Raw genomic sequence first — 55,589 nt, 5'->3', positions numbered from 1 at the left:
CGCCGGATACGTCTTCCTCACTCCCTGGTTGCTCGGGTTCGCGGCGATCACCGCGATCCCGATGCTGATGTCGCTGTACCTGAGCTTCACCAACTACGACATCCTCACGCCGTGGTCCGATGTGGAGTGGATCGGGCTGAAGAACTACGAGCGGATGTTCGGCGACGACCCGGCCTACTGGCACGCGGTCAAGGTGACGCTGATCTTCGCGTTCATCGCCACCCCGCTGAAGCTGGGCGCCGCGCTCGGCGTGGCGCTGCTGCTGAACCGCTCGTTCCGCGGCTCCGGCCTGTTCCGCGGCCTGTTCTACCTGCCGTCGCTGCTGGGCGGCAGCGTGGCGCTGGCGATGGTCTGGCACAGCCTGTTCGACCGGGGCGGCTCGGTGAACGCGGTGCTCGGCTGGTTCGGCGTCGAGGGCCGGGCCTGGGTGAACGACCCGGACACCGCGCTCGGCACGCTGATCCTGCTCGCCGTCTGGCAGTTCGGCGCCCCGATGGTGATCTTCCTGGCCGGCCTCAAGCAGGTGCCCACCGAGCTGTACGAGGCGGCCGAGGTGGACGGCGCCGGCAACCTCCGCAGGTTCCTCAGCGTGACGCTGCCGATGCTGTCCCCGGTGATCTTCTTCAACCTGGTGCTCGAGACGATCCACGGCTTCCAGGGCTTCACGTCGGCGTTCGTGCTGTCCGGCGGCACCGGCGGGCCGGTCGACTCGACCCTGATGTACACGCTCTACCTCTACATCCGCGGCTTCGCGAACTACGAGATGGGCTACGCCTCGGCGATGGCCTGGGTCTTCCTGATCACGATCGGCCTGGTCACGGTGGTGCTGTTCCGCACCGGCCGGTTCTGGGTCCACTACTCGGACGGAGACGACTGATGGTCAGCCGCACATCCGCCCGCCGGCCGTTCAAGCCTCGCTCGCTGGTCCGTCCGGTCGTCCTGCTGCTGCTCACCGCGCTGGTGCTGTACCCGCTGCTGTGGATGCTGGGCACCTCGTTCAAGGCGCCCGAGGAGATCCTGAACAACGTCTCGGTGTGGCCGCAGAGCTGGACGCCGGCGAACTATCCGGACGGCTGGACGCACTTCGACGTCGGCTTCGGGCGCTACTTCCTGAACAGCTTCCTGGTCGCCGTCCTGACCGTCGTCGCCAACTGCACGTCCTGCCTGCTGGCCGCGTACGCCTTCGCCCGCCTGCGCTTCCGCCTGCGTGGCCTGTGGTTCGCCGTCATGATCGGGACCCTGCTGCTGCCCAGCCACGTGCTGATCGTCCCGCAGTTCGTGATGTTCCGGTCCTTCGGCTGGGTCGGCGGCCCGTGGCCGTACCTCCCGCTGATCGTCCCGCACCTGCTGGCCACCGACGCGTTCTTCGTCTTCCTGATGGTCCAGTTCATGCGCGGCATCCCCCGCGAACTCGACGACGCCGCGAAGATCGACGGCTGCGGCGCCTACTCGATCTTCCGCTACGTGGTGCTGCCGCTCTCCCGCCCGGCCCTGGTCTCGACGGCGATCTTCAGCTTCATCTGGACCTGGAACGACTTCTTCCGCCAGCTGGTCTACCTCTCCGACCTGGAGAAGTACACCGCGCCGGTGGCGCTCACCCTGTTCATCGACTCGACCGGGCAGTCCGCGGTCGGCCCGATGTTCGCGATGTCGGTGCTGTCGCTGGCCCCGGTGTTCCTGTTCTTCGTCGCCTTCCAGCGGTTGCTGGTCGAGGGCATCAACACGACGGGCCTGAAGGGATGACGATGCCGCACCGCGAGCTCCCGATCCCCCTGTCCGCGCCTGCGGCCTGGCCCACGGAGGAACCGCCGGCGGCGCGGGTGGACTGGCGCGACCGGACGGCCCTGGCCACCGACCTGGCCCTGATCGGCACAGCGGTCACCGTCCTGGCCCTCCCGCTGGTCACTCTCCCGGCGGCCCTGGCCACGGGGTCGGCGGCGGTCCGGGGCCGTTACCTGGACGGCCACCTCCCACCCTGGCGCCGCCTGTTCCAGATCTACCGCCGCGCGGTCCTCCCCGGCCTGGCCACCCTGCTCGCCGCCGCCGCGCTGGCACTGGACCTGGCCGCCGTCCGCGGCGGCTGGGTCCCCGGCGGCCCACCGCTGCTCGCCGTCACCACCCTCGCCGTGATCGGGCTCTCCGGAGTCGCCGCCCTGGCCCTGGCCCACCTGGGCCGGACCCCGGACCTCCCGTGGCGCGAGGCGGCCCGCCGCCCCGGGAACCACCCGAAGTGCGTGGCGGCTCTCGCCCTGACCAACGTCGTCGCATTCTTCCTGGCCCTGGCCGTCCCGGTGACCGTCCCTCTGGTGCTCGGCTTCCACCTGTTCGCGATCCACATGCTCACCGACCGCCTCACCCGCTGACGGACAACCACCTCCCCCGGCCCACCCGGCCGGGCGACGTACCGCCGCATCGCGCGGAGCGCCCGGCGACCGCGACCCGCGAGGCCGCGCGGCACCGATCGGAGGCCGCGTCAGCTTCCGCGGCGATGCTCGAAGATCAGATACGTCTCGGTGCCCGCGATCAGCCGCGTGCCGCTGAGCCGCTCGGTGATCACCGAACGCAGGTCGTCCACGTCGGCGGCCGCCACGTGCAGCAGGAAATCGTAGTTCCCGGAGATGAAGTAGACATCCCGGACAGCCGGGATCCCGGCCAGCGACTCGGCGAACTTCCCGATCGCGTCCCGCGCGTCGGACCGGATCCGGACCGCGATCATCGCCTGGATCGGGCGCCCGATCCAGGCCGGATCCACATCGGCATGAAACCCGCGGATCGCGCCCAGCTCACGCAACCGCCGAATCCGGGTCAGACAGGTCGACGGCGCGATGCCCACCCGCTCGGCCAACGCGTTGTTCGGCATCCGGCCGTCGGCCTGGAGCAGGCTCAGCAGCTCCAGGTCGACGTGATCCAGGCCTCGAACATCCTTCGGCAGGTCCGTCATCAGCGAGCGCCGGAGCGAAGCAAATGCGGTGCCGACGGCAAGCACAAAATGTTGTTCGCCGGACTTGCCCGCCTGCTGCACATCGTTTCACTCTAACCGAATAAGGCGCCGTTCCCCGGGCGTCGGGCGAAAGGACATCCCTCATGCACATCGGTGTGCCGAAAGAGGTCAAGAACCACGAGTACCGGGTGGCGATCACACCCGCGGGCGTGGTGGAGGCGGTGCGTCACGGACACGAGGTCGTCGTGCAGACCGGCGCCGGGGTGGGCTCGGCGATCAGCGACGACGACTACCGGGCGGCCGGCGCGCGGATCCTGCCCGACGCCGACTCGGTGTGGGCGGCGGCCGACCTGATCCTCAAGGTCAAGGAGCCGATCGCGGAGGAGTACCACCGGCTGCGCGCCGACCAGGTCCTCTTCACCTATCTGCACCTGGCCGCCGACGCCGAGGGCACCAAGGCGCTGCTGCGCAGCGGGACGACCGCGATCGCGTACGAGACCGTCCAGCTCGCCGACGGCTCCCTCCCGCTGCTCGCCCCGATGTCCGAGGTGGCCGGCCGGCTCGCCCCGCAGGTCGGCGCGTACAGCCTGATGCGCAACAGCGGCGGCCGCGGCGTCCTCCCGGGCGGCGTGCCCGGCGTGGCGCCGGCCAAGATCACTGTGATCGGCGGCGGCGTCTCGGGCGCGAACGCGGCCACCATCGCTCTCGGCCTCGGCGCCGAGGTGACCGTTCTTGATCTGAGCATCCCGCGGTTGCGGCAGCTCGACGAGCGGTTCGGCGGCCGGGTGCGGACGCTGGTCTCCAGCACGTACGCGATCGAGCAGTCGGTCCTGGAGGCGGACATGGTGATCGGCGCGGTCCTGGTGCCCGGCGCGAAGGCTCCCACCCTGGTCGGCAACGAGCTGGTCAAGCGGATGAAGCCCGGCTCGGTGCTCGTCGACATCGCGATCGACCAGGGTGGCTGTTTCGAGGACTCGCGCCCGACCACCCACCAGGACCCGGTCTACCAGGTGCACGGCTCGGTCTTCTACTGCGTGGCGAACATGCCGGGCGCGGTGCCGAACACCTCCACCTACGCATTGACGAACGCCACCCTGCCGTACGCCCTGAAGCTGGCCGACCTGGGCTGGAAGGAGGCGCTGCGCGCCGACCCCGCGCTCGCCGCGGGCCTGAACGTGCACGCCGGCGTGCTCACCAACGACCTGGTCGGATCAGCGCTCGGCCTCCCCGCCGAGTCCGTCAGCTCGGTTCTCGCGGCCTGATCCGGCCCTCCCCGCGCGCCCTCCGTCACCGCGTTCCGACGGAGGGCGCGCTCCTTCGACGAGGGGTGCGCATCCTCGACGAAGGGCGCGCCTCTCTCACTGAATGGGCAGGCATTCCGCGGACCTGGTCGCCTGGCGGCCGGTACGGGTGAACTCGCCACCGCGGTAATCGTATCGATAGGTGAGCTCGAGGTCCGCGCACGCGCGCTCCGCCCGGGGGCTCGTCCCGTACGCCTTGATCGTCACCGTCTGCCCGGAAACGCTCATCGACCGGAACCACGGCAGGTCCTTGTCGCCGACGTCGGTGAGCAGGGTGCCGACCCTCCTCGGATTCGCCCCGCTGGCGCCGTCGAAGACCTCGACGGTGGTCGGCCAGTAGGAGGTGGCCGCCTCGCAGGTGCGGGCCACCAGGGCGTCCGGCACACCGTCGCCGGTGACGTCGCCGTACACGAGTTTCTGCACTTCGGTCTTCTGGCCGTCGTTCGGGCATCCCGCCAGGGCGCCGATCCAGTCCGCGTCGTGGCCCGCCGGCCTCGTCGTCGGTTTCACCGGCGCCTTCGTTGCCGGCGCCGCCGCCGGCTTCGTCACCGGCGCAGGGTTTGCCGAGGCCGCCGGCGAGGGCGCGGAGGCCGGCGGCGCCGGGGAGACCTTTTCCGAGCAGCCGCCGGCCAGCAGGGCGATCGCGGCTGCGCCGATGAAGACGATTGATGTGGTACGCATTGAGCACAGTCCCCGTAAAGTCCGAAGCAGTGGTTCCGTCCGCAAAGGACTGTAGGGACGTTCCGGGGACGTTACGTCACGCGTTCGTGCCACACCGTGGCGCGGGCTCCTCCCGCGCCACGGCGCCGATCGGACGTCAGAAGGCGGCGAGCACGCTGCCCTGGTACTTGTCGTCGATGAACTTCTTGAGCTCTGGCGAGTGGAGCAGCTTCTCCAGCTTGACGATCCGCGGGTCGTTCTCGTCACCGGCGCGTACCACGACCAGGTTCGCGTACGGATTGTTCTCGGCGGTCTCCAGCGCGAGCGCGTCGGTGGCCGGCTTCAGGCCGGTCTGGATCGCGTAGTTCCCGTTGATCACCGAGATCGCGGTGTCCTCCAGGCTGCGCGGCAGTTGGGCCGCCTCGAGCGCCTTGAACTGCAGGTTCTTCGGGTTCGAGACGATGTCCTTCTGAGTCGCCCCGACACCGACGCCGTCCTTGAGGGTGATCAGGCCGTTCTTGGCGAGCAGGTTCAGCGCCCGGCCCGAGTTGGACGGGTCGTTCGGGATCGCCACCACGCCGCCGGCCGGCACGTCCGCCAGCGCCTTGACCTTCTTGGAGTACACGCCGAGCGGCTCGATGTGCACCGGCTTGAGCGCGGTGAACTTGTAGCCCTTCGACTTGATCTCTTCCTGCAGGTACGGGATGTGCTGGAAGTAGTTGGCGTCGAGCTGCTTCTCCTGCAGGGCCACGTTCGGCTGGACGTAGTCGTTGAACGTGACGATGTCCAGCTTCAGGCCCTCCTTCGCGGCCAGGTTGTCCTTGACGTACTGCAGGATCTCGCCGTGCGGGACCGGGCTGACGCCGACCTTGAGGGTGTCCTTGTCGGTGGCCTCGTCACCGGATCCGCAGGCGCTGAGCCCCAGGACGAGGGCGGCGGCGGCCAGTGCGGCGGTGAGGGAACGGCGGCGCATTCTCGGTGGTGCCTTTCTATCGGTGGGAGAGCCGGCGGGCGAGGAAGTCGCCCACCATCTGGACGAGCTGGACGAAGACGACGAGCACCAGGACCGTCGCGGTCATGGCCTTGCCCTCGAAGCGGTTGTAGCCGTAGTCGATCGCGAAGGCGCCGAGCCCGCCGCCACCGACCGAACCGGCCATCGCCGAGTATCCGGTGATCGCGATGATCGTGATGGTGAACCCGGAGATCAGGCCGGGCAGCGCCTCGCGGAGCAGCACCTTGCCGACGATGGTGCCGCGGCCGGCGCCCATCGCGGTGGCGGCGGCGACCACGTCGCCCGGCACCTCGTGCAGCGCCGTCTCGACGATGCGGGCGAAGAACGGGACGGCCCCGACGATCAGCGGGACGATCGCCGCGTCGGTGCCGATGCTGGTGCCCACGACCAGACGGGTGAACGGGGTGATCGACACCATCAGGATCAGGAAGGGAATCGAGCGGCCGAGGTTGACGATCAGGCCGAGCAGCGCGTTCAGCGGCGGGGCCGGGAGCAGGCCACCGCGCTCGGTGAGCACGAACAGCACCCCGATCAGCAGGCCGCCGACCGCGGTGAACAGCGAGGCCACGCCGACCATCCAGGCGGTCTCCCGGGACGCCGGGCCGAGCAGCTCGAAGACTTCGGACCAGGTCACGACGCCACCTCGACCTCGGCGCCACGGCTGCGCAGGAACTCCAGCGCCCCGGTGTTGTCCTGCGGCGTGCCGGGCAGCGCGAGCCGCCAGCGGCCGGCGCGGGTGGTGGCCAGCGTCTCCACCGCGCCGCCCAGGATGCGCACGTCGGTGTCGAACCGCCGGGCCAGCTCCGCGATGATCGGGGCGTCCGCGTCGGCGCCGCTGACCGTGACGTCGACGACTGTCGCGCCGTCCAGCCCGGCCGGCCCGCCCAGCGGGAACAGGCCGCTCGCCAGCTCCGAGCCGGGGCGCCGGAGCAGCTCCGCGACGGTGCCCGACTCGGCGAACCGGCCGTCCCGCATCAGCGCCACCGACCTGCAGATCCGCTTCACCACTGTCATCTCGTGCGTGATCAGCAGGATGGTCAGGCCGAGCCGCCGGTTCAGATCGAGCAGCAGGCGCAGGATCGACTCGGTGGTCTCCGGGTCGAGCGCCGAGGTGGCCTCGTCGGAGAGCAGCACCTGGGGCCGGGCGGCGAGCGCGCGGGCGATGCCGACCCGCTGCTTCTGGCCGCCGGAGAGCTGAGCGGGGTACGCCCCGGCCCGCTCGGTGAGCCCGACCAGCTCCAGCAGCTCGGCGACACGGGCCTTGCGCTCGGCCCGCGGGGTGCCGGTGACCTCCAGGGCGAACGCCACGTTCCCGGCGACGGTGCGCGAGGAGAGCAGGGCGAAGTGCTGGTGGATCATCCCGATCCCGTGCCGGGCGGTGCGCAGCCGCTTGCCGGTGAGCCCGGTCAGCTCCACGTCGCCGACGCGGACCGTGCCGGCGTCGGGCCGCTCCAGCATGTTGACGCAGCGCAGCAGCGTGCTCTTGCCGGCCCCGCTGCGCCCGAGGACGCCGTAGACCTCGCCTTCGCCCACGCTCAGGTCCACGCCGTCGACAGCCACCACGGACCCGGTCCGGGAGCGGTACGTCTTGCGAAGACCGCTAATTTCAATCACGTAAACACCCTGGTCAACCTTTGTGATCCGGATCGCAAAACCTATCCAGCCCATCGGTTTTGCAGCACGTACCACGCTAGCCGCAGGGGTCCGGTCGATCCACTCGGTGTAACGACCCTCACGGGCTCAGTCACTTTCCGATAACAGGAAGGAGCCCCGCAGCGGCCGGGGCTCAAGGGGTGTCGTGGCCGAAAGGCGCACGCCCATGACGTGTCATCGCCAAAGGAAGCCGACAGACATGAATCGCCATTGAGGTTGCAAACCAGGCGAACCAGTAGGCGGCCCGTCGGTATACCTATGCCTCCGGCAGCGGCATCGCGAGCGCGATGGTCAGCGCCAGCACCCACTGTGGATCCTTGAGCCGCTCGCCGTAGAGCTCGCGCAGCCGGGCCATCCGGTACCGCACCGTCTGCGGGTGCACGAACAGCTCCGCCGCCACGTCCTCGCGCCGCCCGTGGTGCAACAGCCAGCTGCGCAGCGTCTCCACCAGCTTGGCCGCGGCCGTCCCGCGCTCCCCGGCCAGCGGTGCCAGCGCCCGGTCCCGCAGGTCGGCCAGCGCGCCCGGGTCGGCCTGCACGACCAGCTCGGCCAGGTGCTCCTCGGTGTCCACGACCACGCCCCGGCGCGGCGGGTGCAACTGGTGCACCCGGACCGCGCGCTCCACCGAGCACTGCGCCAGCAGCCATGGCCGGGCCGGCCCGATCACCGCGTCGTGCCCGGTCAGCAGGCGGGTCAGATGCGGCCGGGAGGCGCCCTGCGGATCCGGCACCAGCAGCACCGCCGTGCCCGGCAGGTCCGGCAGCGCCCCGGCCAGCGGCAGCGTGCGCGGGTCGAGCAGGTCGATCAGCGAACGGGACGACCGTTCCGGCAGCAGGACGGCGGTGAGCGTCTGCGGCGGGGCCCACTCGGCGCGCTCGGCGGCTGACTGCAGCACGTGCGCGGGCTCCCCGGCGACCAGCGCTTGGGCGAGCTGCTGCAGGTGGCGCAGCCGGATCCGGCCGGAGGCGGCCAGCTCGTCGGCGTGCCCCGCGATGCTGGCCGCGGACAGCTCGTCGATGTACGCGAAGACCAGCTCGGCGAAGTCCGCGATGGTGCCGGCCGGCTGCCCCGAGCGGACGCTGATCGCGGCCAGCTCCCGCCAGGCCACCCGGGCGCCCACCCGGTACGCCGAGAGCAGCGCGTCCAGGCTGCGGCCGTTGCGCGCCTCGCCGCGGCCCAGCGCGTACGCCGCCTCCAGGGCCGAGGCCAGCGGCGTGCCGGGGTCGGTGCCGGGCCGCGAGACCAGGTTGAGGAAGGTGCCCAGGGCGGCCTGCACGGCCCGCTCGATCTTGTGGCCCAGCTCGCCGGCGAACGGCTCCGCGTACGCCGGCACCTCCATCGTGATCGCCGCGATGGTCTGCACGGCCACCTCGGGCAGCCCGCGCCGGAGCGGGTCGACCACGTCGACCGGCAGCCGGTACGACCGGACGTCACGTAGCGGCTCGATCACACAAACTCCTTCGTTTCGACTCCGATTCTTGTCCCCGCCGAACAATTATGGTGCCTCGGATTCACTTCGGCTGGTCATGCTTTCGCCCGCCCGACCGACCAGGCTTGGTCAGGTGCCTGTTACACAGACATTGCGCAACGGCGCGTGGCGCGTCGTCGAGCTGATCACCACCCCGGTGGTGCCCACCGACTACCTCGACGTGATCGCCCCCCTGCGCAACCCCGACGTCCTGCGCGCCCGAGTCGAGGCGGTCCGGCGGGAGACCGCGAACGCGGTCACCCTGGAGCTGCGGCCGGGCCGCGGCTGGCGCCCGCACGAGCCCGGGCAGTACGTGCGGCTCGGCGTCGACGTGGACGGCATCCGCCTGTGGCGCGCCTATTCGGTGAGCAGCGCCGCGGGGCACCCGTCCGGCCGGATCTGCGTGACGGTCAACGCCGTACGCGACGGGGTGGTCAGTTCGTATCTGATGGACCACGCCCGCCGCGGCATGATCGTCAACCTCGACCTGCCGGCCGGCGATTTCGTCGTGCCGCGCGAGCGGCCGGCGAAGAGCCTGTTCGTCACCGCCGGCAGCGGGATCACGCCGGTCATGGGTATTTTGCGCAGCGCCGGGCACGAGCTGTCCGACGTGGTCGTGGTGCACTCGGCCCGCACGCCGCAGGACGTGGTGTTCGGCGCCGAGCTGCGGGAGCTCGCCGCGCGGGGCACGATCCGGCTGGTCGAGCGGCACACCGGCGCGGACGGCCGGATCAAGCCGGCCGACCTGGACACCCTCGTCCCGGACCTGTTCGAGCGGGAGACCTGGGCCTGCGGCCCGGGCGAGATGCTGGACGCGATGGCCGACCACTGGGCCGAGGCCGGTATCGCCGAACGGCTGCACGTCGAGCGGTTCCGGCCCACCGTGCTGGTCGCGGGCGAGGGCGGCACGGTCGCCTTCGAGCGTTCCGGCGTCACGGTGGAGGCGCCGGGCGGCGTCTCGATCCTGGACGCCGGTGAGGCCGCCGGCCAGCTGATGCCGTCCGGCTGCCGGATGGGCATCTGCTACTCCTGCGTGCTGCCGATGCGCGAGGGCATCGTCCGCGACCTGCGCGACGGCACCGTCACCACCGCCGTGGAAGGCGACAACGTCCTGGTCCAGACGTGCGTCTCGGCCGCCGCCGGGCCCTGCCGTCTGGACGCCTGACCCCCCGCCGTTGAGAGAGATCGAGGAACTCGTGACGACACTGCAACGCCAGGAAAACAACCCGATCGCCCACCTGACCGCCGAGGACATCGAGGCGATCGGCCGTGAGCTGGACGCGATCCGGGACGAGGTGCTCGCCGCCCGGGGGGAACGCGACGCCGCGTACATCCGCAAGGTCATCAAGGTGCAGCGCAGCCTGGAGATGGGCAGCCGCGCGGTGCTGCTGTTCTCGCTCTTCCCGCCGGCCTGGCTGATCGGCACGGCCGGTCTGTCGGTGGCGAAGATCCTGGAGAACATGGAGATCGGCCACAACATCCTGCACGGGCAGTACGACTTCATGCGCGACCCGAAGATCCACTCCACCACCTGGGAGTGGGACCACGTCACGCCGGCCGACCAGTGGAAGCACTCGCACAACGAGGTCCACCACAAGTACACGAACGTCGTCGGCAAGGACAACGACCTCGGGTACGGCATCATGCGGGTCGACGAGAACCAGCGCTGGCACCCGTTCTACCTCGCCCAGCCGCTGTGGAACTTCATCAACGCGCTCTTCTTCGAGTACGGCATCGCCGCCTACGACCTGGAGCTGGGCAAGAACCTGAAGACCAGGAAGCGGCGCAACAACCCGCAGTTCCGGGCGAACGTCAAGGCGGTCGGCCGCAAGATCCGCCGCCAGGTGCTCAAGGACTACATCATCCACCCGGCGCTGTCCGGCCCGTCCTTCCTGCACACCATCGCCGCGAACTTCACCGCGAACCTGGTCCGCAACCTGTGGAGCCACTCGGTGATCATGTGCGGTCACTTCCCGAACGGCGTCTCCACCTTCGAGCGCACCTCGATCAAGGGCGAGACCCGCGGCGAGTGGTACCTGCGGCAGATGCTCGGCTCGGCCAACATCTCCGGCAGCCGGCTGATGCACATCATGACCGGCAACCTGTCCCACCAGATCGAGCACCACCTCTTCCCGGACCTGCCGAGCAGCCGGTACCCCGAGGTCGCGGTCAAGGTGCGGGCGCTCTTCGAGAAGTACGACCTGCCGTACGTGACCGGCCCGCTGCCGCTGCAGGTCGCCTCGGCGTGGGCCAAGGTGATCCGGCTGTCCTTCCCGAACCGCAAGCCGATGCCGGACGCGGACCCGTCCATCCCGCCGCGCATGCCGGTGGCCGAGCCGGCCGCGGCCTGAGTCAGCTCCGGAGGCGCCGCCCGCTGGGCCGCGCCTCCGGATCCTTGAGGATCAGCAGCGCGAAGAGCCACATCGGCAGGTAACCGAGCGGCACCGCCAGCGGCATCGGGAAGTCCGAGCAGGCGAAGACCGCCACGAAGACCAGCGTGAGCAGGCAGCCGAGCAGGTACGCCCCGGTCGCGACCAGGGCCGGCCGCGTGCCGCCGCGCCGCACGTGCCGGGTGGCGGCGGCGTAGGTGAACGGGATCGCGCCGGCCTGCACCGCCAGCACGATCATGCCCAGGATCGTGACAACCGTCCCGGCGGAGACCTCCACGTGCGGCACCCGGCACACCTCCTGCACCCTCGACGACCACCAAGGTCCCCGCAGGTTACTCGCCGGTATCAGCCGCGCGCCAGGGCCGATCCGCGCAGCCGGCCGGAGCCGGCGCCACGGCCGCATCTGCCGTGCGGGGCTCAGGCCAGGTAGGACAGCTCCGGCAACTCGGCCCGGTAGGCGTCGACCAGCCGCGCCGCCACCGCCGGATCGCCGACCAGCGGATGCGTGGCCATCGCGCGCACCGCGGCGTCCCGCGACCCGGTCTCGACCGCCGACAGGATCAACCGGTCGGTCGCCTTCACCGCCCGCACCAGGTCCACCGCGTGCTCCGGCAACGGCCCGACCGGCAGCGGCGCCGCCCCGCGCGCGTCGACCCGGCACGGCACCTCCACCACCGCGTCGTCGTCCAGGATCGGCAGCGTCCCGCGGTTGCGCACGTTCAGGATCAGCGTCGCCGGCTCGTCCCGGGCCAGCGCCCGCATCACGGCGAGCGCGACCCCTTCGTATCCGGCCGGGCGGGCCTCGTCGTGCTCGCGCTCCCCCGCCCCGGTCAGCTCCCGGTTCTCCGTCATGTACGTCGCCTCCCGCTCCCGCCAGGCGTCCCGCCAGGCCGTCAGCGGATCCCGCACGGCGATCTCGTGGTAGCACCGCTCCTGCTGCTCGCGCAGGAACGCGCCCCGGGTCCGCGGCGCCGACCGCACCGCCGCCAGCGTGCCGGCCGGGTCGTAGTAGTAGTGCAGGTACTCGTTGGGGATGGCGCCCAGCTCGCGAAGGTTCCGGAAGAGCCGGCCCTCCTCGATCGTGCCCAGCCGCGCGTCGTCGGCCAGCAGCCCCGGCAACAGGTCCCGGCCGGACGCGTCGTGCACCCCGTAGAGCCAGCCGAGGTGGTTGAGGCCGGCGTAGTCCACCCGCACCTGTCCGGGCCGGACCGCGAGCGCCCGCAGGACCCGGTCCACCAGCCCGGACGGCGAATCGCAGATCCCGATCACCCGGTCGCCGAGGATCCGGGACATCGCCTCGGTGACCAGTCCCGCCGGGTTGGTGAAATTGATCAGCCAGGCGTCCGGCGCGAGCGCCGCGGCGCGGCCGGCGATGCGGAGCGATTCGGGCACCGACCGCAGCCCGTACGCGATCCCGCCGGCCCCCACCGTCTCCTGCCCCAGCACCCCGGCGGCCAGCGCCACGTGCTCGTCGACCACCCGTCCGCGCAGCCCGCCGACCCGGATCGCGCAGAACACGAACGCCGCCCCGGTCAGCGCCTCGTCCAGATCGGCGGTGGCCCGCACCGGGACCGCGCCCCGCCCCAGAGCGGCCAGCACCCGCCCGATCGCGTCGAGCCGCCCGGCGTCCACGTCGTGCAGGACGACCTCGGTGATGGTCCGTTCCGGATCAGCGAGCAGCGCCTGGTACACCAGCGGGACGCGGAAACCGCCGCCGCCCAGAATCGTCAACCGCATGTCAGCCCTTCATCGCCTCGTTGCCGGCGTCCTGCGCCTTGCGCAATCCTTCCGCGACGCCGAGCCGGCCGAGGAAGACCTGCTGCAGGATCGGCGTGTACGCGGTCTGGCCCGCGCCGACCCGCGGCCCGAGCGGCGCCGGGAACGTCGTGCCGCCCGCCGAGTCGAGGAACGGCTGCAGGTCGACGCCCTGTTTCTTCCAGTAGTCCACGAAGACCGGTTGCGCGGTGGTCACGCCGGGGAACGCGTACCCGCCCTCCGCGATCGGCCGTTGCCCGTCCGCCGATCCGATCCACTTGAGCACCTCGACCGTCGCGTCCCGGTGTCTGGTCTTCGCGGAGGCCACCGCGGCGACGCCGTGCACCACGCCGACCCGCCCGGCCGGGCCGTTCGGCAGCGGCGCGACGCCCCACTGGAAACCGGCGGCCTCCTGGATGCTCTTCAGGTGGTACGGTCCGGATTGGAACAGCGCCATCCGGCCCTGGGTGAACAGTTGCAGCGCCTTGTCGCCGTTGGTGTTGGTGTCCGCGGCCGGCGGCGCCACGTGCTCGGCGTTGATCAGGTCGACGACGTACTGCACGGCCTGCACGGTCTTCGGCCGGTCCGCGAAGTCGAACGTGTCGCCGGACTGCCAGGTGCCGCCGTTGGATCCGACGAAATCCCACAGGATCGCCTGCAGGTCGAAGGCGGCGTTGAACCCGTACACCCTGGTCTTCTGCGGGTCGAAGCCGGACTGCCCGGGGTGCCGGCCCGCGCTGTCGACCGTGAGTTTCCGCAGCGTCGCGCGAAGGGCATCGTCCGGGGCGGCGGGGTCCCAGGTCAGCGTGGGCGGGTCGGGAACCAGGTCCTTGTTGTAGTAGAGCGCGATGGAGTCCCACAGCTGCGGCACACCCCACAGCTTGCCGTTGCGGGTGTAGAGGTCGACGACCGATGTCGTCCAGTCGCCGGTGAACTCGACAGGCAGCAGCTGCCCGTTGTCGGCGTAGAGGCCGAAGTTGGAGGTGTTGGTCCAGAAGATGTCCGCGGCGGTGCCGGCGGCGACGTCGGCCGGCAGCTTGGTCCAGTAGTCGGCCCACGGCACCACCTGGACCTGCACGCCGATGTCCGGATGCGCCTTCTCGAACGCGGCGAAGGACTGCTGGTACGCCTTGGCCACCTGCTCGTCCCAGAGCCGGAAGGTGACAGTGGTGCGCCCCTTCGCGTCGCCGCCGGCGATCGAGCAGCCCGCGGCCAGCAGCAGGGCCGCGAGGATCAGGAACAGTCGTCGCATGTGCTCACTTCATCCCGGTGATGGTGATCGAACGGACGATGTGCTTCTGGAAGAGCACGAAAAGCACGAGCAGCGGCATGGTGGCGAGCGTGGTGGCCGCCATGACCAGCGTCCAGTTGCCCTGGTACTGGCTCTGCAGGCCGGCCACCGCCACGGTCAGCACCTGCCAGCGGGCGCCACTGGTGATCACCAGGGGCCAGAGGAAGTCGTTCCAGTGCGTGACCGCCGTGATGATCAGCAGGGTGGCCAGGATCGGACGGCTGAGCGGCAGGATCACGTGCCGCAGCACACCCGGATGGCCGGCGCCGTCGATCCGCGCGGCGTCCAGCAGCTCCTGCGGGACGGCACGGAAGAACTGGCGGAGCAGGAAGATCGCGTACGGCGAGCCGAACATCGACGGGAGCACGATCCCCCAGAACGTGTTGCTCAGTCCGGTCTCGCTGAGCAGCACGAACCTGGGCACCAGCACGGCGGCCACCGGCACCATCAGGGTGGCCAGGTAGACCCAGAAGATCGCGTCGCGGCCCGGGAAGTCGAGCCGGGCGAACGCGTACGCCGCGAGCACCGAGCAGGTCAGCTGTCCGATCACGACCACCACGACGACCTGGACGGTGACCACCAGCGGTGGGATCAGGGTGTGCCCGCCGACGACCAGCTCGGCGTAGTTCGCGCCGGTCGGGGGGCGGGGCGGGGCCAGCGGCGGCTGCTGCGCGAATTGCCGCGGCGTCTTCACCGACGTCTGCACGCTCATCAGGTAGGGCGCGAGGATCAGGATCGCGCCGATCCCCAGCGCGAGGTAGGTCAACACGGCACGGCGCATGCCTCACCCCATCTCGTACGTCGTCCGTCTGCGGAACCAGCTCTGCTGAGCGATCGTCACCGTGATCAACAGCAGGAAGAGCACCACCGACATGGCCGCGGCCCGGCCCATCCGGAAGTCGACGAACGCCTCCCGGTAGATCGCGTACGCCACCACCTCGGTGCGCCCGGCCGGACCGCCCCGGGTCATCGCGTAGACCGTGTCGAACACCTGGAAACTGCTGATCACGCCGGTGGCCAGCACGAAGAACGTGGTCGGGCGGAGCAGCGGCAGGGTGATCCGGCGCAGCCGCTGCCACGGGCCGGCCCCGTCGATGCGGGCCGCCTCCGCGTACTGCGGCGGGATGCCGGCGAGCCCGGCCAGGAAGAACAGCGCCACATAGCCGACATTGGTCCAGACCGTGACCGCGGCGACCGACGGCAGCGCCAGGGTGGGGCTGGTCAGCCACTCGACGCGGTGCCCGAGCAGCTGGTTGATCGCGCCGTCCGACGGGTCGAACAGCCAGCGCCAGACCACTCCCAGCGCCAGCGGGGCGCTGATCCACGGCAGCACCAGGATCGCGCGGAACCAGGTGGAGCCGGGCAGTCGCTGGTCCAGCAGCAGGGCGGCGGCCAGGCCGAGCGCCGTCTGCAGCGGGATGACCAGCAGGACGAAGAACGCGGTGACGGCCAACGACCGGCCGAACGCCGGGTCGGTGAGGATCGACTGGTAGTTGCTCGGGCCGGTCCACCGGGCCGGGCTCACCAGGTCCCACCGGAAGAGGCTGATGCCCGCCACGATCCCGACCGGGAGCAGCAGGAACCCGCCGACGCCCACCAGGCTGGGCGCGAGGAACGCATACCCCGCCAGCGTGTCGGCGCGCCTGCTCCCGCCGACCGTCCCCGAGCGCGCCGACGCGCGTGGCCGGCGTCCGCCGGCGCGCCTGCTCGCGCGGGCCGGCGCGGGCGCCGCGTCAGCGCTCGGCATGCGCGTCGGACAGGCGGGCGATGGTGGCGGTCGCCCGGTGCACCGCGTTGCGCCGGCCGGGCGGGATCACCTCGGGCAGGAACGCGTAGCGCCGGGCCAGCTCGCCCTCGCTGGACTCGGGGTGGCGCCGCTCGGCGGCCCGCAGCGTGGCCTGCCACCAGTCGGCGATGTCCCCCCAGCCGGGCGCGGACAGCGACCCGCCGAAGTGCTGCACGGAGAGCGCGGCCACCAGGTTCGCGAACGCCACCCGGTCGGCCAGCGGCCAGCCACCCAGCGTGCCGGCGATGAACCCGGCGGTGAAGACGTCACCGGCGCCGGTCGGGTCGAGCGCCTCCACCGGCACGCCCGGAACCGTCGCCACCTCACCGGTCGCCGCGTCGACCGCGCGCGCGCCGTCGCCGCCGTCGGTCACCACCACGATCGGCACCAGACCGGCCAGCTTGTCCAGCGCCGCGCCGGGCGTGCCGGTGCGGGTGTAGCGCATCGCCTCGACCGCGTTGGGCAGGAAAGCGTGGCAGTCGGGCAGCACCGAGAGGGCGTCGAAGTCCCACTGGTCGGTCTCGTCCCACCCGACGTCCGCGAAGATCAGGGTGCCGTTGCGCCCGGCCCGGGGCACCCAGCCGGTGGCCGAGCCGCCCAGGCTCACGGCCGCCGCGCGGGCCGCCGGCAGCCCGTTGACCAGGCCCTCGTCGTCGGTGGGCAGCGGATGCCCATGGGTGATCATGCTGCGGTCGCGGTCGTAGGCCAGCGAGACGGTGACCGGCGAGTGCCAGTCGTCGAGCCGCCGGGACGCGGAAAGATCGATTCCCTCCTGCCGGCTGAGCACCTGGTGACAGAATTCGCCGTAGGCGTCCCTGCTCAGCGCCGTGCCGAGGCCGGTGTGCAGGCCGAGGCGGCCGGCGGCCACAGCCAGATTGGCCACCCCGCCGGGGCACGACCCCATCCCGGAGGCACGCACCTCGGTGCCGGGGCCGGGCAGCTCACGCAGCCCGGTGAAGACGACATCGAGGAACACCATCCCGGGTACGAACAGATCGAGCTGGCGCGCCATTGGCCGATCTTACCTCCGCTCCGATAGGTGAAGTGGAGATTGATCATCGAGTGCGGCGCACGTCTCCGTGGGCCGCACGCAGCGTGTCGACGTGGCGGTCGGTGCCGGGCGGGTGCAGGGTGTCCAGCATCCGCCACGCTTCGTCCAGCGCCTGGGACAGCTCCTGGATCCGGCCGGCGTGCTGGCGGCGGACGTCCTCGCGCACCTTCTCGATGCGGCGCAGCCAGCCGGCGCCGCTCTCCGGGGCGGGCGCGGCTCCCGGCCGTTCCACGGCGGGGCGGAACCTCTCGGCAGGCGCGGGTCCCGCCACGGCCGGCCGCGGCCTTCCCAGCGCCGCCGGCGGCGGCTGCAGGACGTCGGAGGCCGGGACGATGGCGGCGATCGCCCGGCCGCCGTCGACCACGACGGTGACCTGGCCGGTCAGGCCGGTGAGTCGGACCAGTTGCTGGAATCGGAGGCGGGTCTCGGCGATGGACAACTCGATCCGGCGGCGGATCGGCATGGCTGCTTCTCCCATGCCGCCGATGATGCGCGCGGGGTACGACATTTTTGCGATACCGTGCGCCACACGGGTGACTCACTTGTGGATTCCGGCGACGTGCGCGACGTGGTGGCCCAAGCCGTCGCGGTCCTCCGGCACAGCACCGGCCAGGACTGGCAGGCGCCGGCGGGCGACCCTGGCCCACGCTGCTCTGGGCGACCGGCCGGGCCGGGCTCCCCGGCCACCCGCGCCGGACGCGCTGGCGCCGGTTCGCCTAGCTGCGGTGCTTCAGCAGGGCGTCCATGGCCTCCTCCGCGCTGTCCGACAGCACCGCCATGTCGACGCCCGTGTAGATCCGCCGCCGGGTGTCCACCACGCAGTGCGCCCCGAGCAGCACCCCGCCCGGCGTCACCAGCGGCACGCCCAGGTAGCTGCGCAGACCGGCGCTCGCCAGGAAGGGATTGGCCGCGTGCGCCGGGTCGTCGCTGAAGTCGGCCACGCAGTACGGCTCGCCGTTCAGCACGGTGCGGCTGCACACCGCCCACTCGGCTGCGGCGCCCTGCGCCGTGGCCACCCACCCGCCCCGCCCGTACGACCCGATGATCTGCTGGGTGTCCGCGGTGAGCACCGACACCAGCGAGACCGGCGCCTCGAGCAGCTTGGCGCTCCGCTTGGCCACCTCGTCCAGCTCGGCCCGCAGGGTGGCGTCGGCGAGGTCGTACCGGGCCAGCTCGGCCAGCCGCGACGGCTCGGCCAGACGGTCGTGGAGATCGATCTGCACGGAACCCCTTCCGGGAACTCAGTGGCGGAAGCCGCCGACGAGGTTGGTCAGGCACCGGCCAGCCTGGTCGTCAAGTCTGCCGCGGCCTGCTGTGTGGTGCGCGCCCCCTCGGCGGTCGCGGCGGCGACCTGCGCCACACCGGTGACCGTGCGGCGCGGGCATGATCTTGACGTTCCCGCCGAGATCCACCCCGAGCCGCCTCATGTCCCGAAGTTCGGCACGAAAGCGGCCCGGCTGAGCGGCGCCGCGGTCGGTGCGCCTCGGCGCGCCGGGTCCCGGCCCGACGAGCAGGCGGAACGCCCCGGAAACCAGGGCCGCCGCGGGCGCCCCGGCATCGGTCGGCGAGCCCGGAGGCGTGCCGTCCACCCGGCCGCTGACGACCGAGATCAGCACCGACGTGCCGAGCGCCCCGCCGATCTGCGGCATGACCGCCTGCGGGCCACCGCCGGTTCTCCGGGCTCGGCACCGCCCGCCGACCGGGCCGCGGGGCAAGCCGGTCGCACCGGCCCGGAGCGCCGGTCGGCTGGTCCCCTCGGCAGCCGGTCGCACCGGCCCGGAGCACCCGGTCATCCGGCCACCCGGCGACGGGTCGCCCCGCCCCGGACAGCCCGGTGACCGTTCGCCGGGGAGCCGGGGTGGGGGCCGGCGCCCGCCGTACCGGAGGAAGCCGATCTTGATCTTGAATGTTCCCGGTGCGGCACCGCCGGCGTGATCGGGAGGCGGCGCAGAAACGGGACGAACGGGTCACGGAAGGTGCGTGCCGCGGTGCTGAACAGCAGCGCGGCGGCCACCATGCCGACCGCCGGCAGGCCGATCAACAGCGCGATCACCGAGGCGGTGAGGCCGCCCCAGACCATCACCCGCAGGCCGATGTCCACGACCGGGATACCGCTCGGGCGATGTCTGGTCCAGATCGGCAGGAACGAGCACGCCGCGGCCAGCGCGACGGCGCCGAGGACGGCGGCGAAGGTGAGGAAAGCTTGCGGCCAGTGGTAGTGACGGCCCAGCGCGTAGGCACCGGAGACCACGCCGCCGAACCAGACCTTGGCAAGCGCCCAGCGTCCGAATTTGACCAGCGGATCATCGACATCGACGGCCATCGGCGGCTCCCGCCGTTCGAGGGTCAGCGCTGGTCAGTCTAGGGCTTTCCGGATCTCTCCGCCGCCGCCACCTCCGCCGGGTCGTCGCCGAAGACAACGCGGCCGGAGCCGTCCTTCCATCCCGTCAGTCGCCCGTCATCCGTTCCTTTCTCATCCCTGGGTCGGAGCCGCTGTCGACCGCCGGCGCCCTCGTACGCCCACGGGCGTACGCCGGAAATACGCCCGCAGCCCGACGCGGCAGCCCACGCCCGCCCGGCAGGATCGTCCGCATGACCGCACTCCTGGACGCCGCCACCCGAGCCGGCCGCCTGCGCCCGGTGGAGCGGACCGCCTACCTGGTCGGAGTCCTGCTGGTGCTCTCCGGCGCGGTGCACTTCGGCATCTTCCTGGCCGACGGCGGCCCGTGGGAGGGCCCGGTCTCCTGGCGCAAGCCCACCACGTTCGGCCTCTCCTTCGGCCTGACCCTGATCACGATCACCTGGGTGACCGGCTACTCGGTGCTGAGTCCCCGAGCCCGCAGCTGGTTGCTGGGCGTCTTCACCGCCGACTGCGTGCTGGAGGTCGCCGGCATCACCGTCCAGGCCTGGCGACGGCTCCCGTCCCACTTCAACACCGAGACGCCGCTGTCCCGCGTGATCGCCATGGCCCTGGCCCTCGGCGGCGCGGTGCTGGTGGTGGTCCTGGCCGCCTTCGCCGTCACCGCCCTGCGGGGCCGCCTGCGAGCCCCGGCCGACCTGCGGCTGGCGTTGCGGGCCGGCTGGGCGCTGCTGCTGCTCGCCCTGGCCACCGGCATCGCCATGGTGGCGAAGGGCTCGATCCTGTTCCGTACGGCAAGTCCCCAGATCGCCTACGAGACCGCCGGCTCCCTGAAACCGGTCCACGGCGTAGCCCTGCACGCCATCCTGGCGCTCCCGCTCCTGTCCGTCACCCTCCGAGCAGCCGGCTGGCCGGAAGCCCGCCGCCACCGAGCCGTCACACTCGCCACCTGCCTCTACATCCTGGCCACCAGCGTCGCCGCGCTGATCTCGGTGACCTGAGCCCAGCCGCGACCCCGCCCGTCCCCGCCATCGTCACCACGCCCGCCCAGCACGCGCCCAGCCCCACCGAGCGCCCAGCCGCACCAGGCGCCCAGCCTCACCAGGGGCACCCTGCTTCACCACGGGCACCTGCTTCACCACGGGCACCCTGCTTCACGGCCCGCAGTGGCCCATCGGAGCGCAGCGGTTTCGCTACCTGTTCTCGGACTCCTGCCCGGTGGAAGGGCGCACGACGTCCCGAGCCGCGACGACCCGGGTCGTGGGCGCGGCGTCGCCAAGGGCGGCCCGAAGGCAGGACGATCCGGGTCGGCCATGAATCCGTCGTAGCCAGAACGTTCCCTGAACCGGATGAGGCGCACTTCCTCGCTGCCGGCGGTGTCGTGCACCCGGCGCTCCAGGGTTCCCCGTGCCGGGGCAGCAGCGCGAACACTTCGTCCCGCACCTTTCCGGCCGGGCCGCACAGTCCCCAACCAGGACGGAATGACAACAACCAGCACCAGTCCGGCTCGACCGGCCGGGTGTCACAGTGCCTAAGCGGGGCGGATGACGACGATCAGCACCAGCCGGGTGCGGGGACGGGGTGGGGAGGCGAGAGGTCCCGGGTGCTGTCTCCCCCATACCGAGGCAGCACCCGGGAACCTCTGGAGGAACCGCCCGGGGGCATCTTCCGGGCGGTTCCCGTCTGTGATGGCCGGTGGATAGCCGATGAACGAGCAGGCGGAGCGGATTCGGCGGACGCGGACGGCGGATCAAGCGGGCGGATCAGGGTGGCGAACCGGGCGAGCGGACCCAGGCCGGCGGATCAGGGTGGCGGATCGGGGCGGATCGTGGGGGCTGGTCAGGTGGCGAGGTGGAAGCGTTCGGCGTGTATCTGGCGGGGCGGGACTCGCAGGCGCCGGAGACTGTCCAGCACAGCCGCGGTCATGGCGTCCGGGCCGCAGACGTACACGTCCCGGGCGGTGATGTCGGGGACCAGCGCGACCAACTGTTCCGGCGCGAACGGGCGATGGCCGCCGCCGGTGCGGCCGGTCAGCAGGTGCAGGCGCGCCTGCCGTACATCGGCGAGGTTTTGCATCTCTCCCAGAAGGACCGCGTCGCGCACCTCCCGCACCCGGTAGAGCACCACCACGTGACCGGTCAGATCCGGGTCCTCCAACAGCGCGCGGATCGGGGTCACGCCGATCCCGCCGGCGATCAGCACCGTCGCGCCCCGGGTGCGGTGCGCCGCCGTGAACGCCCCGTACGGACCTTCCGCGTAGACCCGCGACCCGATCGGCAGATCCCGCAGCCCGGCGCTGGTCGCCCCGACGCCCTTCGCGGTGAGGCGCAGCGAGCGGCCGTTCGGCGTGGCGGAGAGCGAGAACGGGTTGACCTGCCACCACCGGTTGTGGCCGGGGAAGCGCCAGAGGAAGAACTGCCCCGCTCGGGCCGGCAGTTTCTCCAGCTCACGGCCCGTGATGTGGACGGAGACGGTGTCGTCGGACTCCTCGACGACCGCGGCGACCCGCAACCGGTGCCGGGAGTTGCGGACCATCGGGACGACCAGGCGGCCGGCGATCAGGGCGCCGAGCGCGAACGCCCACAGCCCCCACCAGTACACCTGCGTGACCGGGTTGACCCGGAACGCGGTGCCCTCGTACACCTGGTGCAGCACGCCGAGCAGGACCACCACGTACAGAAGCAGATGAATGGCATGCCACGCCTCGTAGGACAGCCGGCGCCGGGCGGCCCGGACGGACAGCGCCACGATGACCATGAGCAGGCCGGCCGCGATCATGCCGAGCAGGACCGGGAGTTGGCGGGCCAGATTCGCCGTCTCGGCCAGGATCGGGATGCCGTCCAGCCTGGCGAATCCGAGCACCACGAACGCGGGGTGCGCCAGGGCCAGCCAGAAGATCGCCAGGCCGGTCCAGCGGTGCCAGACGGTGAGGCGGTCCATGCCGAACGCCCGGTCGACCACCGGCAGGCGGGCCACCAGCAGCAGTTGCAGGGCCATGGCGAGGGCCAGGTAGAGGCCGAGGAGCCGGCCGATCGTACCGGGCGGATTCTTGCCGGGTCCGGCGGCGACGAACATCAGCTGCACGGCCACGACGTTGAACACGATGAATGCCACGATCGCGGCGCGCGCGACGCGGACGGAACGGCGGAAGGTGAGGACTCGAGGCTGGGGCACGGCGGTCATCCCGGTCTCCCCCTGGTGGGAGCTGCTGTTGCCGGGGTGTACCGCCGTTGCCGTCAGCCGGTTCAACGAGATCGCAGCCGGATTCGAACCGGCGTGCACCGCTTTGCAGGCGGTTCCCTGACCACTCGGGCATGCGATCGGGTGGTGCGTGCGGGCGGCAGGATTCGAACCTGCTCAGCGAAGCACCCGGTTTACAGCCGGGCCCGACTCTCCGACGTCGGCGCGCCCGCGTGGCGCGTCCGGAACACCGTTGCCCCCCGGCGCGATGCGAACGCGCACCACCGGCGTCCTCAACACCGGCCCTCTGCCGGTTGGGCTACGAGGGCAGGATTCCACCAAACACAAAAAAGCCGCCTTTCCCGTACGGGGATCAGCGGCGCACATGTGCGGGCGGGCTCAGCCGCGCCACCGATCCGGGGCGGGATAAAGGTCCGGACACAGCATCGTCCTGAACTCCTCGAGACGTGGAAGCTGTGTCCAACCTAGAAGGCCCGCCCCGGACCGGCAACGCATTTGTCCTCAGCCCGACCCGTCCGGTCGGCTCCGGCGGGGACCGGCGGCCACGACCTGGTGACCGGCGCGCGGCCGCCGGACCGTCACTGCGGGGCGTGCAGGTCGTCGAGGGCCTTCTCCGCGCCGCGGTGCACCGGCACCGGCGACGTCCTGCGCGCCGTCTCCAGCGTGATCTCCCTGGCCGCCGCGTTGGCCTGCGCCAGCTGCGCCTTCCTGTCGAACAGGGTCTTCGTCAGCACGCAGGCCACGTCCGGGTCCAGGTCCGCCCGGACCAGCAGGAAGTTCGGCACGACGACGGTCTTCACGTCGGCTGCCTGCTGATAGACCGCCGCCGGGACGACCCCTTCCTGGTACACCTCGTTGATCTTCCGCAGCTCGGGCAGCAGCGGGGTGATGTCCAGGAACTCGACCTGGTCCTTCGCGGTCGTGAGCAGGTCGGTGATCCCCGGGGTGGGTAGGCCGCCGGACCAGAAGAACGCGTCTATCGTGCCGTCCTTGATCCCGTCCACGGTCTTGGTCAGGTCGAGCTTCTGCGCGCTGACGTCCTTCGCCGGGTCCAGACCGGCCGCGGTCAGGACACGGTTGGCGATCACCTCGGTGCCGGACTTCGGCGATCCGGTGGAGATCCGCTTGCCCTTCATCCCGGCGACGTCCTTGATCCCGGCGGCCTTGCGGACGATCACCTGCGTGTAGTTGGTGTGGATCCGGGCCAGCGCGGCGACCGGCTGCTTCGCGGTGAAGCCGCCGGTGCCGCCGACCGCGTCGGCGGCCGTGTCGGCGAGCGAGAACGCCACGTCGTAGGTGCCGGCCACGAGCTGCTGGATGTTCTGCACCGACGCCCCGGTCTCCGCGGCGGTGGCCCGCACCTTGCCGCCGGAGGCGTTCACCTGCTCGGCGAAGGCGTTGCCCAGCGCGAAGTAGACACCTGTGGCGTTGCCGGTCGCGATGCCGATCCGGGTGTCCTGGGCGACCTGACAGGTGACGTCGCCACCGGCGTCGGTGGCCGCGGTGTTCTGCCGGCCGCCGCACGAGGTGGCGGCCAGGGCCAGCGCGGACAGGGTGGTGACGGCCAGGATTCGTCTCATGCGGGTCCTCCGGTCGCTGTCTCGGTGCCGTCTCTGGTACGGCCTGTGTCGTCGCGCCCCCGGGTGAGGGCCGCCAGCAGCGCGGCGACCGCCAGCGCCGCCACGCCGACGCCGGCCGCGAGCGGCGCGAGGTAGAGCAGGAACAACCCGGCCACGGCGCCGAGCACCCGGCTCGGCGCCCCGGCCGGGCCGATGCCCGGCACCCAGCCGCCGGTCGCCACGGCCAGCCCGAGCACCGCCAGCCCGGCCGCCGCGCTGGTCCACAGGATGCCGCCGATCGGCCCTCTGGCCAGCAGGTACTCGCCGCGATCGGTGAGCACGAAGGCGATCGGCGCGAGGAACGCCGGCAGCGCGTACTTCAGCGCCTGCCACATCGTCGGCATGGTCCGCCCGCCGGTGATGGCGCTCGCGCCCACCGCGGCGAGCGCGGTCGGCGGCGTGACCTCGGAGAGCACCGAGTAGTAGAAGACGAACATGGCGGCGGCCGGCGCGGCCACCCCGAGCCCCAGCAATGCCGGCCCGATGATCACCCAGCCGATGATGAAGCTGGCTGTCACCGGCACCGCGAGGCCCAGCACGGACAGCGCCACGGCGGCCAGCACCACCGTCGAGGCGAGCACCACGTCCGGGTTGTCGGTGATCGCCCGCGCGCCGCTGACCAGCAGGGACGCGAGCTGGGCGCCGAGGCCGGTCTTGGTGGTGACAGCGGTGATCACACCGGCCGCGGCGCACACCGCGACCACCGGCAGCACCCCGCGGACCCCGGCCGCGAGCGCGCCGAAGAGCCGGACCGGGGTCAGCCGCGCCCCGCGGTCCAGGAAGGACAGCGCCACTGCGAGCAGCGTCGCGTAGACCACGGCGCGGGTGGCGCTCTCCCCGATCGCGAGCAGCACGACGATCAGGACGAGCGACGAGAAGTGGTAGCCGGACCGGGTCAGCAGCCGCCACGCGCTGGTCGTGGGCGGATCCACGGCGCGCACCCCGAACCGGCGTACGTCGATCTCCACAGCCAGCAGGATGCCGAGGTAGTAGAGCAGCGTCGGGATCGTCGCCCAGCCCAGCACGGTCAGGTAGGAGACGTCGAGGTACTCGGCGACGATGAACGCCGCGGCGCCCAGCGTCGGCGGTGACAGGATGGCGCCGACCCCGGCCGCCGCGAGCATGCCGCCGGCCTGCTCGGGCGGGTACCCGGCGCGGCGCAGCATCGGCCAGGTGACCGCGCCCACGCTGACCGCCGTCGCGGTCCCCGACCCGGAGACGGTGCCGAGCAGGAAGCCCGCGGCCACGGCGGTCCGCCCGGCGGCGCTGCGCGACCTACGGAACGCGGCGACCGACAGCTCGACGAAGAACCGGCTGGCCCCGGAGAGGTCGAGCACGGCGCCGTAGATGGTGAAGAGCACGATGTACGTCGCGGCCACGTCCAGCGGCGTGCCGTAGAACCCGCTCCCCGAGTTGTACAGCGCGTCGACGATCTGCGCGAAGTCGAGTCCGGCGTGGGCGATCGGCCAGTCCTGCGGGAGCCGGCCGCCGTAGTACCCGTACAGCAGGAAGGCGAGGCAGACGACGGGCAGCGCCAGCCCGGTCGTTCGCCTGGCGGCCTCGACGACCAGGACCAGCAGGACGGCGCCGAAGGCGACGTCGACGGGTTCGAGCAGCGCCTGCCGGTCGAGGAAACCGTCGTAGCCCCCGCCGAGCGGGTTGACCGGGTAGAGGCAGGCGACCAGCGCGGCGGCGGCGAGGATCCAGTCGCTCCAGGTGGGCTTCCGGTCGCTGTCGCGTCGTGCCTTGTACGCGAGGAACACCAGCGGCAGCGTCACCGCCAGGAAGACGATCAGGTAGAACTGGCTGCCCTGCGCGAGCGGCCGGAACACCTGCCAGAGGGTGCACAGCCCAGCCCCGGCGGCGACCCCGGCGACCCCGGTTCCGACGCGTCCGCCCAGCTCCCGGGCCGGCCGTTCTTCCTGCTCGTAGTGGACGGCGGCCGGCTCCTCGACGCCTAGAGATCGATCACCGCCCATGGCTGGACCCTACTACGCCGGACCCGCCGCCGGACCCGTCTGCTCGATGGTGGACTCGGCGACCTAGCATGACGCGAAGCCACCATCACGGAGGGGCGTGCCCATGACCGTTCCGTACCGCGAGGAGACGCCGCCGGGCTGGCCGGAGGCCGTGGAGCGGACCTGGGCGGTCGAGCAGATCGCCGGCGGGGTCCGGCTGTCCGGCGACTGCCCGACCTGCGGCCATCCGACCGAGACGCGGGTGGTCACGGTGATCATGGCGCCCGGGGCCCGGCCCGATCCGAGGTGGACCCCGCCGACCGGGCCGGAGCCGGTGCTGGTGGTCTGCGACTGCGTGCAGGACCACGAGGGACGGCCCGCCGGGCGCACCGGGTGCGGCCGCGCCGCCTACCTCGAGCTGCTGGCGGACCAGCCGTGATCAGGCTGCGGGCGCGGCCCGGCACGGTGACCGCGGTGGACCGGGAGTGGCAGGCGCGGGCGCGGCGGCTGACGCTGGACTCGCTGTACGACGTGCGGGCGGTGGCCGGCCGCTGGGCGGCCACGATCGGGTCGTTGACCGGGCTGCTCAGCCTGGTGGCCCTGGTCGCCGGGCCGCGCAGTGTGGATCAGCTGCCCGTCGGGTGGCGGGTCGCGGCGGGGATCTGTGTGCTGGCGGCGATCGGTGGCGCCGGGTTCGCGACGTGGTGCGCGGCCGAGGCGGCGCAGGGCAGCATCGGGTCGGCGCTGAGCACGTACGCCCAGGTCCGTGACGGTTTCCAGAGGCAGGAGCAGAGCGCCGCGAGGTTGCTGCGGCAGGCGCGGCGAGCGGTCGTGGGGGCCATGGCCGCGCTGGTGGCGGCGGTCGCGCTGACCTGGTTCGTGCCCCGGCAGTCGACCGAAGACTACCTGCTGATCCGCCGCGGGTCCGAGGTGTCCTGCGTGCCGCTCAAGGACGGGCTCACCCTGTCGCTGGCTGTCGAGGCCGGATCGACGGTGACCGTCGTGCGGAAGTGTCAGCGGTAAGAACTCGTCGGATTCGATTTCAAACATTCTCCGGGTAAGCGATTTGCGGTACGCGATACTCGACGAGTACGTCCGGGGTTGTCCTGTTCGCCCCGAATCGTCGTACTTATCCAACGGGAGCTGTGGAGACAGTCATGAATCTTCTGCGTATCGGAACCGCCGCGGCGCTGGCCACCGCGGGACTCGCCGCCGGCCTTCCCGGCGTCGCGCAGGCCAAGGTCGGCGACCACGCCGTCAAGATCACCGTCGTCAACGACAGCAGCTACGACTTCACCCGGGCCCGCTACCGAGTCACCGAGGGGGGCTGGGACGTCCGGCCCTTCAAGGACATCTCGGCCGGCGACTCCGACTGGTTCCGCACCGTGTCGGACGAGGAGAAGGGCGGCACCGCCGGCAACATCACCTTCCGGACCGAGAAGGGCGAGTTCACCATCACCTGGCTCAACCCGTACGGCGCGCCGAACGAGTTCTACTGCACCACGACGGCGAAGCTCAGCTGCGACGACGAGGTCATCGACAACAGCGCCCTGGCCGAGGTCAAGTTCACCATCGGGTGAACCCGGCGGCGTGCCGATCCGGCCGGGCCCACCGGGGCCCGGCCGGACTCGCGCCGGTCAGCAGCGCGTCGCGTCCAGCCCGGACCGGCGCCTGGCGCACGCCGCCGATGTGGGGCGGCGGCTCCTGGCCGGGGAGGTAACGGCCGAGCCGGCCCAGCACGTCCAGATAGATCCGGCCAGGTCGTCGCGTTCCGCGGAGGTCAGCGCGCGACGAACGGCTCGGTGTCGTCGGAGTGGACGATCACGCGTCCGTCGGCCGTCCGGCCCACCCGCTGCACGGGCTCCGGCTCGGTGGCGACGCCGCGGCCGGTCACCCGGATCGCGTCGAGAGCCAGCAGTTGCGGGTCCGCGGCGACCAGGCGGTCCCGGGCGTCCTCGGGCACCGACACCCGGGAGACCGTGGCCAGCGGCAGCAGGTGCAGGGTCACCTCGGCGCCCGCGCGGTAGCCGGCGTCGACCAGGTTGACCAGCCAGTGCGAGCCGTCCCAGAACCGGTCGGTGACCGGGACGCCGTCGACGCGCAGCTCGGCGACGTCACCGGCCCAGTCGATGCGCAGCAGCGCGTCGTGCTCCGGGTCGGCGGCCCAGTCCGGCAGCTGAAGGCGGTAGACCGCGGCGTGCTCGTCGAACGCCGCGCGGCCCGGAGCGGACGGGCGGCCGTCGTGCTCGCCGTACCGGGCCGGCACGGCGGTGGCCGCGCGCAGCTCGACGGCGCGGACCTCGGCGGCGAGCGGGGCACGCCACGGCCCGATCGCCAGGTCGGTGAACGTGCGGGCGGCCGGGTCGTAGGCCCGTACCGCCGCAGTCGCCCTGCCGGTCTTGACCGACAGCCGCCCGGCGGCGTCCCACTGCAGCTCGTCGTCGCTGAGCAGCAGCCGGCGGCCGGCCTCCGCACAGACCCAGACGGACCCGGCGGTCTCGGCCGGCAGCACCAGCACGTCGAGCGCGCCGGTCGCGGTCTCCAGCCGGACCGGCGCCAGCCCCGGCACGAGCGCGATCGGCGCCTGATCGGAAACGGCCAGCGAGGGGCTGATGCCGGCGTCGGCGAGCAGCACCAGCGTAGGCACCGCGCCGGGCAGCAGGGTCAGCGCGGAGGCGGTGGCCCAGGCGATACGCACGCCGCCGGCGGTCAGGTTGACCGGCCAGCGCGCGAGGGTCCCGGCCGGGATGTCCACCGGCTCCGCCGGGAATTCCAGAGCGCCCTCCTCGAGTACGACCCGGAAGCGTGCCCCCCGGTAGGTGTCGAGCGGGACGTGCGGCTGGTGCCAGGCGACGAAGAGGAAGCCGCTGCGGCCGTCGCTGCGCAGCGCCCAGCGCAGGGTCTCGCTGTCCTCCACGCCGTTCGGGCGCACGTCCGGCAGGCTGGACGGCATCTCGGCCAGCCGGTCGCCGAAGGCGGACAGGAAGATGTGCTGGCGGCGCAACTCGGCGTGGCTGGGGGCGAGCGCGCCGGCCTCGCCGATCGGGGCGTGGAAGTCGTAGCCGAGGCGCGGCAGGTCGTTCGGGTAGCCGGTGGCGTGCGACTCCTGCATGCCTTCCGGACTGCTCGGGTTGGTGCCGCCGGTATACATGTAGTAACCCTGCCAGGCCGACCCGTTGCCGATCTTGCAGTGCGCGATGGTCGCCACGTCCAGCGCGGACGGGCGCGGGCGCCTGTGGTACGCGGTGGCCATCCCGCCGGCGAGCTCGCAGGTGGCGGCCGGGAAGAGATCGGACGGGGTGCGTGGGCCGCCCTTGGCCGCCTCGATGTTCTGGGCGCGCCGCACGTCGGCGCCGATGCCCGGGTCGTCCCAGACGTGTGAGAAGAAGTAGTGGTCGCGGAAGTTCGGCGCCCACGGCGCGTCCGCGTCCACCCAGAAGCCGTCGCCGTACCCGCCGTAGAGCGGGAGCACCTCCTCCTCGGGCAGCTCCGCGCTGTCCCAGGCGGTGGCGGTCCAGATCGGCGCGGCCATGCCGGCCTCGCGGGCCATCCGCTTGAGCGTGCGCAGGTGGCCGGGCTGGGTGTACAGCTCGTTCTCCAGCTGGATGCCGAGCACCTTGCCGAAGCGGTCGCCGACGGCGGCGCCGAGCCGGCCGAACCAGTCCGCGACGAGCTCCAGATAGCCGGGGTCGTCGGTGCGGTGCCGGACCGGGGCGCGCTGGACCCAGTCCGGGAAGCCGCCGTTGCGGCTCTCGGCGTGCACCCACGGGCCGATCCGCAGGACGACCTCCAGGCCGGTCTCGACGGCCAGGTCGACGAAGGCGCCGACGTCGAGGTTGCCGTCGAAGCGGCACTCCCCCGGGGCCGGCGAGTGGTGCAGCCAGAAGACGTAGCTGGCCACCACGGTGACGCCGCCGGCCTTCATCTGGCGTAGGCGCTCGGCCCAGCGATGCCGCGGCACCCGGCTGTAGTGCATCTCCCCGGAGACCGGGATGACCGGGACACCGTTGCGCGTCAGGTACCGGTTCGTCAGTGACAGGCCGGGCCGGACGTCCTCGGTGTTGCTCATCCGTGGCCTGCGCAGGGGCGTCGCCCAGGGCTGGTGGCGGACGGAGAGTGGCTCCGCTTGGTTGGGCACGAGAACCCCTCTTTCCGTTCGGACTGTAACCGGTCACAGTCCGGCAGGCCCGAACGATACACAGGATCAACCGGCTCAAGGCAAGGGCTTGACACATCCCCGTAACAGCAGCACTGTAACCGGTCACAGGCATCGACCCGTGGCCCTCACCCGGCGTGCCCATCAAGGAGGACCAATGAAAAAGACCCTTGCTCCGCTGCTGGCTTCCCTGACCGCCGCGGCTTTGTTCACCACCACGGCGTGCAGCGGCTCCGACGACAAGGCCGACAGCGCAGGCGGCGGCGAGAAGGTCGCGCTGACCTACTGGAGCTGGGCGCCGAACATGGACAAGGTGGTCGAGGGCTGGAACTCGACGCACCCGGACATCCACGTCACGGTCAACAAGCAGGACGGCGGCGACCCGGCCGTCACCAAGCTGCTCACCGCGATCAAGGCCGGCTCCGGCGCGCCCGACGTGATGCAGGCCGAGTACCAGAAGATCCCCACCCTGATCTCCGCCGACGCGCTCGCCGACATCTCCTCCCAGGCCGGCTCGCTCAAGGACAAGTTTCCGGCCGCCGCGTGGAACAGCGTCACCCTGGGCGGCGACGCGCTCTACGGCGTCCCGCAGGACTCCGGCCCGCTGATGTTCTTCTACCGTTCCGACGTCTTCGAGAAGAACGGCCTGCAGGCGCCCAAGACCTGGGACGACTACGCGGCCGCGGCCGAGAAGATCCACAAGACGAACCCGAAGCAGTACCTGGGCACGTTCTCCGCCGCCGACGCGGGCCTGTTCGTGGGGCTGGCGCAGCAGGCCGGCGCATCCTGGTGGGGCGTGCAGGGCGACTCCTGGACGGTCGACGTCAACGACGCGGCGACCCAGAAGGTGGCCGGTTACTGGGGCGGCCTGGTGGAGAAGGGCGTCATCGACAACAAGCCGATGTACACCCCGGAGTGGAACGCCGCTCTCAACGACGGCTCGCAGGTCGGCTGGGTCTCCGCGGTGTGGGCGCCGGGCGTGCTGGAGGGCAGCGCCAAGGAGACCAAGGGCAAGTGGAAGGCCGCGTCCATGCCGCAGTGGGACGCCGCGAGCCCGGCGACCGGCAACTGGGGCGGCTCGGCGACCAGCGTCACCAGCCAGAGCAAGCACCCGAAGGAGGCCGCTGAGTTCATCGCGTGGCTCAACAGCGACCCGGCCGCGCTCAAGCTGCTCGCCGGCACCGCGAACGTCTACCCCGCCGCGAACGACGCGACGAGCGTGCTGACCACGCCGCCGGCGTTCTTCGCCGGCCAGAGCGACTTCTACACGATCGCCGCCGAGGCCGGCAAGCAGGCCCGGCCGTTCACCTACGGCCCGAACGTCAACGTCGCGTACAGCGCGTTCAACGACGCGTTCGGCAAGGCCGCCGAGTCGAAGAAGGCGTCCGCCTTCACCGAGTCGCTCGCCACCATCCAGAAGGCGACTGTCGACGACATGAAGAACAGCGGCTTCACCGTCGCCGGATGACCTGCACCGGGTGGGGCTCGACCACCCCACCCGATCCCCCACAGGAAGGGTCTTGGCGATGTCGCTGACCACCACCCGAAGATCCATCCGGCGGGCCGGCGTCCCGTACGCCTTCCTCGCCCCGGGACTGCTGCTGTTCACCCTCTTCCTGGCCGCCCCGATCGGCTACGCCGGCTACCTGAGCCTGCGCAAGGTGAAGGTGAGCGGCCTCGGCCTCGGCTCGAAGTCCCGCACCGAGGTGTGGGCCGGGCTGAGCAACTACGCCCGCTCGATGACCGACCCGGAGTGGCTGCCCAGCGTCTACCGGATCCTGGGTTACGGCCTGATCGTGGTTCCGGCCATGCTCGGCCTGGCGCTGCTGATGGCCCTGCTGCTGGACGCGAACCGCACCCGGCCGGCGCTGAGCGGCTTCGCCCGGATCTCGATCTTCCTGCCGTACGCGGTGCCGGCCGTGGTCGCCTCGCTGCTCTGGGGCTTCCTCTACCTGCCCCGGGTCAGCCCCTTCGGCTACGCCCTGGGCAAGCTCGGGATCGGCACGCCCGAGCTGCTCTCCTCGTCGTGGGTGCTGTACGCGGTGGCGAACGTCGCGGTCTGGGGCGGCACCGGCTTCAACATGATCGTCCTCTACACCGCGCTGAAGTCCGTGCCGACCAGCCTGTACGAGTCGGCCCGGATCGACGGCGCGTCCGAGCTCGCGATCGCCTGGCGCATCAAGATCCCGATCGTGCTGCCATCCCTGATCATGACGTTCGTCTTCTCGATGATCGCGACGCTGCAGGTGTTCGCCGAGCCGATGACGCTCAAGCCGCTCAGCAACACGATCTCCTTCACCTGGACCCCGCTGATGAAGGTCTACCGGGACGCGTTCGTCCGCAACGACATCCACTCCGCGGCCGCCACCTCGGTGGTCATCGCCCTCGCCACGTTCCTGCTGTCCTTCGGCTTCCTCAAGCTGGTCGGGCGCCGGGCCTTCGACCAGGAAGACTCATGAAGAACAGCAAGCTGGCCACCACCCTGCTGCTGCTGGGCGCCGCGTACTGTCTGCTCCCGGTGGTCTGGGTGCTGATCGCCTCGAGCAAGAGCGCCGGTGAGCTGTTCTCCACGTTCACCCTCGCGCCGGGCACCCACCTGCTCGACAACCTGGGCGACCTGAGCGGCTACCGGGACGGCCTGTACTGGCGGTGGATGGCCAACACCGCGCTGTACGCCGGTGTCGGGGCGGCCGTCTCCACCCTCCTCTCCGCGATGAGCGGGTACGCCCTGGCCAAGTTCGACTTCCCGGGCAAGGGCCTGGTCTTCAACGTGATCCTGGCCGGCGTGCTGGTCCCGGGCGTCATCCTGGCCATCCCGCAGTACCTGCTGCTGTCCGGGATCGGGCTGACCAACACCTACTGGGCGGTGCTGCTGCCCAGCTTCATCAGCCCGTACGGCATCTACCTCGCCCGGATCTTCGCCGCCGCGGCGGTGCCGTCGGAGATCCTCGAGGCGTCCCGGATCGACGGGGCCGGCGACTGGCGCACCTTCGCCCGGGTGGTCCTGCCGATGATGCGCACCGGCCTGGTGACGGTGTTCCTCTTCCAGTTCGTGGCGATCTGGAACAACTTCATGCTGCCGTACATCATGCTGGGCGACGACAAGCTGTATCCGCTGACGGTGGGGTTGAACGGCCTGCTCAACCAGGGTGCGAGCCAGCCCTCGATGTATACCGTGGTGGTGACCGGCGCGCTCGTGTCGATCGTCCCGCTGATCGCCCTGTTCCTCACGCTCCAGCGGTACTGGCAGGTCGACCTGGCCGCCGGCGGCGTCAAGGCATAGGCAAGGGTGACGACTATGATCCCGAACGTGTCGCGCAAACGCCCCACCATCCGCGATGTCGCTCGCGAGGCCGGGGTGTCGTACGCGACCGTCTCGCGGGTCCTCAACGGGCGTGACTGGGTCAGTCCGGAGGCCGTGCGCGCGGTCCGGGACGCGATCTCCCGGACCGGGTACACGACGAACCAGCACGCGCGATCGCTGGCCACCGGCCGCTCCGGATCGATCGCGTTCCTGCTCACCGAGCCGCAGCACCTGCTCTTCGAGGACCCGAACTTCTCGGTGCTGCTGCGCGGCGTGGCTCAGGCGCTCTCCGACCGCGAGCTGACCCTGATCCTGATGATCGCCTCCACCCCCGAGGAACGCAGCCGGACGATCGCGTTCCTCAACGGCGGCCACGTCGACGGGGTGCTGCTGGTCTCCCCGCACTCCGGCGACCCGCTGCTCAAGCAGCTGGTCACGGCCCAGGTGCCGATCGTGGCCTGCGGCCGGGTGCTCGGCCTGGAGGACGTGATGAGCTCGGTCTCGGCCGACGACCGGGCCGGGGCGCGGATCGCCACCGAGCACCTGATCACCGCCGGCTGCCGGCGGATCGCCACGATCACCGGGCCGCTGGACACCTCCGGCGGCGTGGACCGCCTGGCCGGATACACCGACGCGCTGATGGCGCACGGCCTGCCGGTCGACCAGGACCTGATCGTGCACGGCGACTGGCGTCGCGAGAACGGCGCCTCCGGGATGCGGACGCTGCTGGACCGCGCCCCGGACGTGGACGCGGTGTTCGCCGCGTCGGACGCGATCGCCGCGGCCACCCTGCCGGTGCTGCGCGACGCGGGGCGCGCGGTGCCCGGCGACGTGCGGGTGGTCGGCTTCGACGACTCGGGGCTGGCGGCGACGACCGAGCCGCCGCTGAGCACGGTGCGCCAGCCCCTGGAACGCATCAGCGAGGAGATGGTCCGGCTCCTCGTGGACGTGATCAACGGCCGTACGCCCCTCTCCGTCACCGTGCCCACCAGCCTGGTGCTGCGTACCTCCTCACCTGCCTGACCTTTTCTCTCTCCCGGCTTCCCGTGCGCCCTTCCTGTCGGCAAAGGAGCGTCATGAACCCAGCGACATTGATGATCATCGCTTCACGGAAGACCCGCTCGCCGGCGATGCTCCGCGCCTGGAGAACATCATCACCTCGGCCGGCCCGTGCGACCCGATCCACGCGTCGCCGCGGGGGCGGGCCCGGGAGTTCACCCAGGTGCGGGATGCCGCCCGGGCATCCGGGGCGCTCGGCGTCCTCCACCGGGAGCCCGCCTGGACCGCGACCGACGGCAACCGGTGGGACGTCGAGCACCCCGGCAACGCCCGGGAGAACACGGCGACCGTCGACGATACGGGCGGATCAACCCGTACCCCGCTCGGCGTCGCTGATTTCTGTTCCTATCCCCGAAGGAGCGACATGCGCAAATCCCTCCTGGCCGTCGTCGGAGCCGTGCTCCTGACGCTGGCCCTCACCCCCCACCCCGCCCGAGCCGCCTCCCTCGGCATGCTCGGCGCCGACGTGTCGTCGCTGCAGCGCACGCTCGACCTGGGCGGCAGGTACTACACGGCGGCCGGCGCCCAGGCCGACCCGTACGACATCCTCAAGGGCGCCGGCGCGAACTACCTGCGGCTGCGCGTCTGGAACAACCCGGCCAGCGGCTACAACAACAAGGCCAAGGTGCTCCAGCAGGCGAAAACGATCAAGGCCAAGGGCTTCAAGCTGCTTGTCGACTTCCACTACTCCGACACCTGGGCGGACCCCGGCAAGCAGTACCCGCCGGCGGCGTGGAGCTCGCACTCGCTCACCCAGTTGCAGGCCGACGTCTACAACTACACCTACGACGTGTGCACCGCACTGAAGGCGCAGGGCACCACCCCGGACAGCGTGCAGATCGGCAACGAGATCAACGTCGGCATGCTGTGGCCGGCCGGCAAGGTCACCAACAACAACTTCGCGCCGCTGGCCTCGCTGCTCAAACAGGGTTACAACGCGACGAAGGCCTGCAACTCCGGCACCCAGGTGATGATCCACACCGCGGACGCGGACAGTGACGCGAACGCCCGCTGGTTCTACGACGGCATCAAGGCCCAGGGCGTCACCTGGGACATCACCGCGCTGTCCTACTACTGCATGTGGCACGGCACGCTGGCGAACCTGTACAACGTGATCGCGGACGTGAGGTCCCGGTACGGCAAACCGGTAGTCGTCGCCGAGACGGCGTACATGTACACCACCGCCAATGCCGACAGCCAGTCCAACTCGATCCCCGGCACCGTCACCTGCGACGGCCAGCCCGCCACCAAGGCCGGCCAGGGCACCGAGTTCAGCTGGATCCAGAACACCGCCCGGAACGCCGGCGCCATCGGCGTCTTCTACTGGGAGCCGACCTGGTACGCCATCGCCGGGAACGGCTGGGACCCGGCGGACATCAACGGCACCGGCGACGGATGGGACAACATGGCCACCTTCGACGCCGGCGGGAAGTTCAACTCCTACGTCAAGTGGACCGCGTGATCCTCAGCGGCTGACCGCCCGGCGCCCTTCCCGGGGCGCCGGGCCCCTGCTCGTCGGGTGCTCCGGACCGGTCTCCAGGCGCCCTCGCCGGCGTCGTCGGTGAACCCTCGGCCCGCGCAGGACGCGGCGCAGCCTCGTCGATCGACAGCCCCCTGCCGATCCGCCCGAACCCGGCGGCTGAGAGCCTCCGAACGTGCCGTGCCGGTCGACTTCGCTGCAAGCCACCAGGACCCGTACGTGGTCGACGAAATGCAGGTCGGCCCGGCCCGTGCGGCGAAGGCCGGTGGCGGCCGAGCCTGGCGGTACGGGTGGCGGCGTGGTGTGGAGGCCGCCGTTTGGTTGCATCGGCTCGGGGTGTCCTCGGCGCAGCCACACCTGCCGGGGCGTGGCTCGAAGACGGGCGGGCTTCGCGATTCCGGAGAGTTGGATCCTCAATGGCGGCACGGGCCTCTACCTCACCCCAGAGCGTCGCCGGGGCTGCCCGGCGCACACCGCGCAGCCCCACGGCCGCGCTCACGTGCGGTGGTTGCGGTTCAACGCGTGGTGTCCAGGTAGACCTCTACGTCGTAGAGGAGCCGGACGGGCTCGCCGTTGGTGGTGCCGATGAAGACCGGTTCCGCGGCGGGTGTGCGGCCGCGGCGCCACACTTCGTCGCGTGCGGCATCTCGGGTTTCGTGGTGCACTTTGCCTGCTTGGTGGAGTTCCAGGACACGGCGTGCGGTGTTTCTGTCGCTGTCCAGCTGGATCCGCAGCAGAGGCATTGATTCGTACCGTCCTTTCCGGCCGGGCGGGAACGCCTTTTCGGTTCACCTGACTGCTACCGGTTGCCGCCGATGGTGGCGGGGCATGACGAGGGCGACGGTGATGGCCGCGAGCACGAGCAGCGCCACGGCGGTCACCAAGGCGGCGTCGAAAGCGGTGCGACGGTGGCATCGCCGGTCGCGTTTCGGCCGTGCGCCGAACCTGGTGCGGCTGCCGTCACGGGCGACGCGACGGTGTTGAGCGGCGCGGTGCCGATGCAGCCGCCGGGCTGCGTGGCGGCATCGACAGCGGCTGATTCCGCTCCGGTGTTGTCGTCGCCGACGCCGCTGGTCGCCGCGTTGGCCGCAGGGGTGATGGCACGGCCAAGGCCAGGACCGATGAGGATTTCAGTTGCGCGGGCCCTGCGGTAGCAAGTGCCCACCATCGAGCAGACGTCACACCGTCTCCTTAACAACGTAACATCAACTTACCAACGTAAGGTTGCCTCACCACCGTACTAGGATCAGGTAGTGAAGGCGAACGAATTGGGTGAGCCGTCGGCTGGCGAAAAGAACAGTCGACGTGGTGGGACCGCTGGCGCGGTGTGGCTGCGTGAGGAGGCGGACCGGCCGCGCCGGGCGGCGCCGCTGAGCCGTGAGCGCATCGTCGGGGTAGCAGCGACTTTGCTCGATGAGCGTGGCATCGACGGGTTGACAATGCGAAACCTGGCGCAGCGCCTCGCGGTGACCTCGACCGCGCTCTACTGGCACGTGAAGACGAAGGACGATGTCCTCGACTTGACCCTGGACCACATCTTCGCGGAGGTGCTACTCCCGGACGTCGGTGACGACTGGCGTGATGATGTGCGCGCGTTGACATTCGGGTGGCGCGCGGTCATGCTTCGCCATCCCTGGGCGCCGAGTCTGATCGGGCGACCGATGCTCGGGCCCAACGTCCTGGCGCGCACCGAGTTCCTGCAGTCGGCGCTCGTCCGTGGGGGTTTTACCGGCTCCCGGTTGGCCGTCATCACCCGGTTGCTGGCGAATTATGTGATCGGCGCAGCCATCACCGAAGCCACCTGGCGCCAGACGGAAGATCCCGGGGCCCGGGCCGAAGCCCGGCGCCAGTTGTTGGCCAATGCCGACGCCTATCCCACCCTTATCGCCTCAGGACACCTCGAAGACGGGCGATGGAACGACGACGAGCTGTTCCAGCGCGGCATCGACTCCATACTGGCCATGTGACCGGCCGCCCGGTCGTCAGTTGTGCTGCCACAACGCGAGATTTTGCGTCCCTTCCGCTGTGGCCGTCCGAGCCAGTCGTCGATCTTGACAAAGAGTGCGGCGAGAAGGGGGTCGAGGTCTGTCGTCACACCCCGGTCATCGACACCCTTCTCTTCGCGCATTGTCAAGCCCGCCCGTCAGGACATCGTCGCGGGGCTCGGCCGCGGGGCCGGCACCGGGTCGTCCTGGGACGACAGCGCGGTGGACACCAGCGCCGGCGGGACCGGCTCGACGGCGACGGACTCCTCGGCGGAGCGCAGTCGCGGGGGTGCCGGCATCCAGGGCTTCAGGTTCTGGATGACCTGGCTGTAGAAGTCGTCGATCGCGTCCAGCACCGAGTCGATGAACGCCCCGCGGCCTCGCCCGCGTTTGGTGCCGGCCGCCGAGATCAGCGCCACCCGGAACGTGCGCAGGTCCTTGGCCGGGTCGCTGACCAGGACCGCCGGGTTCTCCCGGACCACCCGCAGCAACTCCGCGCTGCCCGCGCCCCGGGCATGCAAGGCGTAGGACTCCAGGCGGACGGTCTCCGGCGCGTCCTTCAACTGGCGGATCAGCCAGTTCACCCGGGTCGTCGGCCGGCCCTCGCGTGGCGCCTCCACGTCGACATGACAGGTGATCTTCGCGGCGCGCAGGTCGGCGGTCACCGACAGCGTGCCGACCGCGCCCGGGATCCGCAGCGCCGCCGTCATCGTGCCGGTCGTGGCGAGCTGGCCGACCAGTGCCTGCGTGCGGCTCATCGGCTCGGCCTGCTCCTTGCGTGTCAGAGCCGGAACGACGTCCGTGCCCAACTTGCGCCCGAGCCGCAGTCCGGCGTATCGCACCAGCGCGTCGAACCGCCCGGCGATCTCCGGCGCCGCCGCGTCCGCCGCCCGCAACGTCCCGGCGCCGACCGACTCCCGGACGGCCACCCAGGACGGCCCCATGTCGCTGAACTCCAGGGCGCCGGACTTCGGATGCTCCAGATAGCGGATCAGCTCGCCGAGAATCCACGCCTGGTCCGGATCGGCCACACCCCGGTACTCCTTCTGCATCACCGCCACGGTCAGCACTTCGGACCACGGGAGGTGATGCAGCGCCACCTTCTTCAGCTTGCGCTTGTCGATCCGCGTCGGGTGCTGCCCGGCCACCGGCGGGATCTCGTTGGAGATCGTGATGAGGGCGTCGAAGCCCTGTTCCTTGGCGATGTCGAGATAGCGTTCCAATTGCTCGGGCTGCAGCTCGTTGGTGCCGGTCTTGACCTCCACCAGCGCCGTCCACTGCCGCTGGCCGCGAGCGACCCGGATCAGGCCGTCCGGGAAGGACTTGCCGTCGCCGAGCGTGAACGGCACCTCGATGAAGGTCTGCACCACACCCGCCGGTGCACCGTACGGCTGCGTCAGGGCCCGCCCGAACTCCCGGACCGCGCTCATCACCGCGAGCAGCGCCGATGTCGCGCGCCGCTCCTGTTCGTCGGCGCCATTGATCCCGGACGTCGGAATCAGCCGCGCGGTGTGCCAGCTCTCTTCTGCCATAATCACCCCTCGTCACGAAACCTTCGCGCAATGTATATCCGTCGTGACGTGCGGAGCGGCTGGTCACGCTCGCCGACCGGGCAATTCTGATCCGCCGAGTCGCCACCGTCCACGATGAACGGCGGAGGACGCCTCCGTCAGGGTGGGCTCGTGGACGGCTACACCCTCGAACAACGGACGCCGGCCGGACGGGGAAGGCGGCCGATCATCTGATCGCGGCCTTCTGCGTCCTCACCACTACGAGGAGCTCTCAACGTGTCCACCTCGCTCGTCGACGACGAGGGGTGTCGACCTCCTGTTCCACCGCAGCGGATCGACAGCGCCGCTCGCGGTGCGGGTCAAGGCCCGGATCTCGGACAGCAAGCGGATCCGGTCCGAGGGTTTCGTCGCCTTTCGTCCGGTCGCCGGCCTTCGTGCCCCGGTACAACCTGGACCTGCTGTTCGTCGCGACGGACGTGGTTCGCGGGACCGCGCTGAAGGCGTGGCTCGTCCCCAGCACGTCTACGCGACAACAGCTGCGGCCGGTACGACATGGCCGGGAACTGCCGGCGCGTTCATCCGGTTCCGCCCGCCCGGCGGCGCCCGGCCGGTCTCCGGTCACCATCACCTTCCGGGGTGCCGCGCACGCGGGCGGACCGCACCCTCGAGGCATCTCGGGGCGGATCGCCCGGTGCGGCGTCAGGCCGCGTGGACCAGTTCTCCGTCGATGAGGGTCATCGCGACCGAGGCGCCGGCGATCTCGGCGGGTGGGGTGGCGAAGAGGTCCCGGTCCAGCACGACCAGGTCGGCCCGGAAGCCGGGGCGGATGCTGCCGGTGTCGTCCAGGTGGTTCACGAAGGCCGAGCCCGCCGTGTACGCCGTCAGCGCCGTCGCCAGGTCCAGGCTCTGCTCGGGCAGGAACGGGTGGTAACCGCTGCCGGGGTGGGCCCGGTTGACGGCGACGTGGACGGCCTGCAGCGGGTCCGGCGTGGTCACCGGCCAGTCGCTGCCTGCTGCCAGGTGTGTTCCGGCGCGCCAGAGGTCGCCGAACGGATACTGCCGGGCGGCCAGGGCGGGCTCCAGGAACGGGATCGTCAGGTCGTCCATCTGCGGCTCGTGCGCGGCCCAGAACGCCTGCAGGTTCGCCGTCACGCCGAGCGCGCGGAAACGGGGCACGTCGGACGGGTGCACCACCTGCAGGTGGGCCAGGTGCGGGCGGGTGTCGCGGAACCCGTTGGCCGCGCGGGCCGCCTCGATCGCGTCCAGCGCCTCGCGCACCGCGCGGTCGCCGAGGGCGTGGAAGTGCGTCTGGAAACCGTGCGAGTCCAGCGTCGTCACATGTTCCCGCAACGCCACCGGGTCGATGAAGGACAGGCCCGCGTTGGTGGTGGCACAGCCGCACGAGTCACGGTAGGGCTGGGTCATCGCCGCGGTGAAATTCTCCGCGACGCCGTCGAGCATCAGCTTCACGCTGCCGGCGCGCAGCCGGCCGACGGTGTGCCGCTCCCGCTTGGCGAGCAGGTCGGGAATCTGCTCGGCGCCGCGCTCGCGGTCCCACCACAGCGCGCCGACGACGGTCGCGGTGAGCCGGCCGGTGGTGGCCGCCGCCAGATAGGCGTCGGAGACGTCCGGATAGCCGTTGGTCGCGCAGAGCATCGCGTCCTGCCAGGCCGTGATGCCCAGCGAGTGCAGCAGCGTCTGGGCCCGCAGCAGCCCGGCCAACCGCTCGGCCGAAGTGACTTCGGGCAGTAGTCGCGCCACCAACTGCATGGCGCCCTCCTGCAGCCCGCCGGCCGGCACACCGTCCGGCCGCCGGTCGATCCGGCCGTCCGCCGGGTCGGGGGTGTCCGGGCCGAGGCCGGCGATCTCCAGGGCCCGGCTGTTGACCCAGGCGCCGTGGTGGTCCCGGTTGATCAGGTAGACCGGGCGGTCGGGGACGACCAGGTCGAGCAGCTCGCGGCCGGGGACGCCGCCGGGGAAGACCTCCATCGCCCAGCCCCCGCCGGTGATCCACTCCAGGCCGGGGTGGGCGTCGGCGTAGGCCCGGATCCGGCGCAGGTACTCCTCGAGATCGGTGGTCCCGGTGAGGTCGCACTGGTTCAGCTCGACGCCACCCATCACGGCGTGGACGTGCGCGTCCTGGAAGCCGGGCAGCAGCAGCCGGCCGGCCAGGTCGATCGTCTCGGTGCGCGGGCCGGCCAGCTCCCGGACCTCGTCGCCGCCGACCGCGACCACCCGCCCGTCCCGCACCGCGACCGTGGTGGCGGGCCCGCGCGACGGATCGGCGGTGAAGACGGAACCGTTGGTCAGGATCAGATCAGCGGGCATGGGCAACACTCAATCACGCCCGAGGTGGCACCACGGTCCCCGGCGCCGGTCGGATGCGGCCGGCCCAGCCGGGACCGGCCTCGGAGCCGGCCGTCTCGACGAGCTCCCAGCAGCGCGCGGTTTCCATGGGCATCCTTGCGGCGCGGGCGGGGCGGCCGCGCCACGCGGGACGTCCGGTCGCAGGACGCGCCACGGCGCGGTCCGCGCGTGTGCCGGCACGAGGCGGCATCATCCGGTGACCGCGGTGATGCCGTACCCCGCAACCGGTCTTGTCTTGCGAAGATCCGGGCACTGAAACCCGTGCGATGTGTGGGGACCACCACGGTCCCTGACGGACCAGTCTGGTCCAGAAAGGTCTACGGTGGTCCTATGCCCCGCCCCACCAAGCAGCAGATCGACGACGAGATCCTGGACGCCGCCGCCAACCTGTTCGCCAGGCACGGCTTCAAGGAGACGTCGGTGCAGCGCATCGCGGACGCGGTGGGCTATTCGAAGACCGGGCTGCTGCACCGCTTCCCGACCAAGGAGGCGTTGCAGGAGGCGGTCATCGAGCGCTGCGTGGGGCAGATCCGGGAGGTGGCCGCGGCGGCCGCGCCGCTGCCGCCCGGCCCGGAGCGTGACCGGTCGGTGATCAGCGGGGTGGCCCGGCTGGCGCTGGGGCAGCCCGGCGCGGTCGCGCTGCTGTTGTCCTGCCTGCTCGCCGACCGGGAGAGCGAGTTCGGCGCGGCGCTGGAGACGATCGGCCAGGAGGTGGCCGTGGCCTTCGGCGACGAGCCGTTCACCGGCGCCGCCTTCGGCACCGCCGGGTCGCTCACCGACCCGGTCCGGTCGGTCCGGGTCGTCGGCGCGCTCGGGGCGCTCGCGGTGGCCGCCGTCGCCCTGCGGGACTGCTTCACCCCGGACGCGCTCACCACGCTCGTCGACGTCGCCTACGACGCGCTCGGGCATCCACACACCCACTGAACAAGGGAAATCTCCCATGGCAACGTTGTTGCACCGTCTCGGCCTCGGCGCCGTGCGGCATCGCATCATCGTCACGGTCGTCTGGCTGCTCGCCCTGCTGGCCGTGGCCTTCGGCGCGGTCAAACTCTCCGGCGAGACCGTCAACACGTTCCGGATCCCCGGCCAGGAGTCGACGATCGCGCTGGACCTGATGAAGGACCGGTTCGGCGACGCCTCGGCCGGCGCGACCGTGCAGGTGGTGTTCCAGGCGCCGGCCGGGCAGAAGATCACCGATCCGGCGCTGGCCGGTCAGGTCGGGCAGTCCGTGGCGGCGTTCGGCAAGCTGCCCGGCGTGGTCGGTGTCAGCGACCCGTTCGACAAGCGGAACCCGTCGGTCTCCCGGGACCTGAGCACGGCGTTGACCACCGTCACGTACGGCGTGCAGCCGTCCGAGGTCACCGACGAGGAGCGGGAGGCGATCGGCGCCGCGCTCGACCGGGCGCACACCGGCGGGCTGACCGTCGAGGCCCGCGGTGAGGCGCTGAGCAACGCCGCCGACATCGGCGGCGCCTCGGAGGGCATCGGCGTCGTCGTCGCGCTCATCGTGCTCGCGCTCAGCTACGGCTCGCTGGTCGCCGCCGGGATGAACCTGCTGACCGCGATCGTCGGCGTCGGCATCGGCGTCGCCGGCATCACCACGCTCTCCGGCTTCGTCCAGCTCCAGTCGACCACCCCGATCCTGGCGGTGATGCTGGGCCTCGCGGTCGGCATCGACTACGCGCTGTTCATCGTCACCCGCTTCCGGCACGAGTTGCGCGCCGGTAAGGACGTCGAGTCCGCCGCGGCGTACGCGGTGGGCACGGCCGGCTCCGCGGTGGTCACCGCCGGTCTCACCGTGGTCATCGCGCTGGCCGGCCTCTCCGTGGTGGGCATCCCGTTCCTCACCGAGATGGGCCTGGCCGCGTCGGCCACCGTCGTGGTCGCCGTGCTCGTCGCGATCACCCTGGTCCCCGCGATCCTCGGGTTCATCGGCCTGCGCGCGCTGCCGCGCAAGCTGCGCGACGTCCCGCCCGCCGCGCAGGACGAGGTCCCCGACGGCCGCGGCTTCATCCGGGGCTGGGCGCACACGGTGAGCCAGAAGCGGGTGGTCAGCCTGCTCCTCGCGGTGCTCGCGCTGGGCGTGATCGCGCTGCCCTTCGTCAAGATGCAGACCACCCTGGCGCAGCGCTCGCCGGAGGGCAGCACCCAGGCCAAGGCCGACGCGATCATCGACGAGCGGTTCGGGCCGGGCGTCAGCGGCCCGCTGCTGATCCTGGTCGACGGGCCGAACGCGGTGGCCTACGCGGCGACCGTGCAGAACCGGGTCGCCACGCTGCCCGACGTCGCCCTGGCCACCCCGCCGCGGCCGGACCAGGCGCGGTCCGCCGCGCTGATCACGCTCATCCCCGGCTCGGGCGCGGAGGACCAGAAGACCGTCGACCTGGTGCACGGCATCCGGGACACGATCGACGACGGTGACGGCGCCAAGGTGTACGTCACCGGGCAGACCGCGATCAGCATCGACGTGTCGCAGAAGCTCAACGCGGCGCTCCCGGTCTACCTGGCGCTCGTCGTGGGCCTGGCGTTCGTGCTGCTGGTGCTGGTGTTCCGCTCGCTGCTGGTGCCGGTGGTGGGCGTGCTCGGCTTCCTGCTCACCATCGGCTCGGCGTTCGGCGCCACGGTCGCGGTCTTCCAGTGGGGCTGGCTGGCCGACGTGGTGAACGCCGGTTCCACCGGCCCGATCATCAGCCTCGCGCCGATCATCATCGTCGGCATCCTGTTCGGCCTGGCCATGGACTACCAGGTGTTCCTGGTGTCGCGGATGCACGAGGCGCACGCCCACGGCGCCGCCCCGCGCGACGCCATCGTCACCGGTTTCCGCCAGGCCGCCCCGGTCGTGCTGGCCGCCGCGACGATCATGTTCGCGGTCTTCGCGGCGTTCGTCCCGGAGGGCAACGACACGATCAAGCCGATCGCGTTCGCCTTGGCCATCGGCATCGCCTTCGACGCCTTCGTGATCCGCATGATCGCGGTGCCGGCGGCGCTCTCCCTGCTCGGCCGCTCCGCGTGGTGGCTGCCGAGCTGGCTGCGCTGGCTGCCGGAGCTCGACGTCGAGGGCGCGGCCCTGGAGCGCCGGGCCGCGGCCGCCTCGTCCGCGCCGAACGCGGACGAGCAGCCCCAGGCCGCAAGCGTCTGATCCGGTCCGGGCGGTGTTGCGGCGGCGGCACCGCCCGGACCACTCGGGGGGATCATCGGCGGCCCCGCCGGCGGTGCTGGTGGACGCGGGCCGGGCTCACGGCGTACCCCCGCAATCGGGACGGCCCGGACCGGAAGCGGTCCGGGCCGTCCCGGCGACCCTGCCGTCAGTGCTGCTCTTCGTCCTGCTCGGTGACCTCGGCGTCCTCGGCGGCCGCGTGGTGGTGGCCGTGCCGCGGGGCCGCCTCGATTTCCTCGGCGATCGGCTCCTCGTCGATCACCTCGGCGGTGACCTGCGGGGCGTCGGCCCAGAGGGCGCGTAGCTGGCCCTGCATGAACTGGGTGAGGCGGCTGCGGTACTCGCGGTCGAAGTTCTCCAGGGCCTCGATCTGCTGCTGCAGCGCCTCGCGCTTGGCGCCCAGGCTGCCGACCACGTCGTCGTAACGCTGCTGGGCCTGCAGCTTCAGCTGCTCGGCGCCGTGCAGGGCGTCCGCGCCGATCGACTCGGCGCGCTGGCGGGCGTCGGCGACGATCTTGTCGGCGGCCCGGCGGGCCTCCTCGGCGCGGGACTGCGCCTCGCGGGCCATCAGCTCGGTGGCCGCGCGCGCCTCGGCCATCACCCGGTCGGCCTCCTGGCGCACGTTGTTCGCGTGGGCCTGCGCGTCCCGGGCGATCTGGTCGGCGGCCGCCAGCGCGTCGGTACGGATCTTGTCCGCGTGGTGCTGGGCACTCGCGACGTGTTCCTCCGCGGTGCGCTGCGCGAGGGCGAGCACCTGCAGCGCCTGGTTCGGCAGCCCCGGGTTGGGCGCGATCAACTTGTGCTCCGAGGTCTCACCGTCAGTCCCGTTCAGCAGCACTTCGACACGTTCCTTATCTGAAATGTCAGTGTTTTCCAGGCACCGGCGTGCTGGTGCCGCTCCTGCGAGAAACCCGGCCGGAGCGCCATGGCCGTCGAGGGTGTCAACCATGATCGGCGGGGATGCTACCAAGCTGAACCGGCACTCAGCCAGGGTCGGAGACCACCCTTCACATGCCTATTTAGGCGATTAGTACTAATCAGGGGTTTAAGACCGATTAGTCTCATCACATTTCCGCTCCGACATCCCTCGAGGACCGCCATGAGACACACGGTCGCGCTGTTGACCTCGACAATCCTTCTGACCGGTACGCCCGCGGCGGCGCACCCGGCGCAGGCCTTCCCGGTCGCCTACTGGGCGATGAACGAGCCGCCCGGAGCCACCCGGATGTCCGACAGCAGCGGGAACAGACTTGACGGACACATCGGTGACGAAGTCGGCACCGGCGTCTACGTCCAGGGTTCCTCCGGTTACCGGTTCGACCGGCTGCAACCGGACACCCCGCCGGCCCGCCCCGGCCATCTGGTCGTGGTCCCGGACGCGCCGGGGCTCAATCCCGGCACCCGGAACTTCGCCGTGACGATACGGCTGCGCACCACCAACCACTTCGGCAACATCATCCAGAAGGGCCAGTCGACCACCGGCGGCGGGAACTTCAAGCTGCAGATCCCGAACGGGCGGGTGCAGTGCTCGTTCCGGGGGGACCGCGGGGTCCTGGAGGCGGACGCTCCGCACGCGATCAATGACGGGGACTGGCACGTGGTGACCTGCGTGCGAGTGGGCACCGGGGTGGCGCTGGCGATCGACGGGCGGCGGGTGGCCGGGCGGCAGGGCTGGACCGGGGCGATCGGGAACAGCTGGCCGCTCACCATCGGCGGGAAGCTGGACTGCGATCAGGTCACGGTGGGCTGCGACTACTTCGCCGGGGACCTGGACTACGTCACCGTGGAGGTGGTCTGAGCCCCGGCGCCGGGGGAGGCCAGCCGCGCTCGCGGGCCGTGCTCCCCCGGGGCTCGAGCCGCGGCCGCTAACGGCCGAAACCCCGGGCCAGGCGGTGGTACGCCTGGTTCCAGCGCACCTCCTTGGTGAACTGCCGCGTCGTCGTGTCCGCGTCGATGAGCAGCAGCTCGGTGCCGACCATGTCGGCGAGATCGGCCAGTTCCTCCGCGCCGACCGCCGAGGAGAGCACCGTGTGGTGCGGCCCGCCGGCCGTCAGCCAGCACTCGGCCGACGTGGAGAGCGACGGCGCCGGCTTCCAGACCGCGCGGGCCACCGGGAGCCTCGGCAGCGGTTCGGTCGGCGGCACCACCTCGATCTCGTTGGCGACCAGGCGGAACCGCTCCCCCAGATCGGCCAGTCCGAGAACGATCGCCTTGCCCGGCGCCGCGTCGAAGACCAGCCGGACCGGGTCCTCGCGCCCGCCGATGCCCAGCGGGTGGATCTCCAGCCGCGGCCTGGACGCGGCGATCGACGGGCAGACCTCGAGCATGTGCGCACCCAGGATGACCTCGTTGCCGGGGGTCAGGTCGTAGGTGTAGTCCTCCATGAAGGACGTGCCGCCGCCCGGGACCATCGCCTTGAGCGTGCGCACCAGCACCGAGGTCTTCCAGTCGCCCTCGCCGCCGAAGCCGTAGCCTTCGGCCATCAGCCGCTGCACCGCCAGGCCGGGCAGCTGCCGCAGGCCGCCGAGGTCCTCGAAGTTCGAGGTGAAGGCCTGGAAGCCGCCGTCGGTGAGGAACTGCCGGAGGCCGATCTCGATGCGGGCGCCGTAGCGCAGGCTCTCGCGGCGGCCGTCCAGCAGCTCGGACGAGATCTCGTAGAGGTCGGAGTACTCCCCGACCAGCTTGTCGATCTCCGCGTCCCCGACCTGGTCGACCACCGCGACCAGGTCGTTGACCCCGTAGGTGTTGACCGACACCCCGAACCGCAACTGCGCCTCGACCTTGTCCCCCTCGGTCACCGCGACGTCGCGCATGTTGTCGCCGAAGCGGGCCAGCTTCAACGAGCGCATCGCGGCGTACCCGCGGGCGGCCCGCACCCAGGTCGCGATCCGCGCCACCACCGCCGGGTTGCTGACGTGGCCGGCCACCGTCTTGCGCGGCACCCCGAGCCGGCTCTCGACGAACCCGAACTCCCGGTCGCCGTGCGCGGCCTGGTTGAGGTTCATGAAATCCATGTCGATCTCGGACCAGGGCAGCGCCACGTTGTGCTGGGTGTGCAGGTGCAGCAGCGGGGCGCGCAGCGCGTCCAGGCCGGCGATCCACATCTTGGCCGGCGAGAACGTGTGCATCCAGGTGATCACGCCGAGCACGCCGGGTGTGGACGAGGCGCGGCGGCAGACGTCGAGGATCTGCTCCGGGCCGGTCAGCACGGGCTGCCAGACCACGTCGGCGTCCAAGCTGTCCCGCAGCGTGGCCGCGATCTGCCGGGACTGGGTGGCGACCTGTTCCAGCGTCTGCGGCCCGTAGAGGCCCTGACTGCCGGTCAGGAACCAGATCTCCCCGTTGCTCATCGAGTCCTCCGTGTGACCAGTCGCTGCAGAACGATGAAGCCGAACAGCAGGACGCCGACGACGATCCGGGTCCACGCCGCGTTCAGGTCGCCCTGGAAGTTGATGATCGTGGTGATCAGGCCGAACACCATCACGCCGAGCAGGCTGCCGAAGACGTATCCGGCGCCGCCGGTGAGCAGCACGCCCCCGATGACGCAGGAGGCGATCGCGTCCAGCTCGGTGCCCGTGCCCTGCAGCGCGTGCCCGGAGGTGGAGTTGATCGTGTAGAGCACCCCGCCGAGCGCCGCGCAGAAGCCGCTGATGGTGTAGACGGCGATCCGGGTACGGGCCACCGGCAGGCCCATCAGCAGGGCGGAGTCGGCGCTGCCGCCGATCGCGTAGACGTTGCGGCCGAACCGCGTCCAGGCCAGCACCGCCGCGGCGATCAGCACGGCCACCAGGGCCACGATCGCGGTCAGCGTGGTCTTGGTGGTCTCCCCGAGCGGGATGCGCATGTCGGAGAGCGTGGTCCAGAGCTCGTCCCGGATCGGGATCGACTCCTGGTTGATGAACAGCGCCAGGCCGCGGGCCAGGAAGAGCCCGGCCAGGGTGGCGATGAACGGCTCCACCCTGAAGTAGTGGATCACCGCGCCCATGCCGGCGCCGAGCAGCGCGCCGAGGATCAGCACCAGCGGCAGCACCAGCAGCGGCGGCCAGCCGCCCTGCAGCAGGGTCGCGGTCAGCGTGGTGGTCAGCGAGATCACCGCGCCGACCGACAGGTCGATACCACCGGTGAGGATCACGAAGGTCATGCCGACCGCGACGGCCAGCAGGACCGCGTTGTCGCGGAACAGGTTGACCACGACGCTGGGCTGGTCGAAATTCTCGTAGTTGACCAGGCCGCCGAGGTACATGACGAGCAGCAGCGCCAGGGTGGCCAGGATCGGGATGTACTTGGTGTTCGGCCGGTAGACGCGGCGGCGCGGGTTGATCGCCGGGTCCGTGGTGACCGGCTGCGGGCTCATGACGGTCATGCCGGCACCTCCGACCGGAGCTTGAAGCGGCCGAAGACCTTCTCCCGGAAGGTCGCCGACTGGGACAGGCAGAGCACGACGACCACGACCGCCTTGAAGAGCAGGGTGGCCTTGGACGGCACGCCGATGCTGACCACGGTGACCTGCAGCGTCTGGATGAGGATCGCGCCGACGACGGTGCCGGCGATGGAGAACCGGCCGCCGATCAGCGCGGTGCCACCGATCACGACGGCCAGGATCGCGTCGAGCTCGATCAGGTTGCCGGCCGCGATGCTGTCCGCGCTCTTGATGTTGGCGCTGTAGATCAGGCCGGCGAGACCGGCGAAGGCGCCGGAGACCACGTACACCATGACGGTGATCCGCTTGGCCCGGATGCCGGCCAGCCGGCTCGCGCTCGGGCTGCCGCCGACCGACTCGAGCAGCAGGCCCAGCGCGGTCCGCCGGGTCAGCACCAGGATCAGCGCGACGGCGGCCATGGCGATCAGGAAGGCCACCGGCAGGGTGAGGAAGAACCCGGTGGCGACCGTCGCGTACGGGCTGGACTGCACGTTGATGATCTGCCCGTCGGTGACCAGCTGGGCCAGACCGCGCCCGGCCACCATCAGGATCAGCGTCGCGATGATCGGCTGGATGCCGACGACCGCCACCAGCGAGCCGTTCCACAGGCCGAGCGCGGCCGAGACGGCGATCGCGACGCCCATGATGAGCAGCACCGAGCCGGTCGCGTTCTGGTCGCCCAGGTCCTTGATGAGCAGACAGGCCACCGCGCCGGAGATCGCCATCACCGACCCGACCGACAGGTCGATGCCGCCTGTCGAGATGACCAGCGTCATGCCGAGCGCGACCAGGATCAGCGGCGCGCTGCCCCGGAGGATGTCGATCAGCGCGCCGAACAGGTGCCCGTCCTGCAGGGTGATGAACTGGTTGGACGTGAACAGGTTGACGATCAGCAGCGCCACGAGGATGGCGACCGGCCAGAACAGCCGGTTCTTGACGATGGTCATGAGGTTGCTCCGCTGGCGATGGTCTGCATGATGCGGTCGGCGTCGACCCCCGCGGTGTTGTCCAGCTCCTCCACCAGGCGCCGGTCCCGGAGCACCGCGATCTTGTGGCTGAGCCGCAGGACCTCCTCCAGCTCGGCGCTGACGAACAGGACCGCCATGCCGCCGTCGGAGAGCTCGGCGACCAGCTTCTGGATCTCCGCCTTGGCGCCGACGTCGATGCCCCGGGTCGGCTCGTCGATGATCAGCAGCCGCGGCTCGGTGATCAGCCATCGGGCCAGCAGCACCTTCTGCTGGTTGCCGCCGGACAGGTTGCGCACCGGGCGCTCCGGGTCGGCCGGCCGGATCGACAGCGCCTTGACGTACTTGTCGACGATCTCGTCCTGCTTGCGGCGCGGGATCGGGCGGGTCCAGCCGCGGGCGGCCTGCAGCGCCAGGATGATGTTCTCCCGGACACTGAGGTCGCCGATGATCCCCTCGGTGCGACGGTTCTCCGAGGAGAAGGCGATCCCCCGCTTCATCGCCATCTGCGGGTCGCGCAGCGTGACCGGCTTGCCGTCGATGCTCAGCTCGCCCTGGTCGGCCTTGTCCGCGCCGAACAGCAGGCGGGCCAGCTCGGTGCGGCCGGAGCCGAGCAGCCCGGCCAGGCCGACCACCTCGCCCTCGTGGATGGTCAGGTCGAACGGGGCGATCGCGCCGGTCCGGCCGATGCCCTTGGCCTGCAGGATCGGGGCGGCGGTGGCGGATCTCGTACGGGAGCGCTGGGCTTTGTCCTCGAGGCTCTCCAGCGTCGCCAGCTCCTTGCCGATCATCTTCTCGACGAGCTGGACCTGGGGCAGCTCCGCGGTCCGGTACTCACCGATCAGCTGGCCGTTGCGCAGCACGGTGAGCCGGTCGGAGATCTCGTAGATCTGGTCCAGGAAGTGCGACACGAACAGGATCGCCACCCCGTCGTCCTTGAGCCGCCGCATCACCCGGAACAGCTGCTCGACCTCGGAGGCGTCCAGGCTGGACGTGGGCTCGTCGAGGATCAGCACGCGCGCCGAGATGTCGACGGCCCGGGCGATCGCCACCATCTGCTGGATGGCCAGCGAGTACGTGCTCAGCGGCGCGGACACGTCGAGGTCCAGGTCGAGCCGCTTCAACAGCTCGGCCGCGCGCTTGCGCATCACGCCCCAGCGGATCTTGCCGAACGCCCGCGGCTCCCGGCCGATGAAGATGTTCTCCGCGACCGTGAGGTTGGTGCAGAGGTTGACCTCCTGGTACACGGTGCTGATCCCGGCCTTCTGGGCGGCCAGCGGGCCGGCGATGCGGACCTGCTCGCCGCCCAGCCGGATGTCGCCGCCGTCGATCTCGTAGACGCCGGTGAGCACCTTGATCAGGGTTGACTTGCCGGCGCCGTTCTCGCCCATCAGGGCGTGCACCTCGCCGGGGTACAACCGGAAGTCGACGCCGTCCAGGGCGACGACGCCGGGGAAGACCTTGCGAATGCCGGTCATCTCGAGGACCGGATCTGTGGCCGGTTCGCCCATCGTGAACTCCGTTCCGCGGCCGTGCGGGCCACCCCGGCTGCCCGGAGTGGCCCGCATCCGCCTCGACGTGGGGACTCGCGGTCCGCTCAGTACTTGCGGTCCGGCAGGGCCGCCTTGGCCTGCTCCTGGGTGAAGGTGGTCTCCTCGGTGAGGATCCGCGGGTCCACCGTCTCGCCGGCCTTGACCTTCTTGGCCAGGTCCATCAGCTGCGGGCCGAGGAGCGGGCTGCACTCCACGATGAAGTTGATCTTGCCGTCGGCCAGGGCCTGCATGCCGTCCTTGACCGCGTCCACCGTGATGATCTGGATGTCCTTGCCGGGCTTCTTGCCGGCCGCCTCGATCGCCTCGATGGCGCCGAGACCCATGTCGTCGTTGTGCGCGTAGAGCACGTCGATGTCCGGGGTGGACTGGAGGATGCCCTCCATCACCGTCTTGCCCTCGGCCCGGGTGAAGTTGCCGGACTGGGACTTCACGATCTTGATGTTCGGGTTCGCCTTGATCGCCTCGGCGAAGCCCTTCTGCCTGTCGATCGCCGGCGCGGCGCCGACGGTGCCCTGCAGCTCGACGACGTTCACCGGGTCGGTCTTGCCCTCGTTCTGCTTGACCAGCCAGTCGCCGGCCTCCTTGCCCTCCTTGACGAAGTCGGAGCCGAGGAAGGTCTTGTAGAGAGACTTGTCCTGCGAATCCACCGCGCGGTCGGTCAGAATGACCGGGATGCCGGCGTCCTTGGCGTCCTTGAGCACCGAGTCCCAGCCGGAGGTGACCACCGGGGAGAACGCGATGACGTCCACCTTCTGCGTGATGAAGCTGCGGATCGCCTCGATCTGCTTCTCCTGCTTGCCCTGGGCGTCGGAGAACTTGAGCTCGTAGCCGGCCGCGGCCGCCGCGTCCTGGATGGACTTGGTGTTCGCGGTACGCCACCCGCTCTCCGCGCCGACCTGGGAGAAGCCGAGAACGAGCTTGCCGTCGTCCTTGCCCCCGCCCGAGCCGCTGTCGCCGCCACCACCGCAACCGGCGAGTGTCGACACGGCCAGCAAGCCGGTCAGCGCCGCCGCCATCACCTTCACGCGCACCATAACCTCCAGAAAGTTGTTACCGTTAACAAATAGGCCAGCGGCTGGCGGGCACGGGCCAGCACCGGGGAGATCGCCGAACCGCTGCGACCGTCGTCACAGCTTGCGTTTCGTGAGTGTTACCGTTCTCAACGTGTCCGTCAAGAGATCGGGATCGTTGTTTCCGGCAGATCGCAAGAACAGCGATGTCACTCGCAGCCACCGCGCGGTCACCTGGTAGATATCATCCAATGCCGACCTCTGACCCGGCGCCGGACATCGAACCGGCTGCCCAGATGCCCCTTCCCGCCCTCCGGCCGCGGCCCGGCAAGGAGCGGGGAAGCGTCATGCGCGACGTCGCCAAGCTGGCCGGGGTGTCACATCAGACGGTCTCGCGGGTGATCAACGATCATCCCAATGTTCGGGCGGAGACCCGGGAGCGCGTGCTCGCCGCGATGCGCTCGCTCAACTACCGGCGCAACCTCGCGGCGCGGACGCTGGCCACCCGGGAGTCGCGGACCCTGGGCATCATCGGCTTCGAGACGACGCTGTTCGGCCCGGAGTCGATGCTCTACGGGATCGAGAGCGCGGCGCGGGCCGCGGGGTACCTGGTGAGTGTCGCGACGGTACGGGAACTCGCCCACCGGCCGGTACTGGAGGCGGTCGACCGGCTCGCCCAGCACGACGTGGACGGCATCATCGCGATCGCGCCGAAACCCGCTGTCACCACGGCGCTCACGCACGCGCCGAACGGCCTGACGTGTGTCGCGGTGGGCGGCGCCGGTTCCGGCTCCGATCCATTTCCGACGGTACGGGTGGACAACGCGGCCGGCGCACGCATCGCCACCCAGCACCTGCTCGACCTCGGACACACCACCGTGCATCACGCCGCCGGCCCGCCGGACTGGCCGGAGGCGCAGGCCCGGGTGGATGGCTGGCGGGAGACGCTGTACGCGGCCGGCGCCGTGGTGCCGGCGATCCGCCCCGGGTGGTGGGACGCCGCCGCGGGTTACGAGCAGGGCCGGCGAATGGCGGCGGACCCGCAGGTCACCGCGGTGTTCTGCGCCAACGACCGGATCGCGCTCGGCGTGCTGCGCGCCCTGCACGAGGCCGGCCGGCGGGTGCCCGAGGAAGTGAGCGTGGTGGGCTTCGACGACATGCCGGACTCCGGGTACTTCCTGCCGCCGCTGACCACCGTGCACCAGGACTTCGGGGAACTGGGGCGGCGGGCCCTGGCGCTGCTGCTGCATCACATGGCCCGGGTCGACGGGGACGCCCCGCCGTCCAACGTGGTGGTGGCGCCGGAGGTGGTACTCCGTTCGAGCACCGCCCCGCATCGACTTTTTGCCCGGGGATGAGTGGTTATCAGCTACATTGCCGCCATGATCAACGGCAATTTTCGGATGTTCGCGCTGGTGGTGACCGGTTTCCTGGTACTGGTGCCGGCCACCGCGGGTCTTGCGGTGATCATTAGCGGTCTCCACTGCTGGTTTCGCGCCCAACGGCTGGCCCGTGCCGGCGAGCGGGCGGTGGCCACCGTGGTCGACAACCAGGTGGAGCCCCTCAGCGAGGGGACGACACACTTCCTGCCGGTCGTCAGGTTCACGACGCGAACCGGGCGGGAGGTACGGACCGTGCTCACCGACCAGCGCGGTAACCGATCGCATCCGGCCGGCGCTCAGCACACGGTGGCCTTCGACCCGGACCGGCCGGACACCGCGATCGCCACCGTCGGGGCCGGCACCGGGGCGGTCGGGGCGGTGATTCTCGGCGCGGTGCTCCTGCTCTTCGCGGGCGGCGTGCTGTTCATGGTGAACCGGTTCTTCCCGCCGCCCGGTGGCGCCCTCTGAGATATTGGTGACTGCCGATGAAAGAGTCAGGCTGACGGATCGCTGCGCGCAATCGAGGTCCACTCACCCGCAGTGGTGAATGAACCCGCAACTCACGCTTCACGCCCGTTACAGTCCGAGAGGTGCTCGACGGCGACACACCGGTCCTGGCTCCGCCTGGCGTTCCCGGGTGGGTTGTCACCGCGTGCGGTAACCGTTCCCCCCCCGGCCGGCTTCCCCCGCGGGCGCCTCTCGCGCCGCCCGCGCTCCCCGCGAACCGCCTCCCGCGCTCCCCGCGAACCGCCTCCCGCGCTCCCCGCGAACCGCCTCCCGCGCTCCCCGCGAACC

The 55,589-nt window shown here is 71.0% G+C and carries 52 protein-coding genes and 3 tRNA genes (1 of these 55 running past the window's edge); 22 read left to right on the top strand and 33 right to left on the bottom strand.

Annotation, left to right across the window (positions count from 1 at the left end; genetic code table 11):
• The 3 genes in view from Asi03nite_RS08135 to Asi03nite_RS08125 are tightly spaced (at most 2 nt apart) and all read left to right on the top strand, a layout consistent with a single transcriptional unit that may run on beyond the window.
• Positions 1-877, top strand: the 3' portion of a protein-coding gene (locus Asi03nite_RS08135) for a carbohydrate ABC transporter permease (RefSeq protein WP_203677871.1). Its footprint begins 98 nt before the window's first position; 877 of the gene's 975 nt are visible here — the last part of the coding sequence; its start codon lies off the left edge, out of view; the stop codon is at positions 875-877.
• Complete coding sequence (locus Asi03nite_RS08130; protein WP_203677815.1) at positions 877-1,743, top strand: carbohydrate ABC transporter permease; 867 nt, start codon at positions 877-879, stop codon at positions 1,741-1,743. The genes Asi03nite_RS08135 and Asi03nite_RS08130 overlap by 1 nt, the downstream gene beginning before the upstream one ends.
• A 2-nt stretch (positions 1,744-1,745) precedes the next feature.
• The gene (locus Asi03nite_RS08125) at positions 1,746-2,363 is read left to right on the top strand and encodes a hypothetical protein (RefSeq protein ID WP_239102526.1); all 618 of its coding nucleotides are present in this window, start codon (positions 1,746-1,748) and stop codon (positions 2,361-2,363) included.
• Positions 2,364-2,473: 110 nt separating this feature from the next.
• On the opposite strand, the gene Asi03nite_RS08120 is transcribed toward Asi03nite_RS08125, so the two are convergent.
• Positions 2,474-2,941, bottom strand: a complete 468-nt coding sequence (locus Asi03nite_RS08120) for an Lrp/AsnC family transcriptional regulator (protein ID WP_203677814.1) — start codon at positions 2,939-2,941, stop codon at positions 2,474-2,476.
• 143 nt (positions 2,942-3,084) lie between these two features.
• Here Asi03nite_RS08120 and ald point away from each other — a divergent pair, with 143 nt between their 5' ends.
• Positions 3,085-4,203, top strand: a complete 1,119-nt coding sequence (ald, locus tag Asi03nite_RS08115; protein ID WP_203677813.1) for an alanine dehydrogenase — start codon at positions 3,085-3,087, stop codon at positions 4,201-4,203.
• Between the two features lie 96 nt (positions 4,204-4,299).
• Here ald and Asi03nite_RS08110 read toward each other — a convergent pair whose 3' ends face one another.
• Positions 4,300-4,665 (bottom strand): hypothetical protein, encoded by a 366-nt coding sequence (locus Asi03nite_RS08110; protein WP_203677812.1) that lies wholly within the window; start codon positions 4,663-4,665, stop codon positions 4,300-4,302.
• Here Asi03nite_RS08110 and Asi03nite_RS08105 point away from each other — a divergent pair.
• Complete coding sequence (locus Asi03nite_RS08105; protein ID WP_203677811.1) at positions 4,637-4,978, top strand: hypothetical protein; 342 nt, start codon at positions 4,637-4,639, stop codon at positions 4,976-4,978. The two genes, Asi03nite_RS08110 and Asi03nite_RS08105, sit on opposite strands and share 29 nt — an antisense overlap.
• Before the next feature lie 81 nt (positions 4,979-5,059).
• Here the strand turns inward: Asi03nite_RS08105 and Asi03nite_RS08100 are convergent, their stop codons facing one another.
• The 4 genes from Asi03nite_RS08100 to Asi03nite_RS08085 all read right to left on the bottom strand — a co-directional run bounded on the left by Asi03nite_RS08100 (position 5,060) and on the right by Asi03nite_RS08085 (position 9,017).
• Positions 5,060-5,875: a MetQ/NlpA family ABC transporter substrate-binding protein gene (locus Asi03nite_RS08100; protein WP_203677810.1), complete on the bottom strand. Its 816-nt coding sequence runs from the start codon at positions 5,873-5,875 to the stop codon at positions 5,060-5,062.
• Between the two features lie 16 nt (positions 5,876-5,891).
• A complete protein-coding gene (locus tag Asi03nite_RS08095) occupies positions 5,892-6,548 on the bottom strand; it encodes a methionine ABC transporter permease (RefSeq protein ID WP_203677809.1) in 657 nt (218 codons plus the stop codon).
• A complete protein-coding gene (locus tag Asi03nite_RS08090; protein WP_239102525.1) occupies positions 6,545-7,528 on the bottom strand; it encodes a methionine ABC transporter ATP-binding protein in 984 nt (327 codons plus the stop codon). Before Asi03nite_RS08090 ends, Asi03nite_RS08095 begins: the two co-directional genes overlap by 4 nt.
• Positions 7,529-7,823: 295 nt before the next feature.
• Positions 7,824-9,017 (bottom strand): PucR family transcriptional regulator, encoded by a 1,194-nt coding sequence (locus tag Asi03nite_RS08085; RefSeq protein ID WP_203677807.1) that lies wholly within the window; start codon positions 9,015-9,017, stop codon positions 7,824-7,826.
• 76 nt (positions 9,018-9,093) lie between these two features.
• On the opposite strand from Asi03nite_RS08085, the gene Asi03nite_RS08080 reads away from it, so the two are divergent.
• Both Asi03nite_RS08080 and Asi03nite_RS08075 read left to right on the top strand, forming a co-directional pair.
• Complete coding sequence (locus tag Asi03nite_RS08080) at positions 9,094-10,200, top strand: ferredoxin reductase (RefSeq protein WP_203677806.1); 1,107 nt, start codon at positions 9,094-9,096, stop codon at positions 10,198-10,200.
• A 40-nt stretch (positions 10,201-10,240) separates the two neighbouring features.
• Complete coding sequence (locus tag Asi03nite_RS08075; RefSeq protein ID WP_373872096.1) at positions 10,241-11,386, top strand: fatty acid desaturase family protein; 1,146 nt, start codon at positions 10,241-10,243, stop codon at positions 11,384-11,386.
• Between the two features lies 1 nt (position 11,387).
• Here Asi03nite_RS08075 and Asi03nite_RS08070 read toward each other — a convergent pair whose 3' ends face one another.
• The 10 genes from Asi03nite_RS08070 to Asi03nite_RS08025 form a co-directional block, all read right to left on the bottom strand.
• On the bottom strand, positions 11,388-11,711 hold the full coding sequence (locus tag Asi03nite_RS08070; RefSeq protein ID WP_203677804.1) for a hypothetical protein: 324 nt from the start codon (positions 11,709-11,711) through the stop codon (positions 11,388-11,390).
• A gap of 131 nt (positions 11,712-11,842) precedes the next feature.
• Positions 11,843-13,162, bottom strand: coding sequence for a family 4 glycosyl hydrolase (locus Asi03nite_RS08065; RefSeq protein ID WP_203677803.1), 1,320 nt, complete (start codon positions 13,160-13,162; stop codon positions 11,843-11,845).
• Position 13,163: 1 nt separating this feature from the next.
• Positions 13,164-14,432, bottom strand: a complete 1,269-nt coding sequence (locus Asi03nite_RS08060) for an ABC transporter substrate-binding protein (RefSeq protein ID WP_203677802.1) — start codon at positions 14,430-14,432, stop codon at positions 13,164-13,166.
• A 4-nt stretch (positions 14,433-14,436) separates the two neighbouring features.
• Complete coding sequence (locus Asi03nite_RS08055; protein ID WP_203677801.1) at positions 14,437-15,252, bottom strand: carbohydrate ABC transporter permease; 816 nt, start codon at positions 15,250-15,252, stop codon at positions 14,437-14,439.
• Between the two features lie 3 nt (positions 15,253-15,255).
• A complete protein-coding gene (locus tag Asi03nite_RS08050) occupies positions 15,256-16,218 on the bottom strand; it encodes a carbohydrate ABC transporter permease (RefSeq protein WP_203677800.1) in 963 nt (320 codons plus the stop codon).
• Entirely contained in the window at positions 16,205-17,269 is a 1,065-nt protein-coding gene (locus tag Asi03nite_RS08045; RefSeq protein WP_203677799.1) for a PfkB family carbohydrate kinase, read from the bottom strand. Before Asi03nite_RS08045 ends, Asi03nite_RS08050 begins: the two co-directional genes overlap by 14 nt.
• Positions 17,270-17,312: 43 nt before the next feature.
• Positions 17,313-17,786 (bottom strand): hypothetical protein, encoded by a 474-nt coding sequence (locus Asi03nite_RS08040; RefSeq protein ID WP_203677798.1) that lies wholly within the window; start codon positions 17,784-17,786, stop codon positions 17,313-17,315.
• Positions 17,787-18,024: 238 nt separating this feature from the next.
• Positions 18,025-18,531 carry a GAF domain-containing protein gene (locus Asi03nite_RS08035; protein WP_203677797.1) on the bottom strand — a complete coding sequence of 169 codons (507 nt, stop codon included), beginning with the start codon at positions 18,529-18,531 and terminating at the stop codon, positions 18,025-18,027.
• Between the two features lie 18 nt (positions 18,532-18,549).
• Complete coding sequence (locus tag Asi03nite_RS08030) at positions 18,550-18,957, bottom strand: hypothetical protein (protein WP_203677873.1); 408 nt, start codon at positions 18,955-18,957, stop codon at positions 18,550-18,552.
• A 140-nt stretch (positions 18,958-19,097) separates the two neighbouring features.
• Positions 19,098-19,631, bottom strand: coding sequence for a hypothetical protein (locus Asi03nite_RS08025; protein WP_203677796.1), 534 nt, complete (start codon positions 19,629-19,631; stop codon positions 19,098-19,100).
• A 269-nt stretch (positions 19,632-19,900) separates the two neighbouring features.
• Between Asi03nite_RS08025 and Asi03nite_RS08020 the strand changes: the two genes are divergently transcribed.
• Positions 19,901-20,668, top strand: coding sequence for a hypothetical protein (locus tag Asi03nite_RS08020; RefSeq protein ID WP_203677795.1), 768 nt, complete (start codon positions 19,901-19,903; stop codon positions 20,666-20,668).
• Between the two features lie 838 nt (positions 20,669-21,506).
• Here the strand turns inward: Asi03nite_RS08020 and Asi03nite_RS08015 are convergent.
• The 6 genes from Asi03nite_RS08015 to Asi03nite_RS07990 form a co-directional block, all read right to left on the bottom strand.
• The gene (locus Asi03nite_RS08015; protein WP_203677794.1) at positions 21,507-22,850 is read right to left on the bottom strand and encodes a ferredoxin reductase family protein; all 1,344 of its coding nucleotides are present in this window, start codon (positions 22,848-22,850) and stop codon (positions 21,507-21,509) included.
• Positions 22,851-22,918: 68 nt separating this feature from the next.
• Positions 22,919-22,989: transfer RNA gene (locus tag Asi03nite_RS08010), tRNA-Cys, on the bottom strand.
• Positions 22,990-22,999: 10 nt separating this feature from the next.
• Positions 23,000-23,080: transfer RNA gene (locus Asi03nite_RS08005), tRNA-Tyr, on the bottom strand.
• A gap of 21 nt (positions 23,081-23,101) precedes the next feature.
• Positions 23,102-23,176: transfer RNA gene (locus Asi03nite_RS08000), tRNA-Leu, on the bottom strand.
• A gap of 270 nt (positions 23,177-23,446) precedes the next feature.
• Positions 23,447-24,448: a TAXI family TRAP transporter solute-binding subunit gene (locus Asi03nite_RS07995; protein WP_203677793.1), complete on the bottom strand. Its 1,002-nt coding sequence runs from the start codon at positions 24,446-24,448 to the stop codon at positions 23,447-23,449.
• Positions 24,445-26,466: a TRAP transporter permease gene (locus tag Asi03nite_RS07990; RefSeq protein WP_203677792.1), complete on the bottom strand. Its 2,022-nt coding sequence runs from the start codon at positions 26,464-26,466 to the stop codon at positions 24,445-24,447. Before Asi03nite_RS07990 ends, Asi03nite_RS07995 begins: the two co-directional genes overlap by 4 nt.
• A 103-nt stretch (positions 26,467-26,569) precedes the next feature.
• On the opposite strand from Asi03nite_RS07990, the gene Asi03nite_RS07985 reads away from it, so the two are divergent.
• From Asi03nite_RS07985 to Asi03nite_RS07975, 3 genes are all read left to right on the top strand, one after another.
• Positions 26,570-26,884 carry a hypothetical protein gene (locus Asi03nite_RS07985; protein WP_203677791.1) on the top strand — a complete coding sequence of 105 codons (315 nt, stop codon included), beginning with the start codon at positions 26,570-26,572 and terminating at the stop codon, positions 26,882-26,884.
• Positions 26,881-27,468, top strand: a complete 588-nt coding sequence (locus Asi03nite_RS07980; protein WP_203677790.1) for a hypothetical protein — start codon at positions 26,881-26,883, stop codon at positions 27,466-27,468. The genes Asi03nite_RS07985 and Asi03nite_RS07980 overlap by 4 nt, the downstream gene beginning before the upstream one ends.
• A gap of 134 nt (positions 27,469-27,602) precedes the next feature.
• Positions 27,603-28,025, top strand: a complete 423-nt coding sequence (locus Asi03nite_RS07975; RefSeq protein ID WP_203677789.1) for a hypothetical protein — start codon at positions 27,603-27,605, stop codon at positions 28,023-28,025.
• Positions 28,026-28,225: 200 nt separating this feature from the next.
• Here Asi03nite_RS07975 and Asi03nite_RS07970 read toward each other — a convergent pair whose 3' ends face one another.
• On the bottom strand, positions 28,226-30,514 hold the full coding sequence (locus Asi03nite_RS07970; protein ID WP_203677788.1) for a beta-galactosidase: 2,289 nt from the start codon (positions 30,512-30,514) through the stop codon (positions 28,226-28,228).
• A 244-nt stretch (positions 30,515-30,758) separates the two neighbouring features.
• Between Asi03nite_RS07970 and Asi03nite_RS07965 the strand changes: the two genes are divergently transcribed.
• The 5 genes from Asi03nite_RS07965 (at position 30,759) to Asi03nite_RS07945 (ending at position 36,426) form a co-directional block, all read left to right on the top strand.
• Positions 30,759-32,069, top strand: a complete 1,311-nt coding sequence (locus Asi03nite_RS07965; RefSeq protein ID WP_203677787.1) for an ABC transporter substrate-binding protein — start codon at positions 30,759-30,761, stop codon at positions 32,067-32,069.
• Positions 32,070-32,127: 58 nt separating this feature from the next.
• Positions 32,128-33,060, top strand: coding sequence for a carbohydrate ABC transporter permease (locus tag Asi03nite_RS07960; RefSeq protein ID WP_203677786.1), 933 nt, complete (start codon positions 32,128-32,130; stop codon positions 33,058-33,060).
• A complete protein-coding gene (locus Asi03nite_RS07955; protein ID WP_203677785.1) occupies positions 33,057-33,884 on the top strand; it encodes a carbohydrate ABC transporter permease in 828 nt (275 codons plus the stop codon). The genes Asi03nite_RS07960 and Asi03nite_RS07955 overlap by 4 nt, the downstream gene beginning before the upstream one ends.
• A 27-nt stretch (positions 33,885-33,911) precedes the next feature.
• Entirely contained in the window at positions 33,912-34,928 is a 1,017-nt protein-coding gene (locus Asi03nite_RS07950; RefSeq protein ID WP_239102524.1) for a LacI family DNA-binding transcriptional regulator, read from the top strand.
• A 400-nt stretch (positions 34,929-35,328) separates the two neighbouring features.
• On the top strand, positions 35,329-36,426 hold the full coding sequence (locus Asi03nite_RS07945; protein ID WP_203677783.1) for a glycoside hydrolase family 53 protein: 1,098 nt from the start codon (positions 35,329-35,331) through the stop codon (positions 36,424-36,426).
• Positions 36,427-36,959: 533 nt separating this feature from the next.
• On the opposite strand, the gene Asi03nite_RS07940 is transcribed toward Asi03nite_RS07945, so the two are convergent.
• Entirely contained in the window at positions 36,960-37,187 is a 228-nt protein-coding gene (locus Asi03nite_RS07940; protein WP_203677782.1) for a hypothetical protein, read from the bottom strand.
• A gap of 134 nt (positions 37,188-37,321) precedes the next feature.
• Positions 37,322-37,612, bottom strand: a complete 291-nt coding sequence (locus Asi03nite_RS07935) for an MFS transporter (RefSeq protein ID WP_203677781.1) — start codon at positions 37,610-37,612, stop codon at positions 37,322-37,324.
• A gap of 85 nt (positions 37,613-37,697) precedes the next feature.
• Between Asi03nite_RS07935 and Asi03nite_RS07930 the strand changes: the two genes are divergently transcribed.
• Positions 37,698-38,411 carry a TetR/AcrR family transcriptional regulator C-terminal domain-containing protein gene (locus Asi03nite_RS07930; RefSeq protein ID WP_239102523.1) on the top strand — a complete coding sequence of 238 codons (714 nt, stop codon included), beginning with the start codon at positions 37,698-37,700 and terminating at the stop codon, positions 38,409-38,411.
• Positions 38,412-38,587: 176 nt separating this feature from the next.
• Here the strand turns inward: Asi03nite_RS07930 and Asi03nite_RS07925 are convergent, their stop codons facing one another.
• Both Asi03nite_RS07925 and Asi03nite_RS07920 read right to left on the bottom strand, forming a co-directional pair.
• Positions 38,588-39,961, bottom strand: coding sequence for a stress response protein (locus tag Asi03nite_RS07925; protein ID WP_203677780.1), 1,374 nt, complete (start codon positions 39,959-39,961; stop codon positions 38,588-38,590).
• A gap of 678 nt (positions 39,962-40,639) precedes the next feature.
• A complete protein-coding gene (locus Asi03nite_RS07920) occupies positions 40,640-42,268 on the bottom strand; it encodes an amidohydrolase (protein WP_203677779.1) in 1,629 nt (542 codons plus the stop codon).
• Between the two features lie 369 nt (positions 42,269-42,637).
• Here Asi03nite_RS07920 and Asi03nite_RS07915 point away from each other — a divergent pair, with 369 nt between their 5' ends.
• Entirely contained in the window at positions 42,638-43,231 is a 594-nt protein-coding gene (locus tag Asi03nite_RS07915) for a TetR/AcrR family transcriptional regulator (RefSeq protein WP_203677778.1), read from the top strand.
• A gap of 16 nt (positions 43,232-43,247) precedes the next feature.
• The gene (locus Asi03nite_RS07910; protein ID WP_203677777.1) at positions 43,248-45,446 is read left to right on the top strand and encodes an MMPL family transporter; all 2,199 of its coding nucleotides are present in this window, start codon (positions 43,248-43,250) and stop codon (positions 45,444-45,446) included.
• 166 nt (positions 45,447-45,612) lie between these two features.
• Here the strand turns inward: Asi03nite_RS07910 and Asi03nite_RS07905 are convergent, their stop codons facing one another.
• Positions 45,613-46,302: a hypothetical protein gene (locus Asi03nite_RS07905; RefSeq protein WP_203677776.1), complete on the bottom strand. Its 690-nt coding sequence runs from the start codon at positions 46,300-46,302 to the stop codon at positions 45,613-45,615.
• Positions 46,303-46,563: 261 nt separating this feature from the next.
• On the opposite strand from Asi03nite_RS07905, the gene Asi03nite_RS07900 reads away from it, so the two are divergent.
• The gene (locus tag Asi03nite_RS07900) at positions 46,564-47,262 is read left to right on the top strand and encodes a laminin G domain-containing protein (RefSeq protein ID WP_203677775.1); all 699 of its coding nucleotides are present in this window, start codon (positions 46,564-46,566) and stop codon (positions 47,260-47,262) included.
• A gap of 67 nt (positions 47,263-47,329) precedes the next feature.
• On the opposite strand, the gene araA is transcribed toward Asi03nite_RS07900, so the two are convergent.
• From araA to Asi03nite_RS07875, 5 genes are all read right to left on the bottom strand, one after another.
• Complete coding sequence (araA, locus tag Asi03nite_RS07895) at positions 47,330-48,814, bottom strand: L-arabinose isomerase (RefSeq protein WP_203677774.1); 1,485 nt, start codon at positions 48,812-48,814, stop codon at positions 47,330-47,332.
• Positions 48,811-49,827 carry a galactofuranose ABC transporter, permease protein YjfF gene (gene yjfF / locus Asi03nite_RS07890; protein ID WP_203677773.1) on the bottom strand — a complete coding sequence of 339 codons (1,017 nt, stop codon included), beginning with the start codon at positions 49,825-49,827 and terminating at the stop codon, positions 48,811-48,813. The genes araA and yjfF overlap by 4 nt, the downstream gene beginning before the upstream one ends.
• Positions 49,824-50,831, bottom strand: coding sequence for an ABC transporter permease (locus Asi03nite_RS07885; protein ID WP_203677772.1), 1,008 nt, complete (start codon positions 50,829-50,831; stop codon positions 49,824-49,826). Before Asi03nite_RS07885 ends, yjfF begins: the two co-directional genes overlap by 4 nt.
• On the bottom strand, positions 50,828-52,360 hold the full coding sequence (locus Asi03nite_RS07880) for a sugar ABC transporter ATP-binding protein (RefSeq protein ID WP_203677771.1): 1,533 nt from the start codon (positions 52,358-52,360) through the stop codon (positions 50,828-50,830). Before Asi03nite_RS07880 ends, Asi03nite_RS07885 begins: the two co-directional genes overlap by 4 nt.
• 86 nt (positions 52,361-52,446) lie before the next feature.
• Positions 52,447-53,436, bottom strand: a complete 990-nt coding sequence (locus Asi03nite_RS07875; protein ID WP_203677770.1) for an ABC transporter substrate-binding protein — start codon at positions 53,434-53,436, stop codon at positions 52,447-52,449.
• A 323-nt stretch (positions 53,437-53,759) separates the two neighbouring features.
• Between Asi03nite_RS07875 and Asi03nite_RS07870 the strand changes: the two genes are divergently transcribed.
• The gene (locus Asi03nite_RS07870; RefSeq protein WP_203677769.1) at positions 53,760-54,770 is read left to right on the top strand and encodes a LacI family DNA-binding transcriptional regulator; all 1,011 of its coding nucleotides are present in this window, start codon (positions 53,760-53,762) and stop codon (positions 54,768-54,770) included.
• Positions 54,771-54,794: 24 nt separating this feature from the next.
• Positions 54,795-55,262, top strand: coding sequence for a DUF3592 domain-containing protein (locus tag Asi03nite_RS07865; RefSeq protein WP_203677768.1), 468 nt, complete (start codon positions 54,795-54,797; stop codon positions 55,260-55,262).
• Positions 55,263-55,589 lie beyond the last annotated feature (327 nt).

Origin of the sequence: Actinoplanes siamensis, assembly GCF_016862395.1 — a bacterium.
Lineage (GTDB): Bacteria > Actinomycetota > Actinomycetes > Mycobacteriales > Micromonosporaceae > Actinoplanes > Actinoplanes siamensis.
Note: the sequence above shows the minus strand (reverse complement) of the source record. Positions and strands in the feature narration are given on the sequence as shown.

Excerpts from the sequence above, each read along its gene's own strand:
- Asi03nite_RS08130 (WP_203677815.1), top strand. The coding sequence starts at position 877 with ATGGTCAGCCGCACATCCGCCCGCCGGCCGTTCAAGCCTCGCTCGCTG.
- Asi03nite_RS08125 (WP_239102526.1), top strand. The coding sequence starts at position 1,746 with ATGCCGCACCGCGAGCTCCCGATCCCCCTGTCCGCGCCTGCGGCCTGG.
- Asi03nite_RS08120 (WP_203677814.1), bottom strand. The coding sequence starts at position 2,941 with ATGACGGACCTGCCGAAGGATGTTCGAGGCCTGGATCACGTCGACCTG.
- ald (WP_203677813.1), top strand. The coding sequence starts at position 3,085 with ATGCACATCGGTGTGCCGAAAGAGGTCAAGAACCACGAGTACCGGGTG.
- Asi03nite_RS08100 (WP_203677810.1), bottom strand. The coding sequence starts at position 5,875 with ATGCGCCGCCGTTCCCTCACCGCCGCACTGGCCGCCGCCGCCCTCGTC.
- Asi03nite_RS08080 (WP_203677806.1), top strand. The coding sequence starts at position 9,094 with ATGCTTTCGCCCGCCCGACCGACCAGGCTTGGTCAGGTGCCTGTTACA.
- Asi03nite_RS08065 (WP_203677803.1), bottom strand. The coding sequence starts at position 13,162 with ATGCGGTTGACGATTCTGGGCGGCGGCGGTTTCCGCGTCCCGCTGGTG.
- Asi03nite_RS08060 (WP_203677802.1), bottom strand. The coding sequence starts at position 14,432 with ATGCGACGACTGTTCCTGATCCTCGCGGCCCTGCTGCTGGCCGCGGGC.
- Asi03nite_RS08055 (WP_203677801.1), bottom strand. The coding sequence starts at position 15,252 with ATGCGCCGTGCCGTGTTGACCTACCTCGCGCTGGGGATCGGCGCGATC.
- Asi03nite_RS08050 (WP_203677800.1), bottom strand. The coding sequence starts at position 16,218 with ATGCCGAGCGCTGACGCGGCGCCCGCGCCGGCCCGCGCGAGCAGGCGC.
- Asi03nite_RS08045 (WP_203677799.1), bottom strand. The coding sequence starts at position 17,269 with ATGGCGCGCCAGCTCGATCTGTTCGTACCCGGGATGGTGTTCCTCGAT.
- Asi03nite_RS08040 (WP_203677798.1), bottom strand. The coding sequence starts at position 17,786 with ATGGGAGAAGCAGCCATGCCGATCCGCCGCCGGATCGAGTTGTCCATC.
- Asi03nite_RS08030 (WP_203677873.1), bottom strand. The coding sequence starts at position 18,957 with ATGCCGCAGATCGGCGGGGCGCTCGGCACGTCGGTGCTGATCTCGGTC.
- Asi03nite_RS08025 (WP_203677796.1), bottom strand. The coding sequence starts at position 19,631 with ATGGCCGTCGATGTCGATGATCCGCTGGTCAAATTCGGACGCTGGGCG.
- Asi03nite_RS08020 (WP_203677795.1), top strand. The coding sequence starts at position 19,901 with ATGACCGCACTCCTGGACGCCGCCACCCGAGCCGGCCGCCTGCGCCCG.
- Asi03nite_RS08015 (WP_203677794.1), bottom strand. The coding sequence starts at position 22,850 with ATGACCGCCGTGCCCCAGCCTCGAGTCCTCACCTTCCGCCGTTCCGTC.
- Asi03nite_RS07995 (WP_203677793.1), bottom strand. The coding sequence starts at position 24,448 with ATGAGACGAATCCTGGCCGTCACCACCCTGTCCGCGCTGGCCCTGGCC.
- Asi03nite_RS07990 (WP_203677792.1), bottom strand. The coding sequence starts at position 26,466 with ATGGGCGGTGATCGATCTCTAGGCGTCGAGGAGCCGGCCGCCGTCCAC.
- Asi03nite_RS07985 (WP_203677791.1), top strand. The coding sequence starts at position 26,570 with ATGACCGTTCCGTACCGCGAGGAGACGCCGCCGGGCTGGCCGGAGGCC.
- Asi03nite_RS07975 (WP_203677789.1), top strand. The coding sequence starts at position 27,603 with ATGAATCTTCTGCGTATCGGAACCGCCGCGGCGCTGGCCACCGCGGGA.
- Asi03nite_RS07970 (WP_203677788.1), bottom strand. The coding sequence starts at position 30,514 with ATGAGCAACACCGAGGACGTCCGGCCCGGCCTGTCACTGACGAACCGG.
- Asi03nite_RS07965 (WP_203677787.1), top strand. The coding sequence starts at position 30,759 with ATGAAAAAGACCCTTGCTCCGCTGCTGGCTTCCCTGACCGCCGCGGCT.
- Asi03nite_RS07960 (WP_203677786.1), top strand. The coding sequence starts at position 32,128 with ATGTCGCTGACCACCACCCGAAGATCCATCCGGCGGGCCGGCGTCCCG.
- Asi03nite_RS07955 (WP_203677785.1), top strand. The coding sequence starts at position 33,057 with ATGAAGAACAGCAAGCTGGCCACCACCCTGCTGCTGCTGGGCGCCGCG.
- Asi03nite_RS07945 (WP_203677783.1), top strand. The coding sequence starts at position 35,329 with ATGCGCAAATCCCTCCTGGCCGTCGTCGGAGCCGTGCTCCTGACGCTG.
- Asi03nite_RS07940 (WP_203677782.1), bottom strand. The coding sequence starts at position 37,187 with ATGCCTCTGCTGCGGATCCAGCTGGACAGCGACAGAAACACCGCACGC.
- Asi03nite_RS07935 (WP_203677781.1), bottom strand. The coding sequence starts at position 37,612 with ATGGTGGGCACTTGCTACCGCAGGGCCCGCGCAACTGAAATCCTCATC.
- Asi03nite_RS07925 (WP_203677780.1), bottom strand. The coding sequence starts at position 39,961 with ATGGCAGAAGAGAGCTGGCACACCGCGCGGCTGATTCCGACGTCCGGG.
- Asi03nite_RS07920 (WP_203677779.1), bottom strand. The coding sequence starts at position 42,268 with ATGCCCGCTGATCTGATCCTGACCAACGGTTCCGTCTTCACCGCCGAT.
- Asi03nite_RS07915 (WP_203677778.1), top strand. The coding sequence starts at position 42,638 with ATGCCCCGCCCCACCAAGCAGCAGATCGACGACGAGATCCTGGACGCC.
- Asi03nite_RS07910 (WP_203677777.1), top strand. The coding sequence starts at position 43,248 with ATGGCAACGTTGTTGCACCGTCTCGGCCTCGGCGCCGTGCGGCATCGC.
- Asi03nite_RS07900 (WP_203677775.1), top strand. The coding sequence starts at position 46,564 with ATGAGACACACGGTCGCGCTGTTGACCTCGACAATCCTTCTGACCGGT.
- araA (WP_203677774.1), bottom strand. The coding sequence starts at position 48,814 with ATGAGCAACGGGGAGATCTGGTTCCTGACCGGCAGTCAGGGCCTCTAC.
- yjfF (WP_203677773.1), bottom strand. The coding sequence starts at position 49,827 with ATGACCGTCATGAGCCCGCAGCCGGTCACCACGGACCCGGCGATCAAC.
- Asi03nite_RS07885 (WP_203677772.1), bottom strand. The coding sequence starts at position 50,831 with ATGACCATCGTCAAGAACCGGCTGTTCTGGCCGGTCGCCATCCTCGTG.
- Asi03nite_RS07880 (WP_203677771.1), bottom strand. The coding sequence starts at position 52,360 with ATGGGCGAACCGGCCACAGATCCGGTCCTCGAGATGACCGGCATTCGC.
- Asi03nite_RS07875 (WP_203677770.1), bottom strand. The coding sequence starts at position 53,436 with ATGGTGCGCGTGAAGGTGATGGCGGCGGCGCTGACCGGCTTGCTGGCC.
- Asi03nite_RS07870 (WP_203677769.1), top strand. The coding sequence starts at position 53,760 with ATGCGCGACGTCGCCAAGCTGGCCGGGGTGTCACATCAGACGGTCTCG.
- Asi03nite_RS07865 (WP_203677768.1), top strand. The coding sequence starts at position 54,795 with ATGATCAACGGCAATTTTCGGATGTTCGCGCTGGTGGTGACCGGTTTC.